49 protein-coding genes (1 of these 49 running past the window's edge) are annotated in these 57,671 nt (G+C 62.8%); 17 read left to right on the forward strand and 32 right to left on the reverse strand.

Annotated features, from left to right (window positions below; all coding sequences use genetic code 11):
* From A3AC_RS0120850 to A3AC_RS0120880, 7 genes are all read left to right on the forward strand, one after another.
* On the forward strand, positions 1–450 hold the 3' portion of the coding sequence (locus tag A3AC_RS0120850; protein WP_025601162.1) for a polysaccharide deacetylase. Its footprint begins 1,152 nt before the window's first position; the window shows 450 of its 1,602 coding nt (coding positions 1,153–1,602); the start codon falls outside the window, past its left edge; it ends in the stop codon at positions 448–450.
* A complete protein-coding gene (wecB, locus tag A3AC_RS0120855; protein WP_025601163.1) occupies positions 447–1,568 on the forward strand; it encodes a non-hydrolyzing UDP-N-acetylglucosamine 2-epimerase in 1,122 nt (373 codons plus the stop codon). The genes A3AC_RS0120850 and wecB overlap by 4 nt, the downstream gene beginning before the upstream one ends.
* 13 nt (positions 1,569–1,581) lie before the next feature.
* Complete coding sequence (locus tag A3AC_RS0120860) at positions 1,582–2,808, forward strand: glycosyltransferase (protein WP_442856517.1); 1,227 nt, start codon at positions 1,582–1,584, stop codon at positions 2,806–2,808.
* Between the two features lie 11 nt (positions 2,809–2,819).
* Positions 2,820–3,947 (forward strand): glycosyltransferase, encoded by a 1,128-nt coding sequence (locus A3AC_RS0120865; protein WP_025601165.1) that lies wholly within the window; start codon positions 2,820–2,822, stop codon positions 3,945–3,947.
* A 363-nt stretch (positions 3,948–4,310) separates the two neighbouring features.
* Entirely contained in the window at positions 4,311–5,354 is a 1,044-nt protein-coding gene (locus A3AC_RS0120870) for a glycosyltransferase family 2 protein (RefSeq protein WP_025601166.1), read from the forward strand.
* A gap of 77 nt (positions 5,355–5,431) precedes the next feature.
* On the forward strand, positions 5,432–5,782 hold the full coding sequence (locus A3AC_RS0120875; protein ID WP_025601167.1) for a hypothetical protein: 351 nt from the start codon (positions 5,432–5,434) through the stop codon (positions 5,780–5,782).
* A 52-nt stretch (positions 5,783–5,834) separates the two neighbouring features.
* The gene (locus A3AC_RS0120880) at positions 5,835–8,324 is read left to right on the forward strand and encodes a DUF7657 domain-containing protein (RefSeq protein ID WP_025601168.1); all 2,490 of its coding nucleotides are present in this window, start codon (positions 5,835–5,837) and stop codon (positions 8,322–8,324) included.
* Between the two features lie 94 nt (positions 8,325–8,418).
* On the opposite strand, the gene A3AC_RS0120885 is transcribed toward A3AC_RS0120880, so the two are convergent.
* From A3AC_RS0120885 to A3AC_RS0120930, 10 genes are all read right to left on the reverse strand, one after another.
* Positions 8,419–9,576 carry a class I SAM-dependent methyltransferase gene (locus A3AC_RS0120885; protein WP_025601169.1) on the reverse strand — a complete coding sequence of 386 codons (1,158 nt, stop codon included), beginning with the start codon at positions 9,574–9,576 and terminating at the stop codon, positions 8,419–8,421.
* Between the two features lie 301 nt (positions 9,577–9,877).
* A complete protein-coding gene (locus tag A3AC_RS0120890) occupies positions 9,878–10,609 on the reverse strand; it encodes a class I SAM-dependent methyltransferase (RefSeq protein WP_025601170.1) in 732 nt (243 codons plus the stop codon).
* A gap of 92 nt (positions 10,610–10,701) precedes the next feature.
* Positions 10,702–11,580, reverse strand: a complete 879-nt coding sequence (locus A3AC_RS0120895) for a hypothetical protein (protein WP_025601171.1) — start codon at positions 11,578–11,580, stop codon at positions 10,702–10,704.
* The gene (locus A3AC_RS0120900; RefSeq protein WP_025601172.1) at positions 11,577–12,170 is read right to left on the reverse strand and encodes a histidine phosphatase family protein; all 594 of its coding nucleotides are present in this window, start codon (positions 12,168–12,170) and stop codon (positions 11,577–11,579) included. The genes A3AC_RS0120895 and A3AC_RS0120900 overlap by 4 nt, the downstream gene beginning before the upstream one ends.
* A 14-nt stretch (positions 12,171–12,184) precedes the next feature.
* Positions 12,185–13,240: a glycosyltransferase family 1 protein gene (locus tag A3AC_RS0120905; protein ID WP_025601173.1), complete on the reverse strand. Its 1,056-nt coding sequence runs from the start codon at positions 13,238–13,240 to the stop codon at positions 12,185–12,187.
* 1 nt (position 13,241) lies between these two features.
* Positions 13,242–14,225 carry a glycosyltransferase gene (locus A3AC_RS0120910; protein WP_025601174.1) on the reverse strand — a complete coding sequence of 328 codons (984 nt, stop codon included), beginning with the start codon at positions 14,223–14,225 and terminating at the stop codon, positions 13,242–13,244.
* Positions 14,222–15,289, reverse strand: a complete 1,068-nt coding sequence (locus tag A3AC_RS0120915) for a glycosyltransferase (RefSeq protein ID WP_025601175.1) — start codon at positions 15,287–15,289, stop codon at positions 14,222–14,224. Before A3AC_RS0120915 ends, A3AC_RS0120910 begins: the two co-directional genes overlap by 4 nt.
* Positions 15,286–18,054: a glycosyltransferase family 4 protein gene (locus A3AC_RS0120920; RefSeq protein ID WP_025601176.1), complete on the reverse strand. Its 2,769-nt coding sequence runs from the start codon at positions 18,052–18,054 to the stop codon at positions 15,286–15,288. The genes A3AC_RS0120915 and A3AC_RS0120920 overlap by 4 nt, the downstream gene beginning before the upstream one ends.
* On the reverse strand, positions 18,047–20,218 hold the full coding sequence (locus A3AC_RS0120925; protein ID WP_025601177.1) for a glycosyltransferase family 2 protein: 2,172 nt from the start codon (positions 20,216–20,218) through the stop codon (positions 18,047–18,049). Before A3AC_RS0120925 ends, A3AC_RS0120920 begins: the two co-directional genes overlap by 8 nt.
* The gene (locus A3AC_RS0120930) at positions 20,215–21,195 is read right to left on the reverse strand and encodes a glycosyltransferase (protein WP_025601178.1); all 981 of its coding nucleotides are present in this window, start codon (positions 21,193–21,195) and stop codon (positions 20,215–20,217) included. Before A3AC_RS0120930 ends, A3AC_RS0120925 begins: the two co-directional genes overlap by 4 nt.
* A gap of 568 nt (positions 21,196–21,763) precedes the next feature.
* On the opposite strand from A3AC_RS0120930, the gene A3AC_RS0120935 reads away from it, so the two are divergent.
* The 3 genes from A3AC_RS0120935 to A3AC_RS0120945 are packed head-to-tail and all read left to right on the forward strand — an operon-like array spanning position 21,764 to position 25,652.
* A complete protein-coding gene (locus tag A3AC_RS0120935) occupies positions 21,764–22,723 on the forward strand; it encodes a UDP-glucose 4-epimerase family protein (protein WP_025601179.1) in 960 nt (319 codons plus the stop codon).
* Between the two features lie 11 nt (positions 22,724–22,734).
* Complete coding sequence (locus A3AC_RS0120940; protein WP_025601180.1) at positions 22,735–23,757, forward strand: MraY family glycosyltransferase; 1,023 nt, start codon at positions 22,735–22,737, stop codon at positions 23,755–23,757.
* A gap of 11 nt (positions 23,758–23,768) precedes the next feature.
* Entirely contained in the window at positions 23,769–25,652 is a 1,884-nt protein-coding gene (locus tag A3AC_RS0120945; RefSeq protein ID WP_025601181.1) for a polysaccharide biosynthesis protein, read from the forward strand.
* A gap of 119 nt (positions 25,653–25,771) precedes the next feature.
* On the opposite strand, the gene A3AC_RS0120950 is transcribed toward A3AC_RS0120945, so the two are convergent.
* On the reverse strand, positions 25,772–26,872 hold the full coding sequence (locus A3AC_RS0120950) for an MraY family glycosyltransferase (protein ID WP_025601182.1): 1,101 nt from the start codon (positions 26,870–26,872) through the stop codon (positions 25,772–25,774).
* Positions 26,873–27,123: 251 nt separating this feature from the next.
* On the opposite strand from A3AC_RS0120950, the gene A3AC_RS0120955 reads away from it, so the two are divergent.
* On the forward strand, positions 27,124–28,752 hold the full coding sequence (locus tag A3AC_RS0120955) for a methyl-accepting chemotaxis protein (RefSeq protein WP_025601183.1): 1,629 nt from the start codon (positions 27,124–27,126) through the stop codon (positions 28,750–28,752).
* A 94-nt stretch (positions 28,753–28,846) separates the two neighbouring features.
* Here the strand turns inward: A3AC_RS0120955 and galE are convergent, their stop codons facing one another.
* The 4 genes from galE to A3AC_RS0120975 are packed head-to-tail and all read right to left on the reverse strand — an operon-like array spanning position 28,847 to position 33,180.
* Positions 28,847–29,872, reverse strand: coding sequence for a UDP-glucose 4-epimerase GalE (gene galE, locus A3AC_RS0120960; RefSeq protein WP_025601184.1), 1,026 nt, complete (start codon positions 29,870–29,872; stop codon positions 28,847–28,849).
* A gap of 12 nt (positions 29,873–29,884) precedes the next feature.
* Positions 29,885–31,033: a glycosyltransferase family 4 protein gene (locus A3AC_RS0120965; RefSeq protein ID WP_025601185.1), complete on the reverse strand. Its 1,149-nt coding sequence runs from the start codon at positions 31,031–31,033 to the stop codon at positions 29,885–29,887.
* 54 nt (positions 31,034–31,087) lie between these two features.
* Positions 31,088–31,921, reverse strand: a complete 834-nt coding sequence (locus A3AC_RS0120970; protein WP_025601186.1) for a glycosyltransferase — start codon at positions 31,919–31,921, stop codon at positions 31,088–31,090.
* Positions 31,918–33,180: an oligosaccharide flippase family protein gene (locus tag A3AC_RS0120975; protein WP_025601187.1), complete on the reverse strand. Its 1,263-nt coding sequence runs from the start codon at positions 33,178–33,180 to the stop codon at positions 31,918–31,920. The genes A3AC_RS0120970 and A3AC_RS0120975 overlap by 4 nt, the downstream gene beginning before the upstream one ends.
* A 259-nt stretch (positions 33,181–33,439) precedes the next feature.
* On the opposite strand from A3AC_RS0120975, the gene A3AC_RS0120980 reads away from it, so the two are divergent.
* The 5 genes from A3AC_RS0120980 to A3AC_RS0121000 all read left to right on the forward strand — a co-directional run bounded on the left by A3AC_RS0120980 (position 33,440) and on the right by A3AC_RS0121000 (position 39,332).
* Positions 33,440–34,834, forward strand: coding sequence for a phosphomannomutase/phosphoglucomutase (locus A3AC_RS0120980; protein ID WP_025601188.1), 1,395 nt, complete (start codon positions 33,440–33,442; stop codon positions 34,832–34,834).
* 313 nt (positions 34,835–35,147) lie between these two features.
* Positions 35,148–36,149: a lipopolysaccharide heptosyltransferase I gene (waaC, locus tag A3AC_RS0120985; RefSeq protein WP_025601189.1), complete on the forward strand. Its 1,002-nt coding sequence runs from the start codon at positions 35,148–35,150 to the stop codon at positions 36,147–36,149.
* 49 nt (positions 36,150–36,198) lie between these two features.
* Positions 36,199–37,083: a Kdo hydroxylase family protein gene (locus A3AC_RS0120990; RefSeq protein WP_025601190.1), complete on the forward strand. Its 885-nt coding sequence runs from the start codon at positions 36,199–36,201 to the stop codon at positions 37,081–37,083.
* Between the two features lie 70 nt (positions 37,084–37,153).
* Positions 37,154–38,467: a lipid IV(A) 3-deoxy-D-manno-octulosonic acid transferase gene (waaA, locus tag A3AC_RS0120995; protein WP_025601191.1), complete on the forward strand. Its 1,314-nt coding sequence runs from the start codon at positions 37,154–37,156 to the stop codon at positions 38,465–38,467.
* Positions 38,468–38,582: 115 nt separating this feature from the next.
* Entirely contained in the window at positions 38,583–39,332 is a 750-nt protein-coding gene (locus tag A3AC_RS0121000; protein WP_025601192.1) for a Fic family protein, read from the forward strand.
* Between the two features lie 32 nt (positions 39,333–39,364).
* On the opposite strand, the gene ureG is transcribed toward A3AC_RS0121000, so the two are convergent.
* The 17 genes from ureG to A3AC_RS0121095 form a co-directional block, all read right to left on the reverse strand.
* Entirely contained in the window at positions 39,365–40,018 is a 654-nt protein-coding gene (gene ureG / locus A3AC_RS0121005) for an urease accessory protein UreG (protein ID WP_025601193.1), read from the reverse strand.
* 11 nt (positions 40,019–40,029) lie between these two features.
* Positions 40,030–40,710 carry an urease accessory protein UreF gene (locus A3AC_RS0121010; RefSeq protein ID WP_025601194.1) on the reverse strand — a complete coding sequence of 227 codons (681 nt, stop codon included), beginning with the start codon at positions 40,708–40,710 and terminating at the stop codon, positions 40,030–40,032.
* Positions 40,697–41,389 (reverse strand): urease accessory protein UreE, encoded by a 693-nt coding sequence (gene ureE / locus A3AC_RS0121015; RefSeq protein ID WP_025601195.1) that lies wholly within the window; start codon positions 41,387–41,389, stop codon positions 40,697–40,699. Before ureE ends, A3AC_RS0121010 begins: the two co-directional genes overlap by 14 nt.
* Positions 41,390–41,391: 2 nt before the next feature.
* The gene (ureC, locus tag A3AC_RS0121020; protein WP_025601196.1) at positions 41,392–43,098 is read right to left on the reverse strand and encodes an urease subunit alpha; all 1,707 of its coding nucleotides are present in this window, start codon (positions 43,096–43,098) and stop codon (positions 41,392–41,394) included.
* 55 nt (positions 43,099–43,153) lie between these two features.
* The gene (locus A3AC_RS0121025) at positions 43,154–43,459 is read right to left on the reverse strand and encodes an urease subunit beta (RefSeq protein WP_025601197.1); all 306 of its coding nucleotides are present in this window, start codon (positions 43,457–43,459) and stop codon (positions 43,154–43,156) included.
* A 42-nt stretch (positions 43,460–43,501) separates the two neighbouring features.
* Complete coding sequence (gene ureA / locus A3AC_RS0121030; protein WP_006048588.1) at positions 43,502–43,804, reverse strand: urease subunit gamma; 303 nt, start codon at positions 43,802–43,804, stop codon at positions 43,502–43,504.
* A gap of 132 nt (positions 43,805–43,936) precedes the next feature.
* Positions 43,937–44,740 carry a transporter substrate-binding domain-containing protein gene (locus A3AC_RS0121035; RefSeq protein WP_025601198.1) on the reverse strand — a complete coding sequence of 268 codons (804 nt, stop codon included), beginning with the start codon at positions 44,738–44,740 and terminating at the stop codon, positions 43,937–43,939.
* Between the two features lie 198 nt (positions 44,741–44,938).
* Entirely contained in the window at positions 44,939–45,820 is an 882-nt protein-coding gene (locus tag A3AC_RS0121040; protein ID WP_025601199.1) for an urease accessory protein UreD, read from the reverse strand.
* A 132-nt stretch (positions 45,821–45,952) separates the two neighbouring features.
* Complete coding sequence (urtE, locus tag A3AC_RS0121045; protein WP_025601200.1) at positions 45,953–46,645, reverse strand: urea ABC transporter ATP-binding subunit UrtE; 693 nt, start codon at positions 46,643–46,645, stop codon at positions 45,953–45,955.
* Positions 46,646–46,684: 39 nt separating this feature from the next.
* Positions 46,685–47,548, reverse strand: coding sequence for an urea ABC transporter ATP-binding protein UrtD (urtD, locus tag A3AC_RS0121050; RefSeq protein ID WP_025601201.1), 864 nt, complete (start codon positions 47,546–47,548; stop codon positions 46,685–46,687).
* Positions 47,545–48,738, reverse strand: a complete 1,194-nt coding sequence (gene urtC / locus A3AC_RS0121055) for an urea ABC transporter permease subunit UrtC (protein ID WP_025601202.1) — start codon at positions 48,736–48,738, stop codon at positions 47,545–47,547. Before urtC ends, urtD begins: the two co-directional genes overlap by 4 nt.
* Position 48,739: 1 nt before the next feature.
* Positions 48,740–50,386, reverse strand: a complete 1,647-nt coding sequence (urtB, locus tag A3AC_RS0121060) for an urea ABC transporter permease subunit UrtB (protein WP_025601203.1) — start codon at positions 50,384–50,386, stop codon at positions 48,740–48,742.
* A 225-nt stretch (positions 50,387–50,611) separates the two neighbouring features.
* The gene (gene urtA, locus A3AC_RS0121065; protein WP_025601204.1) at positions 50,612–51,916 is read right to left on the reverse strand and encodes an urea ABC transporter substrate-binding protein; all 1,305 of its coding nucleotides are present in this window, start codon (positions 51,914–51,916) and stop codon (positions 50,612–50,614) included.
* 547 nt (positions 51,917–52,463) lie between these two features.
* Complete coding sequence (locus A3AC_RS30160; protein ID WP_084515535.1) at positions 52,464–54,011, reverse strand: DUF3443 family protein; 1,548 nt, start codon at positions 54,009–54,011, stop codon at positions 52,464–52,466.
* Between the two features lie 30 nt (positions 54,012–54,041).
* Positions 54,042–54,494: a DUF2844 domain-containing protein gene (locus tag A3AC_RS0121085; RefSeq protein ID WP_025601207.1), complete on the reverse strand. Its 453-nt coding sequence runs from the start codon at positions 54,492–54,494 to the stop codon at positions 54,042–54,044.
* Positions 54,495–54,633: 139 nt separating this feature from the next.
* On the reverse strand, positions 54,634–55,935 hold the full coding sequence (locus A3AC_RS0121090; protein ID WP_025601208.1) for a DUF3443 domain-containing protein: 1,302 nt from the start codon (positions 55,933–55,935) through the stop codon (positions 54,634–54,636).
* A gap of 28 nt (positions 55,936–55,963) precedes the next feature.
* A complete protein-coding gene (locus A3AC_RS0121095) occupies positions 55,964–56,461 on the reverse strand; it encodes a DUF2844 domain-containing protein (RefSeq protein ID WP_025601209.1) in 498 nt (165 codons plus the stop codon).
* 325 nt (positions 56,462–56,786) lie between these two features.
* Between A3AC_RS0121095 and A3AC_RS0121100 the strand changes: the two genes are divergently transcribed.
* Positions 56,787–57,623, forward strand: a complete 837-nt coding sequence (locus A3AC_RS0121100; RefSeq protein ID WP_025601210.1) for an alpha/beta fold hydrolase — start codon at positions 56,787–56,789, stop codon at positions 57,621–57,623.
* Positions 57,624–57,671 lie beyond the last annotated feature (48 nt).

The raw sequence follows: 57,671 nt of genomic DNA on the forward strand, positions 1-57,671 counted from the left end.
GGCATGCCCGCGGGCTTCGTCGCGCACAGCCAGCAGTGCATGCTGCACGGCGATTGCATGTTGAAGGACGGCGACCCGCTCGCGATCTTCAAACAGGCTTTCGACTACGCGTACGCAACGAATACGCTGTTCGGCTATCTCGACCATCCGTTCTCCGAACGTTATACGTATGGCTGGACGGACGAAGCGCAGCGTGTCGACGCTCACGAGAAGTTTATTGCCTACATCAGAAGCAAGGCGCAAAAGCCGCTTTTTCTGCACGAAGAAGCAGCGCTCGATTTTCTCAAGTTCAGATCGCTTGCGCAGGTTGTCGGAGACGCCGACGATTATCGCGTCATGACGCCAGGCAATCTGGAAGCAGCGTCGGCAAGAGCCGCCACACCCTTGACGCTCGGCGTCGAATATCGCGGCGCGCACGTGCGGGTTCAAGCGGGGAAACCACTGCAATGAAAGTCATGGTGGTGATGGGCACGCGGCCCGAGGTCATCAAGCTCGCGCCAGTGGTGCGCGCGTTGCGCGAGCAGGTCGACACGGTGGTCTGCGCGAGCGGCCAGCACAAGGACATGGCCGCGCAAGCGCTCGCGTTCTTTGGTATCGAACCCGACCTCACGCTCGACACGATGAGCGCGGGACAATCGCTCAACGCGCTGTCGTCGCGCCTTCTCGCGGCGCTCGACCGCGCGTTCGAAGAAGTGCGTCCCGACTGGGTGATCGTGCAGGGCGACACCACGACGGCGTTTTGCGCGAGCCTCGCTGCGTTCCATCGCGGGATTGCGGTCGGTCACGTCGAAGCGGGCCTGCGCACCGGCGACCTGACGAGCCCGTTTCCCGAGGAAGCGAACCGCAGTCTGATCGGCCGCATCGCGACGCGGCATTTCGCGCCCACTGAGCTGGCGCGCCAGCATCTGCTCGCCGAAGGCATCGCCGCAGAAAAGATCATTGTGACCGGCAACACGGTTGTCGACGCGATTGCCGAGGTCAGGCAAAGCTGGAGCACGACGCCGCCACAAAGTCCGCTGCCCGAATGGCATGGCGCCGAAGACCAGCATGTTCTCGTCACCTGCCATCGGCGGGAAAATTTCGGCGATGTGTTGCAAGACATTTGCCGTGTGCTGCGCGATCTGTGCCAGCGCTACAGCGCTTATCGCTGGGTGTTTCCGGTGCATTTGAATCCTGCCGTGCGCGGCCCGGTGCATCGCGAACTGGACGGCATTGCGAACCTCGCGCTGATCGAACCCGTCGACTATCCGACGAGCCTCTATCTGATCAGCCGCAGCGCGGTGGTGGTCAGCGATTCGGGCGGCATCCAGGAAGAAGCGCCGACTTTTGGCGTGCCGGTCGTCGTGATGCGCAATCACACGGAACGCCGGGAAGGCGTCGACGCCGGCTTTGCGACGCTGGCGGGTCAGGCGCCGCAGAACATAGAAAGCGCGGTGGCGGGTTGGCTCGACGACCCGGCGCGCCGCAAGGCGCTGCGCAACCGCGCAAACCCTTATGGCGACGGGCTGGCGTCGCGCCGCATCGTCGAAAGCCTGTTGGGCCGGCCGGTCGAGGTGTTCATTGGTTGACGGCAAGGATGTGATGTCAGCCGCGCATGACTGCGTGCTGTTTTCGACCGCCGACTGGGACGAACCGTATTGGACCAACAAGCAGCACACGGCGAGCATTCTGGCCGCGCGCGGCTGGCGGGTTCTGTATGTGGAGAGCGTCGGCTTCCGTTCGCCGAAGGTCGGCAGCGGCCGCGACTGGGCGCGTCTGTGGCGGCGCTTGTGGCGCGGCGTGCAGTCGCTCGTGCTCGGCCCGCCGCGGCGCGCGGCAAACATCTGGGTGCTCTCGCCGCTGATGGTGCCGGCCGGGCATCATCTGCCTTTTGTGCGCTCGCTCAATCAGGCGCTGCTGCGCTTTTCGGTGGCGCGCTTTGCCAAAGGGCATCGCTACAAAGATCCGGTCGTGTGGACGTATCACCCGTACATGCTCGACTCGATCTCGACCTTGCCGCGCGGACCGCTCGTCTATCACTGCGTCGACGACATCGCGACGATCCCCGGTGTCGACGTCGACGCTTTCCGCAGCGCGCAACAGGCGCTGCTCGGTCAATGCGAGGCGGTGTTCACGACGGCGATGTCGTTAAAGGAAGTGTGCCTGCCGTTCAACCGAAACACGCACTTCTTCGGCAACGTGGTCGACGACGTGCATTTCGGCGAGGCCCGCGCGGATGGTCCGATACCTGCGGAACTGGCTGCGATTCCCGAACCGCGGCTCGTTTATCACGGCGTGCTGTCCGACTTCAAGGTCGACTTTCCGCTCCTGATGCAGACCGCGCAGGCGCGTCCGCAATGGCAGTGGGTGATTATCGGCGAGGAGCGGGAAGGGCAGCGCAGCGAACTGCTCGCGCAGCTCGCACGCTTGCCGAACGTGCACCTGCTCGGCTATCGCAGCTATCAGTCGCTGCCGCGGTATTTGCGCGGCATGCGCGTCGGCGTGCTGCCGACCTTGCTCAACGAGTACACCCGCTCGATGTTCCCGATGAAGTTCTACGAATACCTTGCCGCCGGCCTGCCCGTGGTGTCGACGCCGCTTGACTTCGCGAAGGAGCCGCGGGCCGGTCTCGAAGTGGGCGGCGATGCAAAAGCCTTCATCACCGCGATCGAAAAACAGTTGGCACGCGGCAAGCTCTCCGCCGATGAGGCCGTCGCGGCGGTTGGCGAGAACACGTGGGAGCGCAGGCTCGACAAGATGCTCGCGATCACGTTCGCAGGTCATGCGCCGGGCGACGGCCGGTCCGCGTCGCTGGACGCCGTCGCGTGAGTGATAGCCGCATGAAAGTCCTGCATATCTACCGCACGTATTTTCCCGACCCCCCCGGCGGTCTTCAGGAAGCGATCCGTCAGATCAGCCTGTCCACGCGCGCATGCGGCGTGGATCCGCGCATCTTCACGCTGTCGCCGAATCCGGTGCCGCGCGAGGTGCGGTTTCCCGAGGGCATCGTGACGCGTTCGCGCTCGTGGGCCGCGCCAGCTTCGTGCGATCTCGGCGGGTTGGAGTCGCTGCGGCAATACCGCACACAGGCCGAATCCGCCGATATTCTGCATTTTCACTTCCCATGGCCGTTTGCCGACGTGCTGCATCTGTTGGGCCGAGTGAAAAAGCCCGCGGTAATGACGTATCACTCGGACGTGGTCCGGCAGCGCGCCCTAGGTTACGTGTACGGACCTTTGATGCGCTCCACATTGCGCTCAATGTCGGCGGTGGTGGCCACCTCGGCCGTCTATGCGCGAAGCAGCCCGATTCTGACGAGCGTCGTGGATGAGCGGCGCCTGAAGGCTATCCCGCTTGGCATCATCGATTACCGCGATGACCCTGTGCTCGGCCGTTTCTCGCCTCGCTGTCTGGACCGGCTGCAACTCGGCGACGAGCCGTATGTGCTGGCGCTCGGGGTCCTGCGGTATTACAAGGGACTGCATACGTTGATCGAGGCCGCGCCGTCGATCGCGTCGAAAATCGTCATTGCCGGGTCGGGACCGGAAATGGAGCGGCTAACCGCGCTTGCACGCGAAGTCGGCGCAGACAACGTGGTGTTCGCCGGGCAGGTGTCGCATGAAGAGAAAGTCGCGTTGCTGAACGGCTGCCGCGCGTTGGTGATGCCGTCGCACCTGCGCTCGGAGGCATTCGGAATGGTGCTGGTCGAAGCGGAAATGTTCGGTAAGCCGATGGTCTGCTGCGAGGTGGGCTCGGGCACTTCCTATGTGAACGAGCACGGCGTGACGGGCTTTGTAGTGCCGCCCGAGGCGCCGGTTCGGTTCGCGGCGGCGGTCAATGAGTTGGTGCTTGACGAGGCGCTTGCGCGAAAGATGGGCGCGGCGGCGCGTGAGCGGTACGAGAGGCTGTTCTCGGGCCCGGCGTTGGGTAATGCCTATCGCGGGCTTTATGAAGAGGTGCTGGGCTGAAACGCCGTTCCTTTCCCGGCTTGGAACGCTATCTTGCAGATGAAACAACTTGCCAGAAATAACATGTAACGGCATAGTTGGCGCATTTTCCGTGACCTGGCAGGGTTTCAGAAGCGGGCTGCCGAACCTGTGCGCACTTTACGTTGCGCCACGCGCATCGCAAGACGACGTAAGGTTGTGGCTAATCCGACGGTTCAGGGCGCAACTATGGTGATGCGTCAGCCGGCTACGAGTGCGGCGACCCGGCGAGCGGTATCGATAGGGGCCGGGCGATCGTGTTCGAATCTTGCCATGCAGGTATCTCTGCGTATAAGCGCTTCAAATGCAGAACGCCGAAAGAGCGGCGCGACAGGCAAACGACACATGAACTCAAGCATTCCGAACAAGGCTCCATCTATTGCGGTTGTTATACCTAGCTACAAAGTCCGCGCGCATATCCTCGGTGTGATCGCGAAGATCGGGCCGGAAGTCGATCGGATTTTTGTTGTTGATGACTGCTGCCCGGACAAGAGCGGCGATTTTGTCGAGAGTCATTGCAAGGACGAGCGCGTACGCGTCGTCCGGCATGCCGTAAATAAGGGAGTCGGCGGGGCCGTGATGACGGGCTACGTAGAAGCGATCGCCGAAGGTGCGGACGTGATCGTCAAGATTGACGGTGACGGCCAGATGGATCCAGGCCTTTTGCCCAAATTCGTATCTCCTATCGTTGAAGGGTGGGCGGACTACACGAAGGGCAATCGCTTTTACGATCTGACGCACATCAGCCGCATGCCCGCTATGCGGCTGATCGGCAACGCCGGCCTTTCGATCATGACAAAGATTTCCACTGGCTACTGGACGATCTTTGACCCGACGAACGGCTACACGGCGATCAACGCGCGCGCCGCTGCGCACTTGCCGTTTGACCGCATCAGTCAGCGCTACTTCTTCGAAACAGACATGCTGTTTCGGCTTAATACGCTGCGCGCCGTAGTTGTCGATATTCCAATGGACGCAGTGTACGGAGACGAGGAATCGAACCTCAAGATCACAAAGGTTCTTTTCGAGTTCACGGGCAAACATGCAAAGAACTTCATGAAGCGGATCTTTTACAACTATTTCTTACGCGACATGACGGCGGCCACCTTCGAGTTGATCGCCGGCCTGATCCTGTTCGTGTTCGGAACCTGCTTTGGTGTCGTGCATTGGATTAACGCACTCGCAACGGCCACGCCCACTCCGCTTGGCACGATCATGCTTTCCGCGTTGCCAGTGTTGATCGGCCTGCAATTGCTGCTGGGCTTCCTCAACTTCGATGTCGCTAACGTACCGTCGCGGCCAATCAGCAAATTCCTGCCGTTTCAGCCATTGCGGGCGCATGCGCCGTTGACGACTGGTGACGTAAGGCCGCTCGATCCAATCGAATGAATCCACTTGGCGGCTCAGCGACGTTCTTGCAAACGTCGCGAGCGCCGCTCGCAACCATTTACTTATCGTACTGAAGCATGACGCCTCTTCAAACTATCTGGGCAATCTCGTGTGCCTTCATCATTGCGGTCGGGCAGATCGCATTCAAGAAGGCCGGCATGGAAGTGCAAAGCGCAGGCACGTGGTTCTCGCCACGCGCCTTGGTGACGATCTTCTTTGCGCTTGCAATCTACGCGATCGCGACGCTGCTCTGGATCAACCTGTTGAGATTCGTGAACCTCAATAGGGCGTATTCGTTTATGGCGCTGTGCTTCATCATCGTGCCGATCGCGAGTCACTTTATATTCAAGGAGGCCATCACGACCGGATATGTGATTGGTACGGGGCTGGTAATTGTCGGACTGGTTGTTGCCACGCGCTTTGGATAAGACGAATTCGCCGGCGGGCACTAGCGACGGGTGATTCTCAAGAAGACGAAAAATGCGCAAACTCCTCACAAAAATCTGCACTATTCTCGCCTGCCTGCATTTGACCGCGGCATTAGCCGCTGGTGCTGAGCCGCAAGCAGTTCCTCGTGCGTTCGTTGACCAGGTTGTCGTTGATTCTGCCGCGCGTACTATGCAACTGGCAGGCTGGGCAGTGTCCTCGCAAGGGAAGGCCGGCATTCCGACGCTTCAGGTTCTGGCTGGCGATGAGGAGATCTATCGCGGCCATGCCGCACGGGAGCCGCGGCCCGATGTTGCGAAAGCAACTACACATAGCGATTGGATCGACTCAGGTTGGCGACTGACCGTGCGACTACCGGATACCGTCCATTCAGGTACGCAGCGTCTCCTCGTCAAAGTGCAATTCGACAGTGAGGCGCCCATTGATAGTGTCCCGTCAACCCCTGAAAACGCTTTTATCCATATCTCTCAGGCTGGTTGGCCTTGTCCGGGCACTTGGGTTGGTCTCCTTGTTGGCGCTTCTTTCCTGCTCATCAGCTATTTCTTCGCAACGCCTGTGAGCCGGCTCCTGTCTCGCTGGACGCGTTTTCGGGTCCCACCGCCGGCCTCACCAGCGATCGGCATCGTTGCCTTCTTTGCGATTCTTGTGGCACTCGGTGTGTCGGGGTCCTCAGTGGGGCAAGCGCAAGACGGAGGCATCCCTATTCAAGGAATCAGGTTCGCGCTGCTCGCGAATACGCCGAAACCAATTCGCAGCGACGAATGGCTGGTCCTGTCACCAATGGCAATCGCCCAGGTTCGCCATCATCCTGCGTTTCCCGTGGTCAACAAAAATGTCGGGCCAGACGGTCAGAACATGCTTGTTGTCGGGATGACTTCCGTTCCAGTTCTCGGCCTGTCTGCCTTGGGGCGCCCCGCCACCTGGGGATACTTTTTCTTGCCCCTGCCCCAAGCGATGGCCTGGCACTGGTGGTTCCCTGCATTTGCCTGCGTTCTCGGACTCTGGGGATGTTTTTCGGTGCTTTTTCGCGGCCAGTGGCGAATGGGCTTATTGCTCTCGCTCTGTTTCGTCATGTCGCCCTATGTTATCGCATGGTCATATTGGCCTGCGTACGTGACCATGTTCGCAGCGACGGCGTTTGCATCGGTTGTTGCGTTGTTGACGGGAACTCGACGGTGGGGCAATCCATTGCTCGCGGTGTTGATCGGCGTAAGCGTTTCCGGTTTTGTACTGACACTGTATCCGGCTTGGCAAGTTCCTATTGCGTATCTGTTTGCGCTTCTTCTTTTCGCGGTCGCTATCCGGGACTGGAAGTCCCTCCGCTTTTCAGCCGCTAACATGAGTTGGCTCATGCTGGGCCTGGTACTGGCAGGTGCAATCGTCGGTTCGTGGTGGCATGACGCGCGTGACGCGGTCGCTGCGATGGTTGCAACCATCTACCCCGGGCAACGTACCGCTGTCCCCGGCGGCGGCATTGATCCATGGTATCTGTCCCGAGGGTTCACCAATTTCAGAACTATCTATGGGGACCTTAAGGGCGTTTCAAATCAAAGTGAAGTCTCGTCGTTTGTCTACTTCTTCTTGCCTGCTCTGATTGGCGCCTTCTTCAACGGCGCTTATAAGGGGAAAAACAAACCGATCTTCTTTGCCATCCTCGCGTTCCTGGCTTTGGCGTTCTGGTATCAGTACTTCGGGTTTCCCGTGCAGTTGGCCAAACTGAGTCAGTGGGGGCGGACATTTCCTACCCGAGTCGATATTGCCGTAGGTGTAGCCTCGATCGCGCTCCTTGGGACCGCGCTCGCAACGAATACTGATTCAGCCGACCGTGTGCAAAAGACTAGAAGCCAGCATGTTGGCGCAATAATAGTCGCCGCGCTCTGGACTGCCGCCATCTGGTGGAGCCTGCGACATGCGCCTGAGCCTGTCACTGGCCTGATGGGCCGCCCGCGGACGGTGTTTTTGCTGCTATTTGTTGGCTGGTGTTCTTATGCGCTTGCGTCAAGGTGGTCGAAGGCGTTTCTTGTTTCGCTGCTTGGTTTCCTGACGTTCACCACTGCTGCGTTCAATCCTTGGACAGTGATCGCAAATTCCAGTGCGTCTGAAAGCGTGGGGGGCAAATGCTCGATAGGGGACGGTCGCACGCTGGTAATCGGATCGCATCTACCTGCAATGACCTTGATGGCGTCGGGGTGCCCAGTGCTGAACGGTGTCTCCTATTATCCGCAGATGTCGTTGTGGCGCGTCCTCGATCCTGCGGGAAAACAAGCTGATATCTACAATCGCTACCAGCACATATTCGTCGAACTTTCGGATCTGAAGGGTTCGCCCATACCCGTTCTGATAAGTCCGCAGAGTGATATGGTCCGATTGACGGTCGACCCGCGAGCCTTTAATTTCGCCCGTCTTCCAATATCGTACGTGCTTGTCCGCTCGGACGCGGCGATGGACCTCTCGTCAAATCCCGCGTTACAGAAAATGCCGCCGCCAGCGTCTGGTTGGACACGCTTCAAGGTTGTTCCGTAGCGTCTGGTAGCATAAAAAAATGCGTACTGCGACTGCGTAGCAATCCGGCGATACGCACTCTGATGCCTCGCGCGACGCCACACCGGCAATGCAGTCAGCTTGCTCCGGCGGTGATTCGATGAGCTTCACTTGTAGCCGTCGCCAATGGCCCAACCCGCCGCCCCTCGCGCCACCCGAAATGCCGATAGTGAGTCACTGCGTCCGCGCCCGCGTCGCGTACATCGGGGTTCGCGGCGAGATAATCGGCAGCACTGAACCCCGGCGGAAACACGAGCGGTTCGATCGGGTCGAGTTCGCTGCGCTGTCCGCATACGCGCGAGGTGGCTCGCGCGTTGTCCCGGCCGGGACGTAACTGTTCCCATATGCGTCGCGTTCGCCACCACGCAGTACCGGGCGCGGCGGCTATGGCCGCGCGTGCCATGCGTCGCCAGCTTTTAGCGATGTATTCCCGGTCACACGAACGCCGCAGCACGACGGAGAATTCGGCGCCGTTGCGCGCCGTGTCGGCGAAGTCTTCGCATGCAAAGTCGAGCAGGTTCATTTCGCATAGATCGGCGATGAGCTTCGCGAACGATCGTGGCGTGAAAACCCAGCAATGAACGTCGTGATATGTGCCGTTTTCGAAGGCGTCGCGCGCGAGTTGCATCGCGCCTTGCCACGTGTGATGCCGTTTCGCGGAGGCCCGCTCGATACGCCCGCGCCATGCCTGTGCGGTGCTGATGTCGGCGGCGTTCAGGCAGTGATCGAGCAGACAGAATGGATGAGGGACGCGCGCGCGTTCCACATAGCTTGTCAGCACCTCGGGCAGACCGCTTTCACGCCGGAAGTAATCGAACGTGAAGCGCCTGTCGGGCACCGCGAGACGCACCTCGCCGGTCGGCTTGAGCACCGCCCCCAGTTCGCGCAGCCACGTGACGAGATCGGGCACATGCTCGACCACGTGCGATGCCACCACATAGTCCACATACTGCCCGCCGATGGCTTCATGCAGCGTGTTCTCGCCCCACACTGCATCCACATTGACGATCTCGCCGGGATCGACATGCGGATCGTCGCGATACTTCTGACGCAGGTGCGGCGTGTCGGTGTGATCGACATAGATGATCTTCGCGGCGTCTATCTGACGAACGAGCGGCCAGCACAGCGGGCCAATCTCTACGCCCACGCTCTCCTTCAGGTTGAGTCCGCGAAGAAGACGGGTTCGACGCTTCTCTCGTGCAAGCTTGTCGCGGTCATTGCTTTCCTTCGTCATGTCGTCTCCTCACTCAACTGCATCCTGGGTCGCGCGAGATATGCGTCGCGGGTAGCGACGCATAGCGCGAAAAGATGGGTCAGCGTGCATGCGTCAGGAGGGCTGGCGGCGGCCAATGCCCCTGTCGCAAGTGTCAAACGATGAAGGGCAGCGCGTGCATCGCGCACGTGCTGCATGAAGCAAGTTTTTCCGGCTGATTGAGCGGTCGGCCACGGTGTCGGTAGCTTTGAGCCCGCGAACAAATGCCGGCTCAATACGACGACGAGGCCTCTCCGAAATTGCTAAGCGATCAAAGAATAGCTTAGTTGCGGGCGATAAAGAAAACGTCCTGGTGATTGTCCCATCCACCACGACGATACTCGAGTATCTCGACGCCGTTTTCGCGGCAGACGTCGGTCATCCATTGATGTGGGATCAGCGCGATGCCATAGCTGTCTCCAATGTAATCGACAGTCTTGGCCTCGAGAGAGTGGTCGGGCATGTAGTTGACGAAGCCGTACTGACCGGCGTCGTAGCTTGCGAGCAAATGCGCGCGCGCGGCGTCGCCGACCTGGTAGCAGTCCACGCTTGCGAGGATTTCACGTGAACGCTCGCCATGCGTGGTGACGACCGCAACGCCGCCACGCGCGAGCTTCTGCAAGAAGTGTTTCATCACCGTGCGAGCATTGCGGCCGGACAGGTGCGTGATCAACGAGCCGAGTGCGGCGACGTCGAAGAACTCGTCCGGCACGTTTTTGAACTCGTACACAGGGTCCGTAATGGAATAGGCATTGACGCCGAACTGCTCGGCGCAGAATTCAACGGCCGGGACCATGATGTCGGCCGCATGTATCTGCTGCGGATCGAAGCGGGATGCCAGGTGGCGAGTCGCGCGGCCATAACCGCAGGGCAATTCAAGGCAGGTCGGCGACTGCGCGCCGGCCAGACCGGCCGCATGGGAGACAAAGTCGGCCATCTGCGTGCCGACCGATTCGTAATGCTCGGTCGAGCCATGAAACATGTCGTCGTTCGGGTGAATTCGTGCTGAATGCATAAGTTTCTTTCTTGAGCAAAGTCACTGACCGCTTGAGGCGGGTCCTGGTGCTGCAATGAAAACTTGTTGCACTACAACTGAGCGGGCGTTCACTAACCGATCCTGACTGGCTGCCCCGTATGTGGATGTGGCCGTGTCGCGTAGAAATCGAAGAAATGTTTTTGCCACAACGCGCAGACAGTGTCCATCTGCTCGATCAGCGCCGCTTCGAATGTGCCGGACGCATCGGCTTGGTCGATCTTCGTCCGCATGCGATCGAACAGCAATTTTTCGAAGTCGTTGATGCAGTACTCGCGCACGGCGTTAGCATCGAACGTATAAGCCGCGCGCGGCAACTCGGGATGCAATGAAATGTAGGTGCTGAAGAGGCGCTCGACAATGAACGGCAAGAACGGCGCCGGGTCGGTGTGCATGGTGTCCGTCATCACACCTACGGCCGCTTCGTGCGACGGATTGGCTTCGAGAAAATCGGCAATCGGCAACAGCGTCTTGCCGATGTACTCGTCCCAGAAGCGGCGCGAGCCGACCCAGAAGTTGCAGTAAGCGAGCGTTGCCGGCCCATGCCGCGGCGTGTCGGCAATCGATATGTCGACACCGCTCGCATCCAGAAGCGCCTGAGCCGCGCGGGCGAGGCCGGGATGCGCGTGCTCTCCTTGCATCCACACATTGAAGGACCAATAGGCGAGTTGCGGAAACGGATTGATGAAAGAGACATCCGCGCCGTCATGTCGCTGGACGAAATCGAGAAACGCGCGGCCTGCGATCTTCGACTTCAGCGAGAACTTGGGCGAAAAAAGGCCCGTATGGTCGTGCTGCAGATGCTCGCCGTTGCGATACATGTCGGTCAGGATCTTGAACTCGCGCCACTCAGGACGCGCATTGTCGGCGCGCACCAACGGCAGGAAGTCCGCGCAGGTCAGCGTTTGATCCTGCGAGTAGATCGGCTCGAATATCGCAACGGTCTTGCTCATATGTGACCCGCGCGTTCCAGGCAGTAGCGGTTCAGATCCGCGCGCCATTTCAGATATGTGAAGGAGGCGTTCGGCACCGTGAAGCTCGGATAGTGCGTCTCGATAGGCACGCCGAGCAGATGCTGCAATACGACGCTGATCGGCCCGCCGTGCGCGACCGCCGCCGTCAAACCGCTTTCGTTCACGTGCGGGCGCACTTCCGATTCGACCCACGCTTGCACGCGTTCGGCCATCTCGAGATGCGATTCGCCGTCTTCGTAGCGGTTCCTGATATTTCCGTTGAAGTCGGGAAAGGCGCGATTGAACTCAAGTTCGAGCCAGGACGCATATTTGCCCGGATGAGTCTCCGCCAGCCGTGCGTCGTAGATGATCGGCGTGGCCGCGTCGAACAGCAATTCCGCGGTCTGCCGGGCACGCGCCCACGGACTGCAATAAAAGCGCGACGGCTTGAAGCCAAAGCGATCGAGTGTCGCCGCGAGGTTGATCGACTGGGTTTTGCCGAGCTCGGTGAGCCCGTCCTTGTCGGTCGAGATCAGCAGTCCCTTTTCATTCGCGACCGACTGGCCGTGTCTGATCAATAGAAGGTCCATAGTGTCGTGTCCGTTCAGACCGGGTTTTCGCCGGTAACGAGTTCAAGAAAAGTCTTCGCCGGACCGGCGAGGCCGAATCGCTCGTGAGTGTCGGTGTGCGCGTTGACTCGCAAGAAGTCGCGCAATGTCTTGTCCTGGTAGAGCTTTTCCATCGCCGCCGCCCACTCGTCGGGGGTATTGTTCACGAGCAGTCCGGTTTTTCCGTCCGACACGGCTTCCTCATACACTGGCGAACGCGAGTAGATGCCCGGAATGCCGAGACTGCCGTAGTCGATGTACTTGATGCACGACTTGCAACTGTTGAAGAAGAGAGCGTCCGGATCTTCGCGGCCGCCGAGCGGCACGATCGAGAATATATAGCCCGCGTCGCGAATCGCTGCCTTATAGGCGTGATTCTCGAGAAACCCTTTCGAAACGAGCCGCGGAATGCGCGACATTTCAGGAAAGCCGTCGCCCCAGAATTCGAGCACGACCTCGGGGTGCCGTTGCAGAAAGTCGACGACGACCCTGAAGAACTCCTTCCTGAACTGAACGAGCTTGATGCCGTCCGTATTCGAGAACAGGATTTTGGGCGGCGTGGATTCCTGCCAGTTCGACGGACCTGAAGGCAGCGAGTCATGATCGAAGCCATTCGGAATCACCACGACCGAAGGCCGCAGGCGGCGCAGCTTGTTGCGCAGTGTTTCGTTCGAGACCGTCGCAATGGATGCCTGACGGATCAGCCAGGTGATGTTCGCGAGCAGGTCGTCGTTCAGGTCGGTGACGCTGTACATCGGCAAGTCGATGATCCAGTCGTCCATGTCGTAGATCGTGCGAAGGCCCAGGTCGTTGGCCATGCGCATCACGTCCGTCGCGCGGTTGGAGCTGTGCTTGTTGAACAGCACCGCATCGAAACGCCGCAATTGCCCGACGGTCACGTCGCTTTCTACTATCTCTTCCCATTCGAGCATCCGGTTGTTCGCCATGTAGCCGAGCAAAGGGCCGAACCGGGCCGCAATCGAGCGCGACATCAGCCTGTCGTGCGACAGCGAGATTCGCTGAACAACCAGTAGGCGAGGAATCTTCGGCATGTCAGATACTTTCCCGTGCGAGCAGCGCCGCGATTTGCGGACCGATGGTCGACGCCGAATGACGCGCCATGACGCGCTCATAGGTGGCTGCGATCCGGGCCTCACGGTCGGCGTCGTTGATCGCACCGGCGATCGCGGAGGCAATCGCGCTCACCGAATCGGTGGCGGTGTACCAGACGCCGTCTTCGAAATGCTCACGCTGCCATGGCCCGTCGGACATGACCAGCGGCTTTTGCATGATCGCGCCTTCGAGGCTTGAGCGGCCAGGCGGATCGATGCTTGGTTCCACCATCACACTGCAGTTCGCGATGATCGAACGAAGCATCGCGCTGCAAGGCTGGATGAACGGCAGGAAAGTGATACCCGGGTGCGCCTCGGCAACGCACTGGCGGTAGTACTCGTCATCGCGCGCACCGCCGACGAACAGGCCGTCGAGCTTCAGTTCGTTCAGCGCGCGGATGGTCTGCAACTGGTTCTTGATCGGCTCGATGAGGCCAAGGCACAGTGCGAAGTCCGTGCTGTTCGACACCGTGGACATCAGATCCTTGTCGGGCGGCGCGAGAAAGCGGTTGGACACGCAAGTGGGCAGCACTTCGATCTTCTCGGCCGGCACCTGAATGTACTGCGTGAAATTGTCGAGTTCCGCCCGCGACTTGAACAGAAGCTTGTGCGCGAGTCCGATGATCTGTTCGATGCGCTGCACTTCGCCTGGCGCAACAGGGCCTAGCCACCAGACGTTCGGCCACAGGAAGATGCGCTTGTTGCGGCTCGCGGCCTCGCGCAGGATTGCGTGGCCGTCCGCATGCACGGAGAAGTGGATCACGCCGTCGTAGAAGCTGAGCGGACGGCTGCCGATACCGTAGATGTCCGTATGCACGCCCGATCCCTTCAGGATCTCCGCGACCTGCACGAGCTCGGATTCCCCACCGCCGCTAACCGTGAACGCGGTGCTATACGTGGTCAGAATGAATTTAAGCCCCGTCATACGCCTTTCCCCTGAACGCTCCGCCCAATCAGTACATCGCGCCATACCGTATCGCTCGCGCGCTCGAGCACACTGTCCGCATGGGCGACATATGCGTCGTCAATCGGCTTGGCGCCGGCCGATGTGCCGAGACGCTCCGCGATAGCAGCCGCCCACGCGGACAAGCCGGCGTTCGCGTCAAATACGCAGTCCGCCGGGCAGATCTCCTGCGCGGCCGTGCCGCCGCGCACGAATACCGGCTTGCCGACATGCATCGCCTCGAGGACCGGCACGCAAAACCCTTCGTGCCGGCTCATCGCCAGCAACGCGCTGGCGATGTCGTAGCACTCGAAGAGGTCGGCGTCGTCGAGCATGCCTTTGAAATCGACGCGCTCCAGAACGCCGAGCTGGCGCGCGCGGTTGATCAGCAGCTTCAGATAATCGTAGTTCGGCGCATTGCCGACAATAGTCAAACTCGCCTCAAATTCACGCTGTTGCAGGAGCGCGAGTATCTCGACGGCGTCCTCGACACGCTTATGCGGTACCACCCGACCCACCATCAGCAGATTCGGTTCGCGCAACGTGCGCGTGGACGACGCGGGCTCGCGCCGGAATGCGGGCATATCGGCGAACACGGGCGGAATGACTCTGACTGCCGTCGCTTCGAGCACACCAGCAAGGCTTTGCGCCGTATTTTGCGAGTTTGCGATCACAAGTTCGAACCCGCTCAGCAGCGGTAGTTGCGAGAGTGCGTTCTCACACAACTGCGCGGTGCGTGGTTCGAGTTCGCGCAGCAGTTGCGGATCGGTCACGCCGTGGAAATAGCACAGCTTGCGGCACGGCAACGCGAGCAGTTGCTCCAGATATGGATCGAAGATCGAATAGCTGAGCAGGACGATGTCGTCGGTTGCCACGCTCGCGAACAGTTCTTCGAACGGACGCACTTGCATCGTGCCGACGTCGTAGCGCTGCGCGTACAGAGCGGCGTGGAGGCCGAGCCGCCGCGCTGCGCGGGCGAGGCCGAGGCAGTGGTTGCCGACTGCATCGCCGGCAAAAATGTCAGGGGCGCACACGTGCAGCTTCATTTGGCCTGTGCTCCCGCAATGTCGGCAAGACGCCGCGCGTAAGCGCGCGCGACCGCTTCAACCGAGTAGTCGCGCTCGATGCGCGCCTTGCCGGCTCGCGCGATGCGCTCGCGCAACGGCACGTCTTCGATCATGCGCTTCAATTGTTCAGCGGCGACGGACACGTCCGGATCGCACCAGTACTGGCCTTCGGAGAAAAGATAGTCGCCCGGGCGCAGCGGCACCAGTTCGCCGTCGACAAGAAATGCCGTATCCGGCTCACAGAAATCGACGTTGCCGGAGAAGTTGGTTGCCACGACAGGTTGGCCCAACGCCATTGCTTCTGCGATCACGCGGCCGAAACCCTCGCTACGGTGCAGCGAAATATATGCGTCGCAGCACGCCATGAAATCGGTCGAATCCTGGCGGCTCAAACGTTCCGAGACAATGTGAATGCGGCTGTCGCCGGCCGTGAGTTCGCGCACCGCGCGCCACACCGGATCGTCGTCGCGCACGTTCATTGCCTTGATGACGAGTCCGACGCCGCGAGAGCTTTCGCCGAAAGCCTGGCGGAACGCTTGTACACCCGCAAGCGGATTCTTGCGGCTCAGCCACGAATTGCCGTCGAACATCAGGTAGAACAAAAATTCGTTCGACGGCAGGCCGAAGCGTTCGCGGCGCGCATCGACGGGCAGCGGCACTTCGACCGCCATCGGCATGTGATACACCGGCGTGTCGCCGAGCCTGCTGTACACGCTTTGAACGAACCTGCTCTGCGCCCAGATTTCATCCACCATCTGATGCACCTTGCCGAACGCGCTCGGCCAGTGAGGCAACTCCCAGGGCCACGCGCCAATCTTGTGGGTGCGCGCCTCGATCAGCTTGCGGCCGCCTTCCAGCGCGAGGCGCACCATTTCCGGCGCAGGCAGGCAAATGAGGCTGATGCCGTACTTCAGCTCGTCGCTCAGCAGGTGATCTACCGAGTGGTCGAGTTTCGCCGGGCCGGACATTGGCGCATTGACGAGCGCGACCGGCGTGTCGTTCATCTGGAACACGCGCGCGGCCATGCGCGCGTCTTCACCGAGACCGAGCACGCCTTGCGGAAAACCGATCACGTTCACGCCGAAGCCGTATTTGCTTTCGACGTGTGCATGGTAGCGCGGCGGCTCTTGTGAATCATGCGCGGCACTGCCTTGCGTCCACTGCACCTTGAGACAGTCCAGCAGCGGGTATTCCCGGCCGCCGAACGTGTTCCACCACTGCACGAGCTGAGCGCGGCCGGCTTCTGTCGTGACGTCGAACGAGGCCTGCAGATCGGGGCGCTCGTTTGCGATCAGTTCGAGAAAGCGCGGCAGTTTCGACGTGCCGGGCGCGTCTTCGTCGTCCATGCGGGCGAGCGCCTGCGCGAGCCCGGTTGCCGACCATTTGATCGCCGGGTATTCGTTCTGGCCGTGCTCGTTCCACCACGACTCATAGCTCAGACGCGCGCCGAAGTTGTCGAGATTGAATGCCGTTTGCAGGTCCGCGCGCTCTTTCCAGATGAGATTCAAAAAGCGCGGCAGGAACGGCAGCGTGCAACGCTCGCCGGCTTGCATCTCGAAGAGTTCGGCGGGCACCGGCGGCGCGACCCAGCGAATCGCCGGATACTCGAATTGCCCGTGTTCGAGCCACCACGAACGCGCCTTGAGACGGCCGATGAACGTGTCTTGCGGGCACTGAGCCTGAAGGTCCGGCCGCTCGCTGAGAATCAGCCGCAAAAAGAGCGGCAAGGGCAAGCCATGCCGGACTTCGCCCGCTTCCATCTCGGTCAGCGTGCGGGGAGCCGTAGGCGGCACCCACTTGATCGCACGGTATTGAAGCTGCCCGTGTTCGAGCCACCATGACAGGCAACTGAGCCGGCCGGTAAAGCTGCGCAGATTAAACGAGCTTTGCAGGTCGGGCCGTTCATTGATGATGAGCGAAATGAAGCGCGGCACGTGCAACCCGTCTTCGCTCACTGGTTCCGCAGGCTCGAGCATGGCCCCGCCGACCGGCGCGGGCGACCACTTGATGCGCGCATATTCGCGATGGCCGTGCTCTTCCCACCAACTGAGGCAAGCCAGTTGACCGATGAAGGTAGTCAGGTCGAATGCGCTCTTCAGATCGGGCCGCTCCGCGGCGATGAGCGCGAGAAAACGCGGGAAGGGCAGCGCGCCGGCCTGGGTGTCGCCGGTCGGCTCCGTGAGCTTCGGCCACGCGACGGGCGCTCTCCACGTGACGCGCGGACACGCGTCCTGCCCATGTGCTTCCCACCAGTTCAGGCAGTTCAGATAGCCGCTCAACGTGCCGAGATCGAAAGCCTGCGAAAGGTCGCCGCGGCTCCCAACTATCATCGTGATGAGCCTCGGCAATTGCAGTCCCGCCTGCTCGAGGACGGTTTGCGGCTCCAGCAGCGTTTCAGACAGATGCTTGGTGTCGAGCACGCTCGGCGCGACCGATCCGAGCCAGTACGTCACGGCCTCGGGATGCCGAGCGATCAGTGTTTCGTTGTCGAGTTGCCGCAGATATTCAATGTCTTCGCGACGCAGCACCCATTCGAAGTCCGGATAGGTGTCGCGCGCCGTCATTTCCCACCAGAAGTACAACGTCACGCGGTCGTTCAGCGACTTCGAGTTGTAGCGCGCAAGGTCGGCCCTGAACTTCATCAGGAAGTAGATCGCGCTTGGCAGGCAAAATAACTCGCCTGGCGACGGATGGCGATACTCGGCCAGCCAGGCGGTGTTGTTCTTCTTTCCCAGATTAGACAAGGTCAGCAATCCTCGAAGGCCAGGCGAACGAAAAGTCGTCGGCCGTCAGCGTCAGGTTCGGCGAATAGTACGGGTCGTTCATCAGCAGATCGCCCCAGCGTTGCCGGACCAGTTCCGACTCCTGATTGAAGCGACTGATCTTTTCGGGCGTGTCTTCAGCCCCGCGCGTGGCCGACTCGTGGTGATAGAGCTCCGCGTAGGGCGTCCAGACGTTGCGATAACCCGCTTTACGCACGCGCAGGCAGAAGTCGATGTCGTTGTACGCGACGTGCAAGTCTTCATCGAGCCCGCCGACTTCCTTGTAGATCGACTGGCGGATCAACAGGCATGCCGCGGTGACGGCACTCATCGCATTGCGCAGCCGCGCGCGTGCGAAGTAGCCAGCCATCGTGTTCGGGAAATGCTTGTGCGCGTGGCTCGCGATGCCGCCAACACCCAACACGACGCCGCCGTGCTGAATGGTGTCGTCCGGGTACAGCAGCTTGGCGCCTACCGCGCCCACGTTCTTCTGAATGGCGACCGAAACCATTTCCTCGAGCCAGTCCGCATTGATGACTTCTATGTCGTTGTTCATCAGACACACGAAGTCGGCGGTGCTTGCAAGCGCGACGCGGTTGTTCAGCGCGGAGTAGTTGAACGGCGAGTCGTCGCGCACCACCTTGACGCGCTCGTCCGTTTGCAGGCGTGCGAACAGGTCGTGCGTTTCCTGCTTGACCGAGCCGTTGTCGATGATCGTGATGCGGTAATTCGGATACGTCGACTTCTGACGCACCGACTCCACGCATTGCTCGACGAGATCCGCGGAATCGCGCGTCGGAATGATGATTTCGACGGAAGGCAGCACGTCCGGCAATTCGTAGACGACCTTGTTGAACGCATGCGTGCCCGGCGCGTGAATGGTGTGCGCCTTAATGTTGTTGCGCTTGAGATGGTCGTCGATTGCGCGCATTGCGGCGATATGCGCGTAGGGCTTCGCTTCATGGCCGCTTGCGGTGCTCTCGGGAATGATGCGCCAGTGATAGAGCGCGCGCGGCACGTGATACACCACGTCGTGTCCGACCCGATCGATCACGCGCAGCGCCAGGTCGTAATCCTGCGAGCCTTCCAGGCCGGTACGGAAGCCGCCGATGTCGCGCAGCACCGACGTCTTGTACACGCCGAAGTGCGAAATCATGTTCTGGCTAAGGAACAGATCGTAGTTGAAGTCGCACTTGAAGTACGGGTCCGAGCGCTCGCCTTCTTCGGAGATCTTGTCTTCGTCGCTATAGATGAGCGCCGCGTCCGGATGCGCGTTCAGCATCTCGACCACGCAATAGAGCGCGAGCGGATGCAGTTCGTCGTCGTGGTCGAGCAGACCGACGAATTCGCCCGTCGCAAGTTCGAGCGCCGTGTTGCTCGACGCGCTGATATGACCATTTGTCGTGCGATATGCGACCTTCACCTGGTCCGGGTACTTTTCGACGTAGCTGTCGAGCACCGCCTTGACTTCGGGCTTGGTCGAGCAGTCGTCGGCCACGCAGATTTCCCAGTTCCCGTACACCTGGTCGATCACCGAATCCAGCGCTTTGCGCAGCCACTTTTCCGGCGTGTTGTAGGTCGGCATGACGATGCTGACCTTCGGCTGCAAGGCGAACGTTTTCGAACGTTCGCGCAGTTGCGGATAAATGGACCTGGGCGGTTCGTTGGCATCGAGCCATTCCTGATACGACTCGCCGACGATAGGCGCGGTGGCCGGCAACGGTCCGCCGCGCCATGCGGCCATGCGGCGTGCGCGCGCGAGCAGCTCGGGCGAGCATTCGGTTTCGTCGAGCACGGTGATGGTCAGGCCCGTCACCGAAAAGAGCGCCGGCAGCGCGATCGGATCGAAGCGGATCGGGCCGGCCAGCTTTGGGAACGCAACGTCCTGCTGCACCTTGCCGTTGCCGTCGACGTGCAGACCGATCGCGGTATGTTCCGACATGCCCGAGCCCGCGTCGATATACAGCATGCAGGGCGAAGCCGCCGTCGCGCTAGTCTTGAGCTCGAACGAAATGCGCGCGGCTCGCTGTGACAGAGCCTCCCAGCCCACCAGTTCGAACTGCGGGTCGTTGTTGGTCGCCTGCCAGGAAAAGTCAGGATTCGAGGATTTCTCGACGTTGTTCAGAGGACGGAGATCGAAGTTCATTTTCTTAGCAGGGAATCGTAAAGGTCTTTCAGAGGTGACAGGACGGCTTGCCAGGTCAGGTCGCGCGCCGTGCCCAACGCATTCGAGCTGCGGGTGCGCTCATGGGCGAGGGCGTCGCGAATGGACTGCGCAATGCTGTCGACGTCCGCTGGATCAAGGTAGGCGACATGCTCCGCGAAGTATTCTTCGGTAGAGCCAACCTTCGTAACCGCGATGCGCGCGCCGGCTGCGTGCGCTTCGAGCGCGGCGAGCCCCGGCGTTTCGAGCGTGCTCGGCAGCACGAACGCTTCGCATGCCGCGTACGCCGAGCGCAACACTGGGGAATCGTGCGCGAGCGTGCCCGCATAGACGACCTGGTCGCCGCCTTCCGCGAAGCAGCTTTTCGCATACTCCGGATCGCGTTGATGGCCGATCAGCACCAGTTTCAGTTCGGGGAACGACTTCATCGCCCGGATCAGCGCCAACTGGTTCTTGCGTGGTTCGATGTTGCCGACGTTCAGAATGAAGCGGCCATGAATTGCGAATTCGCCGCGAAAGAGTTCGGGGGCAACCGGCTCATAAAAAGTTTGCTCAACGCCGTTGAGCACGCTCGCAAATTTTTCGCGCGGCAGATTGAAGATGCGCGCGAGCGTGTCGCATTCGATCTCCGAATTGGCCACCACCCGGTCCGCGAGCGAAAACTGATGATGAATCTCGCCGATAGGATAGAGATGCTTTGTCTCCTCGGTCACCCAAAGACTGGAGGAAACCACGAGCGGCAAGCCCAACTGTTTAACAAAGTTACAGAAGTGGACCGAGCCGCCGACACACGAGAAGAAATGAACCACGTCGTGTTCGAGAAACCGGGGGTTCCACGGATCGAACAGCGTGACGTCCACGCCATGCGCGGGCAGGTGCTTGCGATACGCAAGCAACTGGATTTCTCCGCCTCCGGGGGTGTGGAATGCCATCGGGTAGGTGGCGAACAGCACTTTCATAGATGGGCTCTTTTAGCTCAAACGTTTTCTTCAGACCGGCTCGTGCGTGGCGCGACCCTCGCCCGAGGCGCCCGTCGGCTCGCCGGCGCCCGGGGGAGGGGGCCGCTGCATGGCCGCGCCCTGAACGGGGCGGTCCTGGAGGTGCTGTTGTCGAGCACGTCGGATCGAAACCACGAATTCCACATGCGCGAATAGGTTTGAGATGTTACTAAGTGTTCCGACGGCTCTTGCTGCGCGGCCGCCCGTTTATTATCCCGGCCCGGGGCCGCCGCACTGCTGACGGCTCCGGCCAGCCGCATTCGGCCTTGTTGAGCCTCGTTCAATCTTGTGCGGCCTCGCTCCAGCCAGTGCGATGCGGGCACATTTTAGCGCCTGAGGAACCGCGCGAGAGGGCCGAAGTAGAAGCTGCCCGCATACAATACGTTCCCAGTCAGACTCCCTCACCACCGCCGCCGATGCCAGATTGTATCGTGTCTCATCCCCCTTTCCCGACGTGTCGGGGTGGGGCGGGCCTCGCCCGAACGCGCTTGCGAATGCGGCCGCTGCCGCCCGCACCGGAGGCGCGCCCATGACCCAGCGAGTGCTTGTGACGGGCGCGAATGGCTTCGTCGGTAAAGCGGTTTCGCGAGCCCTGCTGCAGCGCGGCGATACGGTGGCGGCTCTGGTGCGCCGCCCGCAGACCGCGGAGCAAGGCGTGCGCGAATGGCTTTTCGACGCGGCGGACTTTCAGGGCATCGAAGAACATTGGCCCGCGGATATGCAATGCGATGCGGTTATCCATCTCGCGGCGCGCGTGCACATGATGCACGACGTCACGGCCGATCCGCTCGCGGCCTATCGCGCCACCAATGTCACGGGCGCAGTGCGGGTCGCGCAGGCGGCGCGGCATGCCGGCGCGCGGCGTTTCGTGTTCGTGAGCAGCATCAAGGCGGTGGCCGAAAGCAGTGCCGGCCGGCCCATCGCGGAGACCGACGAACCGGCTCCCACAGACCCCTACGGCATCTCCAAGCTCGAGGCCGAGCGGGCGCTTCGCGAGTACGGCCGCGAGTCGGGCATGGAAATCGTGATCACGCGGCCGCCGCTGGTGTACGGCCCAGGCGTGCGCGCGAATTTTCTGCAACTGATGAGTGCGATTGCCCGAGGCATTCCGTTGCCGCTCGGCGCGATAGATGCGCGCCGCAGCCTGGTATTCGTCGACAACCTCGCGGACGCGCTGGTCCACTGCGCCACCGATCCGCGCGCTGCCGGCCAGACTTTCAACGTGACAGACTGCCGCGACCTGAGTGTCTCCGAGCTCGCGCATGCGCTCGCCACGCAACTGCATGCGCCCGCGCGCCTCGTGCCGGTGCCCGTCGCGCTGTTGCGCCTCGCCGGCCGGCTGACTGGGCGCTCCGCGCGCGTCGACCGTCTGATCGGCGAGTTGCGCCTCGACAGTTCGCATATTTGCGAATGCCTCGGCTGGTACCCGCCGCACACAGTCGAACATGGCCTGCTCGAAACCGCGGCCTGGTATCGCGCCACGCACTGAACGTATTTTCGATGCCATTTGCTTCGCTTTCCGCTCATCCCGTGCTCCTGCTGCTCTTTTGGGGCGCCCTCGCGTTCTGCGCCTGCGCGGCGATCCTGTGGGCGCTGCTCAGAACCGGCCTCGCGTGGCGTCTTGCCACCGACATCCCCAACGACCGTTCACTGCACACGCGCCCCACGCCGCGCGTCGGCGGCTGGGGCATCGTGCCGGTCGCCGTCGTGCTGATCTCGCTTGCCTCGCCGGCTCTCTGGCTGCCCGCTCTGGCGGCGGCGCTCCTCGCCGCGCTGTCGCAGATCGACGACCGCCGCGGCCTGCCGGCGCGTGTGCGCTTCGGCGGACACGCGGCGGCGGTCGCGGCGCTCGTCGCCGTCTATCCCGCCGATGTGCCGTGGTGGGCGCTCGCCGCCATGGCGGTCCTACTTGTGTGGCTGGTCAATTTGTACAATTTCATGGACGGCTCGGACGGCCTTGCGGGCGGAATGGCGGTATTCGGCTTCGGCGGCTACGCCATCGCTGCGTCGATTTCAGGCCATCCGGACGCGACGCTCGCGGTCGCATCCATGGTCGTCGCGGGCGCGGCTGGCGGCTTTCTGCTTTTCAACTTCCACCCGGCGCGCATCTTTCTCGGCGACGCCGGCTCGATTCCGCTCGGCTTTCTTGCGGGCGCGCTCGGTTACTGGGGCTGGCGCGAGGGCGTCTGGCCGGTGTGGTTCCCGGCGGTGAGCTTTGCGCCGTTCATCGGCGATGCGTCGGTCACGCTCGCGAAACGCCTGCTGCGCGGCGAAAAATTTTGGCAAGCGCACCGCGAACACTACTATCAGAGACTGGTGCAGTCGGGCTTCGGGCATGCATCGACCGCGCGCATTTGGTATTTGTTCATGGGCACAGGCATAATGCTTGCTTTACGGGCACTGGATCTTCCCGTGCCATATCAGTGGCTGGTGGTGGTCGCATGGGCCGTCGTGCTGGTGGTCGCCGGGCTTTTTATTGATCGGCGCTGGCGACGCCATCTATCCCGCTCCGGGCAATCCTGAGGTTCTGCGCAATGAAGAGATTCAAAGCCCGATGGCTTTCGTTCAGTGCATTTGCGTTCGACCTGTGCGCGGTGGCTCTCGCCTGGATGCTGGCCTACGTGATCCGCTTCAACGGCCCGGTGCCGGGCCCGTTCTGGTCGAGCGGCCTGCATGCCCTGATCTGGGTGCTGCTCATCTACGCCGTCATGTTCCGCAGCTACGGGCTGTATCGGGGCATGTGGGTTTTCGCGAGCTTGCCCGACCTCGTGCGAATTGCAAAAGCAATTGGCGTGGGCGCGCTCGTCGTCATGATCGCTTCAGCGCTCCTGCAGCCGGCGCCCATCGTGCCGCGCTCCGTGCTGATCGTTTCGCCGATGCTGCTGTTTCTCGCTATGGGCGGTTCGCGCGCCCTCTATCGGGCGGCCAAGGAGTTCTATCGCTACGGCGGGCTCGTCGGGCAAGGTAAGCCCGTGCTCGTGCTGGGCGCGGGCAATGCGGGCGCGAATCTCGTGCGCGAACTGAAGCGCTCCGGCGAATGGCGTCTGGCGGGCCTGCTGGACGACGATCCGGTCAAACAGGGCCGCGAAATCTACGGCTACCGGGTGCTCGGCGCGATCAGCGATCTGCAGAAAATCAGCGCCGACCTGAAAGTGGAGCACGTGATCATCGCCGTGCCGTCGGCTTCCGTCGAGGCGCACCGGCGCATCGCCACGCTGTGCGTGCGCGCGGGAGTTCGCGCGATGACACTGCCGGCGCTTACACCGCTCACCCAGGGCCAGGCCTTCCTCTCCCGCGTCCGCCAGATCGATCTCGAAGACCTGTTGGGCCGCGATCCGGTCATGATCGACACCGACCACGTCGAAGCGCTGCTCAAGAACCGCGTCGTCATGGTCACAGGTGCGGGCGGTTCGATCGGCTCCGAATTGTGCCGGCAGATCCTGCGCTTCGGCCCGGTTCAACTGGTGGCGTTCGACATCTCCGAGTTTTCCATCTACCGGCTCAACGAAGAACTCTGCGACAGATATCCGGAAGTGTCGGTGGTGCCGATCATCGGCGACGTGAAGGACTCGCTGCTGCTCGACCAGGTGATGGCGCGCTACAGCCCGCATATCGTCTTCCACGCCGCGGCCTACAAGCACGTGCCGCTCATGGAAGAGGTGAACGCCTGGCAGGCCGTGCGCAACAACGTGCTCGGCACCTATCGCATGGCGCGCGCGGCGATCCGTCACGACGTCGCCCACTTCGTGCTGATTTCCACCGACAAGGCCGTCAACCCGACCAACGTGATGGGCGCGAGCAAGCGTCTCGCGGAAATGGTGTGCTCGTCGCTGCAACAGCAGGGCCCGCGGCGCACGCAGTTCGAGACGGTGCGCTTTGGCAACGTGCTCGGCAGCGCGGGCAGCGTGATCCCGAAGTTCCAGGAGCAGATCGCGCGCGGCGGTCCGGTCACGGTCACGCATCCGGAAATCACGCGTTTCTTCATGACGATTCCCGAAGCGTCGCAACTCGTGCTGCAAGCGTCGAGCATGGGGCGCGGCGGCGAGATTTTCATCCTCGACATGGGCAAGCCGGTGCGCATCGCCGATCTTGCGCACGATCTGATCCGCCTGTACGGCTTCACCGAAGAGCAGATTCGCGTCGTGTTCACGGGCCTGCGCCCGGGCGAAAAGCTCTACGAAGAACTGCTCGCCGACGACGAAACCACCACGCGCACGCCGCACCCGAAGCTGCGTATCGCGAAAGCGCGCGAAGTGCCGGATAGCCTGATCGACAACCTGCTGCCGTGGCTGATGCAACACCGCATCCCCACAGACGACGAAGTGCGCCGCGATCTGCGCCGCTGGGTCTCGGAATATCAGCCGGCCACGTCGACGGCTTTGCGCAGCGTGCCGCCGCCCGTTACGCGGGTTTCATGAGCGCGGGCTTCGCGCCGCGCGTGATAAGACTGGCTTAACGAGCGTTCCTCGCCGCAATCCCGGCGAGCTCCGGCGAAGCAGCGAACAAAAAACAAAAGGCGCCTCGGCGCCTTTTGTTTTTACCGCTTCGCCTTCCTCACCACCATCCACCGCGGCGACTTGAATCGCACAATGCTCACATAGAGCCACACATAAGTCGCCGCGAACACCACGACAAAGCAGAACAGATGCAGCGTATGCCGCCAGAACAACGTAGCCGGCACGACTGCGATCAGGCACAGCAGCCACAGATAAGGCGACGTCAGCGAATTGCGCCGCGTGAGCTCGCGCGCGGTGCGTGTGCCCACCGCCCAGCGCATCAGCCGCTTATAGACCAGCATGTGCAGATGCACGCCATCCGGAATGCCAGGCGACATGCCGCGAATGAACTTCTTCCGGTAAATCGAAAAGCATGTCTCGAAGATCGGGTACATGAAGAGCAGAACCGGATACCACGCGGACACGTCGCGATTGCGCATGACCAGCATGATCGACAGTTCCGCGAGCATGAAGCCGATGAAATAGGCGCCGCCGTCGCCGAGAAAAATCAGCCCCGCCGGAAAGTTCCAGATGAAGAAGCCGAGCACCGCGCCCATCATCATGAACGACGCGGACAGCACCACCGGGTCGTGCACCTGGAAGGCCACGTAAGCGAGCGACGCGAACATCATGAACGCGACCATCGACGCGAGGCCGTTGAAGCCGTCGATGATGTTGATCGCGTTCGCGAGCGCCGCCACCGCGAGCACCGTGACCGCGCACGAGATCACCGCATAAGAGAGCAGGAAGTCGAGCGGCGGCACGCTGATGCGCGTGACCGCGATATGCAGCAGGAAGTAGGCGAGCGCCGCCGCCGCCATCGTGCAGACGAGGCGCGCGAGCGGCGACACGCGCTTCGTCAGGTCTTCGACGAGACCGGAGCCGAAGGCCGGCATGCCGCACGCAATCAGCGCGAGAATGCCGCCTGAGACGGCAGGATACGAGTGATGCAACTGCGCGGCGGAGGCGACCAGCCCGAGCAGAATGCCGGTGCCGCCGATGCGCGGCACCGGACGCACGTGGAATTTCTGCACGCCGGCAAGATCGGTGTCGGTCGAAAACCTTTCATGCAGATGCGCATAGCGCACGATCAACAGCGTGATCAGCAGTGAAACCAGAAAGCCGAGCGCAAAACTAAGCATGAAAGTGGGCCTGAGCAAAGACGCCGAATTATACAAACGAAACGTGGCGCGCCCGGAAAAGCGCCGGGCTCGAACATGCCGCCAGATATCCCAGATAGTGAGGTGAAAATTGCCCGCAAAGCCGCGCCGGTCATGGATTTCACCTATTTAGCGAGACGTGCCGAAAGCCGTTAAAGCTGGATGCGGCGAAGTGAGACAACGCGGGTGAATCGACACTCGCCGCGGATCGACAAGACCGTTCCGGAGACTCAATGCTAAACAACATCACAATTCGTGGCGGCCTGACGCTCGTGATCAGCGTATTCGTTGCCTTTCTGCTGACCGTGATCGGTGTCGGCTACGGGGCGCTCAAGCTGGCCAACAGCAGCCTGGACGACACGCAGCGCAGCGCGGCGGCGCTCTCGCATCTGAAGGCGAGCTCGGAGAAGCTGCTGCAGGTGCAACTGGCGCTGGGTTCGTATCAAACGCTTTTCAGCGTCGGCAAGCAGACCGACGACCTGCTGCCGGCTGCGCACAAGGTGCTGGTCGAGTCGAACAAGGACTTCCGCAATTACATGGCAGGCCCGTTTTCGAGCGATGCCGAGCAGAAGCTCGCGCAAAACGTCGAGCAGGCGCGCAGCGCGCTCGTCGATAAGGCCATCGAGCCGGAGTTCAAGGCGCTCATCGACTTCGACTTCAACACGTTCCGCAATATTCAGGGGGAGACGGCGAACGCGTTTTACACCACGTATTCGAAGGCCATCGACGCGCTCGAACGCGCGCAGACCGAAAACCAGCACCACCAGGCCGAGACTGCCGCGCAGCGCTTCCAGATTGCGACGCTGCTGTTCGCCGCGATCGGCGCTCTCGCCATCGCGATTGGCGTCGGGGCGCGGATGGCGCTGTCGGCGGCACTGATCAAGCCGGTCAACGCGACCGTCAAGCATTTCGAGCGCATGGCCGCGGGCGACTTGACGGTGGCGATCAAGAGCCAGTCGCGCAATGAAATGGGCCAGTTGCTGAGCGCGTTGACGAAGATGCGCGACGGGCTCGTCGAAACTGTGTCCCAAGTACGCGGCAGCACTACCGCCATCACTCAGGGCGCGAACGAAATTGCCTCGGGCAATGCAGATCTGTCGGCGCGCACGGAACAGCAGGCCGCGGCGCTTCAACAGACGGCGGCAAGCATGGAGCAGCTCTCGGCGACCGTGAAGCAGAACGCGGACAACGCGAAGCAGGCCAACCGGCTTGCGCAAGGCGCGCTCGATACGGTCACGCGCGGCGGCAACGTGGTTTCGCGCGTCACGGAGACGATGGACGGCATCACGGAATCCTCGCGCAAGGTGACGGAGATCATCGGCATGATCGAGGGCATTGCGTTTCAGACCAACATTCTCGCGCTGAACGCAGCCGTGGAAGCGGCGCGTGCCGGCGAGCAGGGGCGCGGCTTCGCGGTGGTGGCCTCGGAAGTGCGCAGCCTCGCGCAGCGCTCGGGCGCGGCGGCCAAGGAGATCAAGGAGCTGATCGGCGATTCGGCGGCTCAGGTCGAGCAGGGCGCCTCGCTCGTGGCCGAGGCGAGCCGCACGATGCATGAGGCGATGCAGTCGGTCGAGCGCGTGACCGGCATCATGGGGGAGATCGAGGCTGCGGCACTCGAGCAGAGCGACGGCATAGAGCAGGTCAACAAGGCGGTCGCGCAGATCGACGAGGTCACGCAGCACAACGCGGCGCTCGTCGAGGAAGCGGCCGCGGCGGCGAAGTCGCTGGAAGAACAGGCGGCGGTGTTGCGTGAAGCGGTGGCGGTGTTTCGCGTGAGCGAAGGCACGACGAGACACGCGAGCTATGTGGCGACGCCCGCCGGCGGTATCGCCAGTGGGCATGCGGCGCTTGCCGTGTCCTGATGCAGCGCGGTGATGTAGTGCGGTGACAGCGGGCGCTGACGGGCTCTGCTAACCCGTAAGCGCCTCGCTTTGCCGCACGACCTTTGTTTGCGCGTCAGCCTGCGAATCCGCGCGGATTCGCCGACTGCCACCGCCAATGATCCGCACACATTCTTTCTATGCCGAACTCCGCGCGCCAGCCGAGCACTTCGCGCGCCGCGCTGGGATCGGCAAAGCACGACGCGACATCGCCCGGACGGCGCGCCACGATTTCATACGGCACTGGGCGTCCCGAGGCCTTCTCGAACGCCTTCACCACGTCGATCACGCTATAACCCTGGCCGGTCCCGAGATTGACGACGAAGCTCGCGTCGCGCTTGACGAGCGCATCGAGCGCGGCCAGATGCCCGCGCGCCAGATCGACCACGTGGATGTAATCCCGCACGCCGGTGCCGTCCGGCGTTTCATAATCGCCGCCGAACACGCGCAGCTTTTCCAGCTTGCCGACCGCGACCTGCGCGACGTACGGCATCAGGTTATTCGGAATGCCCGCCGGATCTTCGCCGATCAGACCGCTCTCGTGCGCGCCGACCGGATTGAAATAGCGCAGCGTGGCGATGCGCCATGACGGATCGGCCACTTCCAGATCGCGCAGCACCTGCTCTGCGATCAGCTTCGACTGGCCATACGGGTTGGTTGCCGACAGCGGAAACGATTCGTCGATGGGCGAGCTTTTCGGCACGCCATACACCGTGGCCGACGAACTGAACACGAACTGCTTCACGTTGCGATCGCGCATCACGCCGAGCAGCGCGAGCAGGCTGCCCACGTTGTTGCTGTAGTACTCAATGGGTTTCGCGACCGATTCGCCCACCGCCTTCAACGCGGCAAAGTGGATCGCGCCGGTGATCGGGTGCGCGTCGAAAATACGGTTGAGCGCCGCTTCGTCGCGCGCGTCGGCTTCATAAAATGCGACCGCGCGGCCGGTGATCTGCTCGACGCGCCGCAGCGATTCGCGGTTGCTGTTCACCAGATTGTCGATTACCACGACGTCGTAGCCACCGTTCAGCAGTTCGACGCAGGTATGCGAGCCGATAAAGCCCGCGCCGCCCGTTACCAGAATCGTGCCCTTCGTGGTCATGCTGTTGCTCCGTTAAAGTAAAACGCCCGTCATTTTTTGCACCAGGTCTTTATACGTTTCGACGACGACGCGTTCGTCGAACTCCTGCGCGACTTTCTGCCGGCCGCGTTCTGCCATCGCGCGGCGCTCGGCGCCGCTCATGTCGAGCATGTGCGCGAGCGCGTTCGCAAGGCTTTCCGCGTTGCGCGCTTCGCAAAGCAATCCATTGACGCCGTGTGCCACCACTTCGCGGCAGCCCGGCACGTCGGTCGCCACGATCGGCCGGCCCATTGCCGACGCTTCCATCAGCGTGCGCGGCACGCCTTCGCGATACGACGGCAAGACGACGCAATCCGCATCGGCGATAAAGGGCCGCACGTCATGGGCTTCGCCGGGATAGTCGATGATGCCTTCCCGTTCCCACGCCGCCACTTCGTCGCGCGTGATCGCACTCGGGTTGTCCACGCCGACCGGGCCTAACAACTGAAAGCGCGCATGCGGATAACGCTCACGCAAACGCCGCGCCGCTTCGACATATTCGCCGACGCCTTTGTCCCACAGCAAACGGCCGATCAGCACGAACCGGAATTCCGCGCGCTCGGGCAAGGCCGTGAACGCAAACTGTTCGAGGTCGACTCCCTCGCCGTGCAGGAGCCGCGCCCGCTCAGGATGCACCAACAAATTCTGTTCGACAAACGCTGCCTGGTCGTCGCGATTCAGAAACCACACTTCGCGCGGGAAACGGAACGCAAAACGATACAGTTTTTTCGCGACCTGCGCGGCGCGGCTCTGCTGGATGAACACATAGCCGAGCCCCGTGGTCACCGCGACCGATTGCACGCCGGCCAGCTTCGCGGCGATCGAGCCGTAGATGTTCGGCTTGATCGTGTAATGAAACACGACATGCGGGCGGATCGCGCGGTAATGACGATACAGCGAATACAGCGTGCGCAGATCGTCGCGCGGATTGGTGCCTTTCGATGCGACGGGTAACTCGATGCAGCGGCAGCCCATCGCGCGCAGCAGCTCGAACGTGCGATCGTGCGGCGCGAGCACCGTCACGTCGACGCCGCGCGCGACCAGCATGCGGATCAGCCCTTGCCGATACGTATAGATTGCCCAGGCGGTGTTACACACGAGTGTAATGCGCAACGCGGGCGTCGACTTGAAAGCTGGCTTCATGCGGTAACGAACTCGGCGGTGAGTGAAAGGGCGTGCGGACGGCGGCGTTGCGGATCAATGACTCGCACGCGGCGCGAGCAGGCTGCGTTTGACCCGCTGCAGCGCGCGGTAAGGCGTGACGAGGTGCAGCAGATTTTTCGCGAGGCCGAACCAGTCGTACGGATTCGCGACGTTGAAGTAGCGCAGCTGCAGCCTCAGCGTCGAGAGCACCTGGCGGCGCCGCTTGGTCGCGCTGATGCCGCCTTCGTTCAGCTCGTAATAGAGGCCCAGCTCGGGCAGATTTGCGCATTCGTAGCGCTCCATCAGGCGTACGAACAGATCGAGGTCTTCGGCCGAGCGATATTTCGCGCGATAGTTGCCGACGGCGCGCACCGCGTCGATACGGAGCATCATCGAAGGATGCGCAAGGCATGAGCGGAAGAAGCGCAGGCGGCGGATCTGCGCCGGTTCGGCGGGCGGCGTCAGCATGAAAAGCGGCTCGCCCGCGCGCGTGACGACTTGCGTCCACATACCGAGCCCGGCCACTTGCGGATGCGCCTCCATATACGCGCGCTGCTTCGCGAGCCGTTGCGGCACGCTGCGATCGCCCGCGTCGATGCGCGCCGCGTAGCGAAAGCCGCGCTGCGCGAGCGCCTCGATGCCTGCTTCGAGCGCGCGCTCGATGCCGCCGTTCACCGGCATGCGCAACACTTCGATCTGCATGTTGGCCAACGCCGGCGCGACGATGGGCGGCGTGCTGCCGTCATCGACGATCAGAACGTGCACCAGCGCACGTTCATTGAAAGACGCGAGTGTGAGATCGACCTCGGCCTGGCCGTTGTAAGCGGGCATGAGCACCGCCACGTCGTCGAGGCAGTGCGGCGGCGCGTCGGCGAAAGGAAGCGTCATGGGCGCAATTTGAAACGAATGTAATAAAGATTAACTGCCGCTGCCGCCAGATACCCGCCCGCGAGTCCGACCAGCGCGCCATAAGCGCCGAGCCGCGGAATCGCCAGCAGATTGACGACGAACGCAACGGCGAGCGCCAGCAGCCATTTAAACAGCAACACGAACTTCGCCTGATATTTCAGTACGACGAGATTGCCGATGGCCTCGACGCCTGCAGGCACGGAAAGCCAGACGGCCCAGCGGAAAATCTCGATTGCGCCTTCAAAGCCCGGCCCGAACACGCGGCGGATGATGAACCCCGCGAGCAGGTCGAGCACCAGCGCGCCGGAGATCATCAAGGCGGCGGTCATCGCCGTGAGGCGCCACACGTTGCGGCGCAACTGCGCCGACTGCTGCACGCGGTAGACAAACGCGGGCGCGATGGTTTGCGCGAGCATCAGCGCGAGCGTGATCCAGTTTTCGTTCAGCTGTTGCGCAGCGGAATAGCGCCCGAGATCGGCGAATGAAATGGCGCGCTCCAGCATGAGCCGGTCGAGTTTCAGGAAGAGGTACATACAGATCAGGCCGAGCCAGAACACCGTGCCCGCACTCGCGAAGTGCGTGAAGAGCGAGCGGTCAAAATGCCAGCCGAGTTTGCCGCCATGCCGACGAATGTAATAGACGAGCAATACACTGCCGATAGCCGCCGACTCCAGCGCCCACAGCCAGCCAAAGCGCGAGGGTTCGGCGGCCGCGCGCACGAGCAGATAGACGAGGCCGGCCTTGAGCACCGCGGTGCTCATGCTCGTGAGCAACTGCGGCTTGCTGTAGGTCATGCTTTGCAGCCATGCATTGATCACGCCGACGAACGGCTCGCGAAACAGCATGGTGACCGCGAGCCCCGCGAGCATCGCGCCCACGAGTGGATCGAGGAAATGCAGCGCAATGCCGAGCCACGTGAGCAGCAAGGCCGCGACCGACACGGAAAAGCGCAGCGCAAATGCGCTGCCGAGCACCGTGCCGAGTTGCGCGGGCGGCCTGGCAACGATGGTAGGCACGAGAATCTCCGCGCCGCATACCCAGGTAATGGGTGAGAGCACGAGCAGCAGCGTATTGGCGTATTGCCATTTGCCGAACGTGTCGGGTCCGAAGTAACGCGCGAGCACGCCGCTGATCACAATGGCCACGCCGATTTGCGTGAGCCGTTCGAGGCCGAGCCAGACAATATTGGTGAACGCGCGCGTGACGTCCGGATTGGCAAAGCGTTTGAGCGTCAGCATCCGGCAAGCGCTCGCCAATGCACATTGCGCGAGTGCTTACGCCTGGTTGCCCTTGGCGGCATGGGCCGCCCCGGCAACTTTACAAATGGAGGGCGTCTAAGCATTAGAATGGCGTTACAGGCTGGTCCGAAAAGCGCAATTATAAGTTGGAACCGGATCGCTTCCGGCAAGGGTGCAGCATCATGTCCGATCGCTATGATTTACCGATCCAGCATGACTGCGCCGGTCAAAATTTTCCATTGCACGCAAGTGAGCCAACATGATCTCCAAATCCATTTTCAAGGCGTATGACATTCGCGGTGTGATCGGCAAGACGCTCGACGCCGACGCGGCGCGTTCGATCGGCCGCGCGTTCGGCAGCGAAGTGCGGGCGCAAGGCGGCGACGCCGTGGTGGTCGCGCGCGACGGTCGCCTGTCGGGTCCGGAATTGATCCAGGCATTGTCGGACGGCCTGCGTGCGGCCGGCGTCGACGTGGTCAATGTCGGCATGGTGCCCACGCCGGTCGGTTACTTCGCGGCGAGCGTGCCGCTGCAGCTGGAAGGCGGCGAACGGCGCGTCGATTCGTGCATCGTCGTGACCGGTAGTCATAATCCGCCGGATTACAACGGCTTCAAGATGGTGCTGCGCGGCTCGGCCATTTATGGCGAGCAGATTCTCGCGCTGCATCAGCGCATCGTCGACGAAAACTTCTCTGAGGGCAGCGGTACTTACGTCGAGTACGACATTGCAGATACGTACCTCGACCGCATTGCAAGCGACGTCAAGCTTGCGCGTCCCATCAAGATCGTAGTGGACACGGGCAACGGCGTCGCGGGCGGCTTGGCGCCCAGGCTCTTCAAGAAGCTCGGCTGCGAACTCGTCGAGCTGTTCACGGAGATTGACGGCAACTTCCCGAACCATCACCCGGACCCGGCTCATCCGGAAAACCTTCAGGACGTGATTCGCGCGCTGAAGGAAACGGATGCGGAAATCGGCTTCGCATTCGACGGCGACGGCGATCGCCTCGGCGTCGTCACGAAAGACGGCCAGATCATCTATCCGGACCGCCAACTGATGCTGTTCGCCGAAGAAGTCCTGTCGCGCAACAAGGGCGCGCAGATCATTTACGACGTGAAGTGCACGCGCAATCTCGCGAAGTGGGTGAAGGACAAGGGCGGCGAGCCGCTCATGTGGAAGACCGGGCACTCGCTCGTCAAGGCGAAGCTGCGCGAAACCGGCGCGCCGCTCGCGGGCGAAATGAGCGGCCACGTATTCTTCAAGGACCGCTGGTACGGTTTCGACGACGGCCTGTACACCGGCGCACGTCTGCTTGAAATTCTCACGCGGGTGCAGGACCCGAGCAGGCTGCTGAATTCGCTGCCCAACTCGAACTCCACGCCCGAGCTGCAACTGAAGCTCGAAGAAGGCGAGAACTTCGAACTGATTGCGCGCCTGCAGAAGAACGCGCAATTCACCGGCGCGGACGACGTGGTGACGATCGACGGCTTGCGCGTCGAGTATCCGGACGGCTTCGGCCTTGCGCGTTCGTCGAACACCACGCCGGTCGTGGTCATGCGTTTCGAAGCCGATAACGACGCGGCGCTCAAGCGCATCCAGGAAGACTTCCGCCGCGTGATTCTCGCGGAGAAGGCAGACGCGAAGCTGCCGTTCTGACAACTTTGGCGAAGCCAGCGGCGGCGCTGCGGTTGCGGATAGACCGCAGCAGGCCGCCGCGAGCCGCAGCCATCGTCCATAACGTCCATAACGTCCATAACGTCCCCTAACGCGGCGCGGGTTTCACTTACCGCGCCGCGTTTTTTCATGCCGATCAGCTATGTCGCGCTAGAATTGCCGTCCTGGCGACATGACGTGCACACGGCGTGCAGGTCGTGCCGCCTCTCGCTGGAGGTCTTGCGCGAAGCAAAGCGGCAGGTTTCGCGGCACCTCTTTCAATGCATCTTCGGACGGTATAGCCGGTTTCCCTCTCTTGAGCGTGCAAAAAATATTGATCGTGAGGGTGTCGTCACTAGGCGACGTCGTTCACAACATGCCGGTGATCGCCGACATCCGGCGCCGGCATCCCGAGGCGCAGATCGACTGGCTCGTCGAGGAAAGCTTCGTTGGGCTCGTCGAACTTGTCAGCGGCGTGCGACGCGCGATTCCGGTGTCGCTGCGGCGCTGGCGCAAGCGCATCTTATCGGTCGACAACTGGCGCGAGATCGGTGCGTTCCGCCGTGCGCTCGCCGCCGAGCACTACGATCTCGTGATCGACTGCCAGGGGCTCATCAAGACCGCGTGGGTCGCGAAGATGGCACGCGGGCCGCTGGTCGGCCTCGCGAATCGCACGGATGGCGCGGGCTTCGAATGGCCGGTGCGTTTCTTTTACGACAGGCGCGTGCCGATCGAGCCGCGCACGCATGTGGTCGAGCGCACGCGGCAACTGGTGGCCGCGGCGCTGAACGATCCGCAGCCGCAGCCCACCGACGAAATCGACTTCGGCATCGACACGACGCGCGCCGCGCTGGCGTTGTCGGCGGCCAATCTGAATCTGCCGGTGCCTTACGTGGTGTTCGTGCACGCGACCTCGCGCGCCGACAAGCAGTGGCCCGATGCCGCGTGGATCGAATTGGGGCAGTCGCTCGTGCGGCGCGGCGCGTCGATCGTGCTGCCATGGGGCAGCGAGTCCGAACGCGCGACGAGCGAGCGTCTCGCGAAGGAGTTCGGCGCCGCGGCCATCGTGCCGCCTAAATTGTCGTTGCCCGCGGTGGTCGGTCTGATCGAAGGCGCGGCCGCGACGGTCGGCGTTGACACAGGTCTAGTCCACATCGCGGCGGCGCTGAAGCGGCCAACGGTCGAGTTGTACAATTTCGCCACCGCGTGGCGTACCGGCGGTTACTGGTCGCCGAACGTCGTCAATCTCGGCACCGCCGGGCAAGCGCCCACGCTGCAACAAGTGAAATCCGCGCTTGCCGGCTTCGGCCTGCTGTAATTCGTCCGGCGCGCTTCGCCTTACGCATCATCCGTTTTCAAGGGCGATCATGAACGAAACCCAGATTATCGAAGTCGCGAACGCCGACTGGCACGGGCGCAATCTGTCCGTGCCGCGCGAAACGCTGCTCGCCGGCGTCGAACGCGGCAAGGTGCTGTATTTTCCGAACCTGCGCTTTGCTGTTGAAGGCGGCGAGCAGGCGCTGCTCGATCCCGCGCTCGCCGATCCGAATCGAAAGAACATCAGCCTCGAACCGAACGGCGGCGCGCTGCATGGCGTAGCCGGCGACGCCGTCACGCAGTCCGCGGTGCGCGCGTTGATCGCGCGTTATCAGGCGAACGCGCGCACGTTGGTCGACGGGCTCTTTCCCGAATACAACGGCAAGTTGCGCGTCGCGCCTACGAGCCTGCGGCTGCATCAGGTGGAAACGCGCCAGACGTCCTGGCGCAAGGACGATAGCCGCCTGCACGTCGACGCCTTCCCCTCGCGGCCGAATTATGGCGAGCGCATTCTGCGCGTGTTCACCAACATCAATCCGCATGGCGTGCCGCGCGTGTGGCGCGTCGGCGAACCGTTCGAGGACATGGCTAAACGCTTCCTGCCGCATATCAAGCCGCAAATGCCGGGCTCCGCGTGGCTTTTGAATCTGCTGCATGTCACGAAGTCGCCGCGCAGCGAATACGACCATCTGATGCTCAATCTGCACGACGGCATGAAGGCGGACCTCGAGTATCAGAAGACGAGCCCGCAGGAGACCATGCCGTTTCCGCCGGGCAGTGTCTGGGTGTGTTTCTCGGACCAGACTTCGCATGCGGTGATGTCCGGCCAGTTCATGCTCGAACAGACCTTCTTCCTGCCGGTCAAGGCGATGGCGCAGCCCGAATGCGCGCCGCTCGGCATACTCGAACGTCTCAAGGGCAGGGCGCTGGTTTGAGCGCCGCGGCTTATCTGAGTCCGCAGGCTCTGTTGCCCGCCCGTCGCGCGCTCGATGCAGCGGAGCGCCGATGCTAAGGGCGATCTATAACGCGTTGTGGTGGCTCATCGCGCCCGCCGCTGTGCTGCGTTTGCTGATCCGCTCGCGCAAGGAGCGCGGTTATCGTCAGCATATCGGCGAGCGCTTTGGCTATGCGCGCGGACGCCTGCCCGAGGACAACGCGCCTTTGATCTGGGTGCATGCGGTGTCAGTCGGCGAGACGCGCGCCGCGCAGCCGCTGATCGAGGCGCTCATCAAGGCGCGTCCCGACGCGCGCATCCTGTTGACTCATATGACGCCGAGCGGCCGCGCGACCGGCGAGCAGATTTTCGGTGACCGCGTGTTGCGAAGCTATCTGCCGTACGACATGCCGCGCGCGGTGCGGCGCTTCTTGCGCGCATGGCGGCCGTCGCTCGGTCTCGTAATGGAAACCGAAGTGTGGCCCACGCTGATCGACGAATGCCGTCGCGCAGACGTGCAGCTCGTGCTGACCAATGCGCGGATGTCGGCGCGCTCCTATAAGCGCGCGGCGAAGTTCGGCGGCGCGACCAAGGACGTGTTCGGCGGCTTTGCGCGCGTGCTGGCTCAGAGTCCTTCCGACGCCGAGCGGCTGACGGCGCTCGGTGCGCGCAACGTCGCGGTGCTCGGCAATCTCAAGTTCGACATGAGCACGCCGCCGGAACTGGCGGCGCGCGGACATGCGTGGCGCGCGGCCATCGGCACGCGGCCCGTGTGGGTCGCCGCGAGCACGCGCGAAGGCGAAGAGGAACTCGTGCTGCAGGCGTTCTCCGAGCTTGGCGTCGAGGGCGCGCTGCTGATTCTCGTGCCCCGCCATCCGCAGCGCTTTAACGAAGTAGCGGGGCTCGTCGAGAAAGCGGGCTTGCGGCTCGCGCGGCGTTCCGCGTGGGCGCCGGACGCGAAGGTGGCGTCGGCGGCCGCGGCTGCGAGCGGCGGCGTGCCTGCGTTGCCGGCGGCCGTGAATGTACTGCTCGGCGATTCAATGGGAGAACTCGGCGCTTACTACGCTGCTTCGGATCTCGCGTTCATAGGCGGCAGTCTGTTGCCGCTCGGCGGGCAAAACCTGATCGAGGCGTGCGCGGTCGGCGTGCCGGTGCTGATCGGGCCGCACGTGTTCAACTTCACGCAGGCCACGGCCGATGCCGTCGCTGCCGGCGCGGCGGTGCAGGTGCAGGCCCCGGCCGATCTTGCCCGCGCGCTGCGCGAGCTTTTCAACGACAAGGCGCGGCGCCTCGCCATGGGCGGCGCGGCGTCGGCCTTTGCCGCGCGTCATCGTGGAGCAACCGCGCGCACGGTGGATGTGCTGATGGCATTGTTGCCGGAGTGAGGGGGCGCCTGCCGCGGCGTGCTCCGCGAATAAATCATATATCCTTCAGAGAACTACTGGCGTATGTCCTTCCAGGGCAGGCGTGTCACGAAACTGCTTTTCGCATTGATCACCCATGACACTTCTCACCGACCTCGGGTTCCAATGGGACCGCAGTGCTGTCCCGCAAGACGTGGCAACGCATTCCATTAAACGCGTGACGTTCCGTTTTCATCGAATGCTGCCCGAATTCGTTTGGGATGCGAGCGTACTCGAAGGGAATCCGTTTACGTTTCCCGAGGTGAAGACGCTTCTCGATGGCGTGACAGTCGGCGGTCGCAAAATTTCCGATCAGGAGCAAGTGCTGAATCTAGCGGAAAGCTCAAAGTACTTGCTGGCGCTCGTGCGTGATCAGCGTTTCTCACTCGACAAAACTACGTTCTGCGATCTGCATCGCATCGTGGCGCGCAATGAGGCGCTCGAATGGGGCATGTTTCGTGGCGAAGGCGAGGAAACGCGCTATACGCCAGATATCGGCCTTGGCGAATTTGGACGCCATACGCCGTTGCCGACGTTACCCGGCGCGCCCGAACTGAACAGGGTGTTTGCCGTCGGCACGCGTGCGTTGAACGAGCAGATTTCGAATCCATTTGAGCGAGGCTGCGCGTTCTTTCTGTTTGGAGCGCTGCAACAGTTTTTCTTCGACGGCAATAAGCGCACTTCACGATTCATGATGAACGGCGTGCTAATGTCGAACGGCATCGACGCCATCAGTGTTCCCGCGCAACGCGCAGCGGAGTTCAACGAGAAGATGGTGCGGTTCTATCTATCGAAGGACGCGACGGAAATGATGGCGTTTCTTGTCGAGTGTCATCCTGGGGAATGAGGGGCAAGTGCGCCTGCCGCGCCCCTTGGCTATCAAACCTTCAACAGCCCCTTTCGCTCGATAAACCGTACCACCTCGTCCAGCCCGTCGAGCGCCTTCAGATTGCACATCACAAAAGGCCGCTCGCCGCGCATCTTCTTCGCATCCGAGGCCATCACGTCGAGATTCGCGCCCACGAGCGGCGCGAGGTCCGTTTTGTTGATCACGAGCAGGTCCGACTTCGTAATGCCAGGCCCGCCCTTGCGCGGAATCTTCTCGCCGCCCGCCACGTCGATCACGTAAATAGTCAGGTCCGACAGTTCCGGACTGAAGGTGGCCGCGAGATTGTCGCCGCCCGATTCGATGAAAACGATGTCCGCGTCCGGAAAGCGCGTGAGCATGCGGTCCACGGCTTCGAGGTTGATCGACGCATCTTCGCGAATCGCCGTGTGCGGGCAGCCGCCCGTCTCGACGCCCATGATCCGCTCGGCGGGCAATGCGCCCGCGACCGTCAGCAGGCGCTGGTCTTCTTTCGTGTAGATGTCGTTGGTGATCGCGACGAGATCGTACTGTTCGCGCATCGCCTTGCAGAGCATTTCGAGCAGCGTTGTCTTGCCCGAGCCCACCGGGCCGCCGACGCCCACGCGCAGCGGCGGCAGCTTCTTCGTGCGCGAAGACGAGTGAGCGGTATGTTGAGGTGCGTTCATGATGGATCGTTTTATGAGCGAAATAGCCGCGAATACTGCGACTCGTGACGCGCCGACAGAATGCCGAGCTGCGGCGCGAAGGTGTTGATGTTTTCCGGCGACGTCGCGAGCGCGCGCGTTACCGCCGCATCAATCGGCCCGCGCAATGCGACGATGATGCGTTGCCCCGCGAGTTGCCCCAGTGGCACGGCCTTCAATGCGGCGGCGGCCTGGTTTTCCACCCAGCTGAATGCATAGGCGGCAAGCGCGGCGTCGACGGCGGCGTCATGCGCATAGGCTGCGAATGCGAACGCCGTGGGTTGCGCGAGCGGCGAGATCGAGGCGAGCGTCGCGCGCCTCGCTGCATCGCCCCATTCCAGCGATACGCACAACTGCCGCAACGACCAGCCCATCTGCTCGGTTTCGCGGCGCAACTCGGCAGACTCGCGGCTCGCGAGAAATTCGCTGTTGGCTTTCGTGAGACCGGCTGCGTCGTGAGTGCGCCAGCGTTCTATCTGATGCGCGAGCAACGGCAGTTCGCCATGCGCGAGCACGTCGGTGAGTCCGCTTGCGATCCAGTCGCGCGCGGAATCGGCGTCGGTGACCAGTTGCGCTTCGATCGCCGCTTCCAGTCCCTGCGAATAACTGAACGCGCCGATCGGCAGTGCCGGCGACGCGAGATGCAACAGCGCCGTGAGTTCAGCGATGCGCATGGTGATGGTGGTGCGCGTGGCCGCAGTTTTCGTCGTGCACGTGGTCTTCGTGATCGTGATCGTGCGCATGGCCGTGATCGTGATCGTGATCGTGAGCGTGATTGTGTTCGTGGCCGTGGACATGCCCGTGCGCATGACCATGCGAAGGGTCATGCGAATGCCCATGATGCTCGTCGAACACCTGCTGCGCCAGCGCATAGTCTTCGGCGAAGCTCTCGTCGTGCCCGTGCTTGTGCCCGCCGCCATACGCGCCGGATTCGGGCTGAAACGGCATGGATACCTGATCCACCGTCGCGCCGATGCGCTTGACCATATCGGCCAGCACCGGGTCGTATTCGAGCTTCAGATAGTCCGCGCCAATTTCCACCGGCGTATGACGATTGCCGAGGTGATATGCCGCGCGCGTCAGCGTTAGCGCGTCTTTCGCGCGGACCACGAGCACCGTTTCGGGCGCCGCCACCACGCGCACGAGGCCGCCGTCGTCCGCGATCAGCACATCGCCGTCGCGCAGCACGGTGCCGCGCGGCAGCAGCACAGCGACTTCCTCGCCGTTATCGAGTGTGGCCGCGAGGCGGCTCCTGCGACGCTCGTCGAAAGCAAGAGTCAATGTGGGCGCGCGCTTCACGAGCACCGGCGCGAGCTTCAAATGAGGTGCAATCAGCTTGTCGAGTGTGCGCATGATCAGAAGAGGAAGTAGCGTTGCGCCATCGGCAAGACAGTGGCCGGTTCGCAGGTCAGCAATTGACCGTCGGCGATCACTTCATAAGTTTCCGGATCGACGCTGATCGACGGGCGCCACGCGTTGTGAATCATGTCCGCCTTTGTGATGTTGCGGCAGTTCTTCACGGCAACGATACGCTTGTTCAGACCATAGCGCTCGGCCACACCTGCATCGGCGGCTAGTTGCGAAACGAAAGTCAGCGACGTGCGCCCCAAGGCACCGCCGCGCGTCGCGAACATCTCGCGATAATGCACCGGCTGCGGCGTCGGAATCGACGCGTTCGGGTCGCCCATCTGCGCCATCGCGATCATGCCGCCCTTCAGAATCAGCGACGGCTTGATGCCGAAGAACGCTGGCTCCCAGAACACGAGATCCGCCCATTTGCCCCGCTCGATGGAACCCACTTCATGCGCGATGCCGTGCGTAATGGCCGGGTTGATCGTGTACTTCGCGACATAGCGCTTCGCGCGAAAGTTGTCGTGCCGAGCGTTGTCCTCGGGCAGCGCACCGCGCTGCACTTTCATCTTGTGCGCGGTCTGCCATGTGCGGATGATCACTTCGCCCACGCGCCCCATTGCCTGCGAATCGGACGACAGCATGGAGAGCGCGCCGAGATCGTGCAGGATGTCTTCGGCCGCGATGGTCTCGCGGCGAATGCGCGATTCGGCAAACGCAATGTCTTCCGCAATCGACGGGTCCAGGTGATGACACACCATCAGCATGTCGAGATGCTCATCTAGCGTGTTGACGGTGTAAGGCCGCGTCGGATTGGTCGACGAAGGCAGCACATTCGCTTCGCCGCAGACCTTGATGATGTCCGGTGCGTGGCCGCCGCCCGCGCCTTCGGTGTGATACGTGTGGATCGTGCGGCCCTTGAACGCGGCCACGGTCGCTTCCACGAAGCCGGCTTCGTTCAGCGTGTCGGTGTGAATCGCGACTTGCGTGTCAGTGTCGTCCGCAACCGAGAGGCAATTATCGATCGCGGCCGGCGTCGTGCCCCAGTCCTCGTGCAGCTTCAGGCCGATCGCGCCCGCGGCAATCTGCTCGAGCGCCGGCTGCGGCTGGCTCACGTTGCCCTTGCCGAGAAAGCCGAGGTTCATCGGGTAGCCGTCCGCGGCTTGCAGCATGCGCTCAAGGTGCCACGGACCCGGCGTGCAGGTGGTCGCATTAGTGCCCGTCGCCGGGCCGGTGCCGCCGCCGAGCATCGTCGTCACGCCGCTCGCGAGCGCTTCCTCGATCTGCTGCGGGCTGATGAAATGAATGTGCGTGTCGATGCCGCCCGCCGTCACGATCAGCCCTTCGCCGGCGATCACCTCGGTGGACGCGCCAATCGCAATCGTCACGTCCGGCTGGATGTCGGGATTGCCCGACTTGCCGATGGCCGCGATGCGGCCGTCCTTGATGCCGATGTCGGCCTTCACGATGCCCCAATGATCCAGAATCACCGCATTCGTCACGACGGTATCGACAACCTCGGCATGCACGCGCTGCGACTGGCCCATGCCGTCGCGAATCACTTTGCCGCCGCCGAATTTCACTTCTTCGCCGTAGGTCGTGAAGTCGCGTTCGACTTCGATCAGCAACTCGGTGTCGGCAAGACGCACGCGGTCGCCGGTGGTGGGGCCGAACATTTCCGCGTATGCGCGGCGGCCAATGCGTAAGGTCATGGTGTGGGTCCGGAATTGAGCAGGGCGGGTCGGGCAGCGAAGCGCGCGCGGCGCTTCACAGCTTGCCCATCACCTTGCCGTTGAAGCCGTAGACGATGCGCTCGCCCGCCAGTTCGACGAGCTCGACGGTGCGCTCCTGGCCGGGCTCGAAGCGCACGGCCGTGCCCGCCGCGATGTTCAGGCGAAAGCCGCGCGCCGCTTCACGATCGAACGAAAGCGCGTCGTTCACTTCGTAGAAGTGGTAGTGCGAGCCGATCTGCACCGGCCGGTCGCCGGTATTCGACACGACGACCGTAACGGTGGCGCGGCCCGCGTTGAGTTCGTGCTCGCCGTCGTCGATGAGGAGTTCGCCGGGAATCATGCGCGTGCCTTTCGTATCTTGAGGGATTCAGAGTTCAACGGATCACGGGATCGGATGATGCACGGTGACGAGCTTCGTGCCGTCGGGAAAGGTGGCTTCGACCTGGATGTCGGGAATCATCTCGGGCACGCCTTCCATGACGTCGTCGCGCGTGAGGAGCGTGGTGCCGTAGTGCATGACCTCGGCGACGGTCTTGCCGTCGCGCGCCGCTTCCATCAGCGCCGCCGTGATAAAGGCGACCGCTTCCGGATAGTTGAGTTTGAGGCCGCGCGCGCGGCGCCGTTCGGCAAGCAGCGCGGCGGTGAAGATCAGCAGCTTGTCCTTCTCGCGAGGTGTCAGCTTCATCGAATGAGTGTGGTGGGTGGCACCCGGTTAAGGCGAATCGGGTCGCGACAATGATAGGCATTGCGGATCGCGGACGCGACCCGCGCAATGGCGGACAAACAGCGACGCTATCAAGTCCGGCTAACGGTGCGCTTACAGATCCGCAGGCAGCGCCGCGCCGAACCACTTCTTCGACATCGTGTTGAGGGTGCCGTCCTGCTTCGCCTGCGCGATTGCCGTGTTGACCTTCTGCTGCAGGCGCGGTTCGTTCTTGTTCATCCCGACGAAACACGGTGAATTCTTGATGACGAACTTCGGCTCTGGCCGGCGCGGCGGATTTTTCGCGAGAATCGCAGCCGCGACGATGTTGCCCGCGGCGATCAGTTGAACCTGGCCCGAGAGAAACGCGGCGATGGTCGCGTTGTTGTCTTCGAAGCGCTTGATCGTGGCGTTGGGCGCCATTTGCGTGAGGCCGAGTTCCTCGAGCGCGCCGCGCGTCGCGCCGACTGTCTTGCCGGTGAGATCGGCGGGGCCGCTGACCTTGACGTCGGCGGGACCGAACACGCCCTGGTAGTACGGCGCGTAGGCGGTCGAGAAGTCGATCACCTTCTCGCGATCCGGCGTCTTGCCGAGCGACGAGATCACGAGGTCGACCTTGTTGGTTTGCAGATACGGGATGCGGTTCGCGCTGTTGACGGGCACCAGTTCGAGCTTCACGTTCATCGACTTCGCGAGCAGCGCGGCCGTGTCGATGTCGTAGCCTTGGGGCTTCATGTCGGGGCCGACCGAGCCGAACGGCGGATAGTCTTCCGGCACCGCGACCTTCAGCACGCCTGCTTTGGCGATGTTATCGAGCGTGTCGGCGTGGGCTGCGGAAGCGGTGATCGCGAGGATGGGCGAGACGAGCAGGGCGGCAAGCAGCGTGCGGCGCGTGAAACCAGGCGTGGGTCGGTTCATTTGTAATGGGCGTGGGTGGTGGCGGGTGGCTGCCCGGCTGTGCAAGGCAGCATCGCGGGTGAGGATGCAAGGTATGTGCCATCGTGGTGCGGCGGGAGCAGGCAAGGAGGTTTGCCTGTGTTTGCACCGCGAGTGGGCTCGGCTTCGCGCCGATTTGGTGCGTGCGCATCTTACGCGGTGAAAGCGGTGGCCGCGAACCTACGTCGTCCAGATTCTCAACGGCACGGCCTCGACCTGATGCACCACCGGCCGCAACTGCAACCAGCATTGCGTCAATGCGCGCTGCAAGGTCTCCATCGACCTCGACACGGCCCGCACGAGCAACACGCCACCGGTCACACATGAAGCCGCCGCACGCAAGGAGTCATCGAAGGGGAGCTGGGCGGTCAGCGCTTCTGCCAGCGCGTCGTCGCAAGCGGGGCCGACGGCCCACAGCGTCCCATACGCAGGAAAACCGCCGAGCCCTTGCGCGGCATCCCTCAGTGGATCATCCGCAGCAAGGTTCGCGCGTTCCAGCCACAGCAATTCGCCATTGGCCCGCGCGATACGCGACACGGCTCGCAGGCCGCCCGCCGACCAGCGCTCGCCGGCTGCCTGACGGCCAAGCTGCGTCGCGTCCCAGCCGATCGCGGTGGCGCCTTCCCTGAGCGTCAGCGAGAAATCCAGCGCCGCATTCGCATGATCGAACACGATGTTGTTCTGCGGCAGCCAGTCGAGCTTCGCATGCTCGCCGACACGCACGCAGATGTTCTGCCGCGCGTCGCGTCCATTGGACTTGTACCACTTGGTCGCGCCAGGCGTCGTGATGACCGCGTGCGCACCAGCGCCCACGTCGACGTCAATGGAAAGCACATCGCCGCCTGCAATCCCGCCCGGCGGATGCACGATCACCGCATGACAGATGGATTCGCCTTCGGGATAAAGCGGCCGCTGCACACGCAACGGCCCATCATGAAGCCGATGAGCGAGCGTGGTCCGCTCACCATGCCTGACAAAGCCGAGTTCGAGCCGCGCGCGCCATTGCGCATGCGCTTCCACTTGCGCATTAGCCAGCGTGACGTGATTTTCGTGAAGCGACATGCGAAGGAACGTGCGATCGACGTGTGAGTAGAGAGTGCAACCAGAGGCGCATGCAGGGCCAGACACCCGCCCCAACACCGGGACCCCAACACCGGACGCGCCGAGCATAGCACGCCCCTGAACGCGCCAGACTCACACCGCGATCAACGCGCGCACGCCATCGGCATCCATATTGGCGCCTTCCCCTCCCGCGACGATTTCGCCTCGGCTCATCACCCAATAGCGGTCGGCAATGTCCTTCGCGAAGTCGTAATACTGCTCGACGAGCAGCACCGTCATGCCCATTTCCTCGACGAGTTGGCGAAGCGTGCGGCCAATGTCCTGAATGATGGACGGCTGTATGCCTTCCGTGGGCTCGTCCAGAATCAGCAGTTGCGGATCGCTCATCAAGGCCCGCCCAATCGCGAGCTGCTGTTGCTGACCGCCCGACAGATCGCCGCCGCGGCGCCCGCGCATATCCTTCAGCACAGGAAACAACTCGTAGATGCGCTCGGGAATTTTCTTCGGCGCTTGCTTGCTGGCCGCGCCCACCAGCAGATTTTCTTCGACGGTGAGGCGTGGAAAAATATCGCGCCCCTGCGGCACATAGGCGAGTCCTTTCTCCACACGCGAATAGGTGGGCAGCTTGGTGATCGGTGCGCCGCGCCACGCGATGGAGCCGCTTTTCGTCTGTACGACGCCCATCAGGCAGCGCAGCAGCGTGGTCTTGCCGACGCCGTTGCGGCCGAGCAGCACGGTGAGCTTGCCCTCGGGCACCGTGAGCTTCACGTCGCGAAGAATGTGGCTGCCGCCGTAGTACTGGTTCAGGTTTTCTACTTCGAGCATGTTGTCTCGACCTCTCGACTCTCAGATTGGCCCGCCCGCTCAGCGGCCGAGATACGACTCGATCACCGTCTCGTCGCGTTTCACGTCGTCAAGCGTGCCCTGCGCGAGCACGCGTCCTTCGGCCATCACCGTGACCTTGCCGGTTGCGCCGGAGAGCGCCGCCACGAATTCCATGTCGTGCTCGACCACCATCATCGAGCAGGTGCCGCGCAGGTGATTGAGCAAGTCGGCCAGTTGCATCGTTTCGTCGTCGGTCATGCCCGCGGCGGGTTCGTCGAGCAGCAGCAGTGCGGGCTGCTGCATCAACAGCATGCCGATCTCGAGCCGCTGCTTCTGCCCATGCGAAAGCTCGCCCGCGAGGCGCCGGGCCTCGCTTTCGAGACCGATCAGCACGAGCGTCTCTTCGATGCGCGCTTGCGCCGTGCGGTCGAGCCGTGCGCGCAACGACGCGAGCCATCCCTTGTCGGTCTTCATCGCGAGTTCGAGGTTCTCCCACACGGGATGCTGCTCGAAAACCGTCGGCTTCTGGAATTTGCGTCCAATGCCGGCGCGCGCGATGGACGGCTCGTTCATTCGCGTCAGATCGATTGACTGGCCGAGAAACACCTTGCCGGAATCCGGCTCCGTCTTGCCGGTGATCACGTCCATCATCGTTGTCTTGCCCGCGCCGTTCGGGCCGATGATGCAACGCAATTCGCCCGTGTCGATAGAAAGCGTCAGCGCGTTCAACGCGCGAAAGCCGTCGAAGCTCACGGTCACGTCCTCTAGATAGAGGATCGTGCCGTGCGATACGTCGATCTCGCCCGGCACGACCGCGTGCCCCATGCTGGCGACGCCGCTAAGCGCGTGTTGCGAAGGTTGTTCGGGCAAGTCCAGATCGGGAACCATCGGGTTTTCGTTCATGTGCGGTTCCTCTTGCGCGTGGCGAGGTCCACGAGTCCCATGATGCCGTTCGGCAGGAAAAGCGGAACCAGCACGAAAATCAGGCCGAGGAAAAACAGCCAGTATTCAGGAAAGTTGGCGGTGAAAAAGCTCTTCGCGCCGTTCACGGCGAACGCGCCGACAATCGGCCCGATCAGCGTGCCGCGTCCGCCCACGGCCACCCAGATCGCCATTTCGATCGAATTGCCGGGCGACATCTCGCCCGGATTGATGATGCCGACCTGCGGCACATATAGTGCGCCGGCAATCCCGCACAGCACCGCGGACACGGTCCACACGAAAAGCTTGTACGCGAGCGGGCTGTAGCCGAGGAACATCAAACGGGTTTCGCCGTCGCGTACGGCCGTGACGACGCGGCCGAGCTTCGATGTGACGATTGCCCGTGCGCCGATGAAAGCCACGATCAGCACCGCGAACGTAATGAGCAGCAGCGCAGTGCGCGTGCCCGCATGCGTGATCGGAAAGCCGCCGATGCGCTTGAAGTCCGTGAAGCCGTTGTTCCCGCCGAAGCCAGTCTCGTTACGATAAAAGAGCAGCATGGCGGCGAACGTCATGGCCTGCGTGATGATCGACAGGTACACGCCTTTCACGCGCGAGCGGAACGTGAAAAAGCCGAATACCCATGCGACCACCGCCGGCACCAGTACCACGAGCAGCAGCGCATAGCCGAGATGTTGCGTGCCTTGCCAGTACCAGGGCAGTTGATGCCAGTCGAGGAACACCATGAAGTCAGGCAGATCGCTGCCGTACTTGCCGTCGCGACCGATGGCGCGCATCAGGTACATGCCGATCGCATAGCCGCCGAGCGCGAAGAACAGTGCATGGCCGAGGCTCAGAATGCCGCAGTAGCCCCACACCAGATCGAGCGCGAGCGCGGCAATTGCATAGCACATGAACTTGCCGGCGATCGTCGTCGCGTAAGCCGACAGATGCAAGGGACTCGCTTCCGGCACCACGAGCGTGGCAAACGGCACGCCAAGCCCGACCACGACGATCAATGCGATGAGCGCGAGCCACGCGCGCCGCGACAGGAGCGCGGGACGCGGCGGCAAGCCGAGTGCGAAACCGGACTGTGCGTCGCGGCCGCCAGCGTTGCCGGCGTGTGTGCCGAGGCGGGCCGGCGCGGCCGAAGAAGAAGTTGCAGACGTCATCTCATGCCTCCGCGCTACGGCCCTTGAGGGCGAACATGCCCTGCGGACGCTTCTGGATGAACAGCACGATCAGCACCAGCACCGCGATCTTCGCGAGCACCGCGCCCCAGAACGGTTCGATCGCCTTGCTGACGAGCCCGAGCCCGAAGCCGCCGATCACCGTGCCCGCCAGTTGACCGACGCCGCCCAGCACGACCGCCATGAACGAATCGATGATGTAGCTCTGCCCGAGGTCCGGGCCGACGTTGCCGATCTGCGAGAGCGCGCAGCCGCCCAGCCCCGCGATGCCCGCGCCGAAGGCGAACGCATACGAGTCGACCCGCGCGGTTTTAACGCCGACGCACGCGGCCATGCGCCGGTTCTGCGTGACGGCGCGCACGAAGAGACCAAGGCGCGTCCTGGTCAGCACGGCCCACGCAATGCCGACCACTATCAGCGCAAACGCCAGGATCGCAAGCCGGTTGTACGGCAGGATCAGGCCCGGCAGCATGGTCACGCCGCCGCTCATCCACGAAGGGTTGACGACCTGCACGTTCTGCGCGCCGAACAGCGTGCGCGTCGCCTGGATCAGGATCAGGCTGATGCCGAAGGTGGTCAGCAGCGTTTCTAGCGGGCGGCCATACAGATGCTTGAGCACGAGCCGCTCGATCACGATGCCCACGAGCGCGGCCGCCGCGAACGACGCGGGCACGGCGACGAGCGGGTACCAGTCCACTGCGCCCGGCGCGATGCGCTGAAAGAGGTTTTGCACGACATAGGTGGCGTACGCGCCGATCATCAGGAATTCGCCGTGCGCCATGTTGATGACGCCGATCAGGCCATATGTGATCGCAAGGCCGAGCGCGGCGAGCAGCAGAACACTGCCGAGCGACAGACCCGCGAACAGCGTGCCGGCGATTTCACTGCGGCGGCGGATCGCATCGAGTTCGTCGATGCCGTTTTGCGCCGCGGCTCGCACGCGCGCGTCGCTTTCTGCAAAGCTGCCGTCCGCTTTCTTCGCGACGAGCGGGCGCAGCAGTTCGTTCATGTCGAGGTCGTGCCGTGCGGCGACCAGTTGCACGGCTTCGAGTCGCTTAGCAGCGTCGGTGTCATGCAGCGCGGTCATGGCCCAGAGCGTGTCGAGGCGTTTTTTCAGCGTGGGGTCGGTTTCCTTCGAGCGGGCCGCGTCCACGAGCGGTTTGATGGACGGATCGGGGTTTTTCAGCAGCGCTTCGATGGCTTGTTCGCGCGTCGCCGTATCCGGCGAGTCGAGTTGCAGGCCCGAGAGCGCGCCTGCCACTTTGGCGCGCAGCAGATTGTTCAGTGTGACCGGCTGGGCGTCGCCGGCTTCGACTGTTTTGCCGGTGACCGCGTCGCGCGTGGTGTCGCCGTCCTGAAGGAGAACCGCGCCGGAGTCGGTGGCGAGCACGCCGTCTTCGGACAATGCCTTTAGCACCGTCAGCGATTCCTTGTCGTGATTGGCGATGAGTTTGTCGATGGCGGCGGACTTCGCGTCGAAGTCGTCGGCGGCGAGCGGCGCGACATCGGCCGCGTTCAATGCTAACGCGCTGTGCGGCGCGACTGCGCCGAACGCGAGCAGCGCAAGGGCGGCGCTGCCGACGCTACGTCGCGCAAACCGCCGTGCAGCAGTGAGAAATGAAAACGCCATGATGGCCTTTGAAGAATGACTGACGGCGCGCGGTGCAAGGGCCACTGTCCGCCGGCTGATTGCGTGCTGGCGCGCGCCGCGCTCAGCCGGTAGGTCGAACCGTTGGATCGCATCGCGGCAGCGCCTTTGAAGCGCTTCGAAGCGGCACGGTGGCCACGGCGGTCACTGAGCCGTCGCGGTCACCGTGCCACGTTGTCACGCAGTATCAGGCGATTTCACGCAATATCACGCGATGCGCGAGCGCGAGCGCTTGAGGAACGCCGGGATCGAACTCACGACGTCCGGCTTACCCGCATTGCCGGCAATGAACGGGCTCCACGGCTGCGCGCGAACGGCGGTTTTGGTGCGCCACACCACGTTGAACTGACCGTCCGCGCGAACTTCGCCGATCATCACCGGCTTGTGCAGATGGTGGTTGCCGTCCATCTCCAGCGTGAAGCCCGAGGGCGCCGCGAACTGCTGGCCGACCATTGCCACGCGAACCTTGTCGACGTCCGTGCTCTTCGCCTTCTCGACCGCCTGCTTCCACATGTGAATGCCGACGAAGGTCGCTTCCATCGGATCGTTGGTCACACGCTTCGCGCCGCCCGGCAGGTTGTTCTCCTTGACCCATGCGGCCCATTGCTTCTTGAACTTCTCGTTGGCCGGATTGCGCACCGACATGAAGTAGTTCCATGCCGCAAGGTTGCCGACGAGCGGCTTCGTGTCGATGCCGCGCAGTTCTTCCTCGCCGACCGAGAATGCGACCACCGGCACGTCCGACGCCTTCAGCCCCTGGTTGCCGAGTTCCTTGTAGAACGGCACGTTCGAGTCGCCGTTCACCGTCGAGATCACGGCCGTCTTGCCGCCCTGCGAGAACGTCTTGATATTCGCGACGATGGTCTGGTAGTCGCTGTGGCCGAACGGCGTATAGACCTCCTGAATGTCGGCTTCCTGCACGCCCTTCGACTTCAGGAAGGCGCGCAGGATCTTGTTGGTCGTGCGCGGGTACACATAGTCGGTGCCGAGCAGGAAAAAGCGCTTCGCGCCGCCGCCTTCGGCGCTCATCAGGTATTCGGTCGCGGGAATGGCTTGCTGATTCGGCGCGGCGCCGGTGTAGAACACGTTGCGCGACATCTCTTCGCCTTCATACTGCACCGGGTAAAACAGCAGGCCGTTCAGTTCCTCGAACACCGGCAGCACCGACTTGCGCGACACGGAGGTCCAGCAGCCGAACACCACTGCGCACTTCTCCTGCGTGATCAGCTGACGTGCTTTCTCGGCGAAGAGCGGCCAGTTCGACGCCGGGTCGACGACGACCGGCTGAAGCTGACGGCCCATTACGCCGCCGTTCTTGTTGATTTCCGCGATCGTCATGAGGGCGGTGTCTTTCAGCGATGTCTCGGAGATGGCCATCGTGCCCGACAGCGAATGCAGGATGCCGACCTTGATGGGGCCGCTCGCGGACTGCGCATGCGCGAACGGCGCGCGACCTGCAAGCGCGAGGGCGCCAGACATGGAGCCGAACTTCAACAGACTGCGACGTTTCATGTATATCCCCTTGCCATTGATGATGAATGTTTATGGGCGTCGATCTCAGCCACAGGGCTTGCCCTGCATGACTTGCCGCTCGTGTACTGCAAGGCATATGCCATGTTGTCGAGCTGTGCGCATTGCGCTTACTCGCGCGCTGCGGCGCGGCTGGGCTCGGACGGACTTATGCGCGATGGCGTACGAAGCTGGTGCACGGACGCGGGATGCGCCTCGTTCAGGTGCGCCGCGCGCCGCGAGGAGGCGTGAGAATCGGCAGGGGGCTTTGACGGTGCACATGCGCAGCAGGGTTGTGCATGGATGATGTTGCGCTGCTGGATTGCGCTCGAGTGTCGGCGCTCGTGTCTCAGTGCGCGCGTATGAGCGCGCGCGGCGAGGGATGGTGTATGGGTGCGGGACCGGCAGGCGATTTCGGGCACGCCGCTGTGTTCGGCACTGCCTTGACCGAGAGGTCGAACAACGCGGACTGAACGCGCGAACGACATAGCGTGAGGCCGGCGTCGCGCTACGCCGGCCTAGTGTTCAGCAAGCGTTTCTGTCGGCTGTCTCAGAACGCGACGAACGGCCCGCTTTGCGCCCCGGCTTGCGAGCCGCCAAGCGCGGTGTAGACACTACGGCCGAAGAAGAACGGCAAGCCCCAGATGAAATAGCCTGAGACCGACGTGTACGACGCGACGTTGTCGAACGCGGCATAGGTACCCGAGAGGAGGCTCGCGGTGTTGGCGACCTGGAAGGGGACGGTCGCCGGGTTGCCTGGGCCGCTCGTCGGCTTCAGGAGAGCGGAGAGGCTCAGCGTAGTCGCGGGTGTATAGCGGCCCCATGAATCGAACGGAATGGCTGTGTCGCGGAAGATGGTGATGTTGGAGCCGCTGTCGATGGCGCCGTTGCCGAACGTGCTTCCCTTGTACGTTGTCGTGAAAAAGCCGTTGCCGTCGAGCGGAATAATGTTGGCGCTCGAGGGCAGCGCGTTGTTCAGTTGCGTTCCAATGCCGAACACCAGCTCGCCGGCGGCGCTTGCCTGACCGCCCGGCTGCAGCGAAGGCAGACGAATGATGGTGCCGTTGTTGTCGGTCGTGAAGTCCGCCACCGGATTCATGATCTGCGTATCGAGCGGCACGCGCGTGTTCGCGCAAGGCCCCGTGGACGGGCAGTAGTAATACGTTGCCGGCAGCACGGACTGCGCCGCGAGCGGAAAGTCGCGGACCGCCGAGCCGATGCCGATCACGCCGTTCGCGCCGAGCTGCGTGACGTTCCCGATGTCCGTGATGCCGCGCGACGCGCAATCCGTTGGCGTGGGATTCGCACCGTCGCTGATAACCTGCACCGGCAAGTTGCCAGCCAGCTTCCCGCCGATGGTCACGTCCGCGCGCTTGACCGAACCCCAGGTGTAACCCGACGCGAAGATCGCACATTGGGAGATGGGCGCGTTGCGCGTGGGGTCGTCGGCGGCGCCTGTCTGCGCCGGCAGGCTGCCCGCCAGCGCGGAGCCGAGCGCAGCCGCCAGCACTCGCACGCCTGCCGAGCCGGTATCGAGCATCATGTGGTCGACGGTCGCGCATTGATTTGTGCCTTGCACGCCCGGAACGCAGATTTTGACGGTGACGTATGGCGTGTTGGCGTAGCCGCCTGTCCATCGTTCTATTGTGATGGGGGCTGTGTTTTGTGTGGGCGTGGGAGTGGGACTCGGAGTGGGTGCCGGAGTCGGAGCAGGTGCCGGAGACGGATAGGGAGTCGGCTTCGGAGCCGGAGCAGGAGCAGGAGTTGGCGCCGGGGTTGGAGTCGGAATCGGAGCGGGAGCTGGAGTCGGTGCCGGCGTGGGTGCAGGAGTCGGCTTTGGAGTCGGAGCTGGTGCAGGTGCCGGAGCGGGAGCGGCGGCAGGTGCCGGTGCCGGTGCCGGCGAAGAACCCGTACCCGAAGCAGGCACCGGACTCGAACTCGCCGCAGCCCCGGAAGCTGGAGCCAACGAATCCCTTTTACCGTTGTTCTGCGCCGCGGCGCTCGCGCCGCCCTCGTCGCCGCCGCCACCGCCGCAACCCGCGAGTCCAACGCTAGCCGTCAGTAAAGCGAAGCAAACTGTCTTGCTGAAAGTATTCATTTTTTCCTGTTCATGAATCGACGCGTGCCGTTACCGGATGTCTTCCGCACGGACATTCGCAGGCAGGAGCCGCGGCAGGATGGCTTTGCCGAAGAAGTGGCCCGGCCGGCCGACCGACTCGATCTGAAAGTCGTCGCTGCGGTCGATGAACGGACCTGTGCCGCGAGCCTTGCCCGCACCGGCCGACGCCGCGCGATGGAAATAGTTGCCTAGCAGCGCGTTCATATCGGGGCGCACCGGTCCCTGCCACGCGACGGCAAACACGACGTTGCTCGGGAGTGCGTATTCGCGGATCGTGACGCCGTCTGCATCGCGTGCTTCATGCACTCTGTAGGATGCCGAAGCGATGGGCGCGGCCACTGCCGCTGCCGAGCGCAGCCACGCTTGCGACGCCGCACCGGCGCTCGGCGCGCCGCCCAACGCCGCATGAGAAGCCAGCGGCAACATGAGCGCAACGGCGAGCGCGGCCTTCAGTAATTTCATTGGAATGCTCCAGCAAAGAGGTCGGAGCATGTTGCCAGCGCAGCCATACCGGAATATGCCGACAAGGCTGAATGTGTTGGCGGAAATGGCGCAAGGAGGCGCGGCGAAAAACCGGCGCCTCCAGTGCCGCGGCACATGGTTAGAACGCGACGAACGGCCCGCTTTGATTGCCGATCTTCACGTTGCCGATGGCCGTGTAGACGTCCCGTCCGTAGAAGAATGGCAGTCCCCACAGGAACATGCTGCTCCTGCGATTCGCGAAGTAGGAGCCGGCATTGCTCAGCGCGTAGTTACCCGCCTGGCGCAGGGCGAGGGCATTCGCGACTGTGAACGGCATATTGAACGGCTTGCCGGTGCCGTTGGTGGACTCCATGATTGCGCTCAGACTGAGCGGCGCGGTGGGCATGTACCAGTTGTCCGGCGTGGTGGGAATGGTGTCGTCCGCAAAGGCGTAAGCATTCGTGCCGCTGTCGATTGCGCTGTGGGTGAAGACCTGGCCTTTGTACTGCGTCGTGAAGTTGCCGTATTTGTCGACAGCAAGAACAGTGAGGTTCGACGGCATCACGTTGTTCTGCTGTGTGCCGATGCCGAACACCAGTTGCCCTGTCACGCCCGGCTGGCCGCCGGCCGGCACGGCGGGCAGGCGGATAATCGCGCCGTTGTTGTCCGCGGCGAATGCGACGACCGGGTTCTTGACCTCTTTGCTCGCCAGCATGCGCGTGCTGGTGCACGAATTCTGCGACGGGCAGTAGTAATAGTTGCCGGGGATTGCGGTGGTCACGGCGTCGGCGGAATCGGTTACGAAATTGTCGATGCCGAGAATGCCGTTGACGCCGGCATAGCCGCTGCCGCCCAGGTCGGCGCCGTAGTTCGAGCAGTCGTCCGGTGTCGGATAGGCGCCGTCCGAGTAGACCTGAATGGGAAGATTGCTCGCGGTCTTGTTGCCGATCGTGATGTTCGCGCGCTTGACCGAGCCCCATGTATAGCCCGCCGCAAACGGCATGCATTCGGCGATGGGCGCGGCGCCGCTCGTGTCGTCGACTGCGCCGACCTGCGTCAGCAGCAGCGGAGCCAGCGTGGGAATGGCGCGCGCCGCGATGCGCACGCCGGTGGAGCCGGTGTCGACCAGCATGTTGTTCACGGTCACGCATTGCGGCGCGGACTGCGTGCCCGGCACGCAGACCTTGATGGACGCCTTGAGCACGTTGACGGTGCCCGGCGAATTGTCGACGCGGACCTCTACCGTGTTGTCGCCTGTATTGGGCAGCGACGTATTCCCAGAAGTGCCGGAGCCGTGCGGCGTCCAGTCCGGCGTGGCGTTCCAGTTCGCCGAATTGCTGCCCTGATTGCCGTTTCCGCCGCCGCCTCCACCGCCGCACGCGCAGAGCGTGAAGACCACAACGGCGGCCATGAGCGAAAGCGTCTTCTTCAATGTGTTCATAGGTATTCTCTTCGCGCTGAGCGCCGGTTTATTCGAGGTCGCCGGGACGCACGCCCGCGGGCACGAGACGCGGCACCCAGGCCATGCCGAAGAAGCGCCCGAGGCGGCCCGCGGACTCGATGCGGAAATCGCCGTTACCTTCCACCAGCGGCCCGGAGCCGTGCACGCCGGATTCGCCTGCCGCAACGTAATTCGCGAAGTAGCTGCCGAGCAGCGCGCGCATGTTCGGGCGAACCGGCCCGGCCCACGCGACGGCGAACACGACGTTGGACGGCAGCACGTATTCGCGGATCGTGACGCCGTTTGCGTCGACGGATTCGCGTACCGAGTAGGGCGCAGTGCCGGCAGGCGCGCTGGCCGGCTGGCTGCCCGCGGTGCCGGATGCCGGAGCGGAGGCTGACTGCGGCGCGGCGGCTCGCAGCATGAGCGGCGCGGAAGCGGCCGCGGCCGGTGCGCCGCCGAGCGCCGCATAGGACGACAGCGGCAACAAGCTTGCGGCCAGCATCGCGATCTTCATTAGTCTCATCACACGGCTCCCAGAATGGACCGAGCATGGTGCCCGTGTGGTATTCGGGAAAGCCTGAGAAATTTCGCAATTGAAGGGGAGAGACGTCGCAATAAATTGCGACGCAAGAGTCAACGGCGGAAAGCGATTGATGGCAGGCGTGCAACGATGGTTCCCAAACGACGCTCTTCCATAACGCGGATCACCTCCGTATCCTCCATTGAGCGTGTTCGCAGTTGGTGTTGCAGTTTGCGGCCGCCGCGGTGGCTTTCGTAACACGGGCGCCGGATCATGTAGCCGGCTATGCCCGACAACCTATCGCCCAACCGAAACAGGAGAAACGACCATGCCGTATGTGACCACGAAGGACAATGTCGAGATTTTCTACAAGGACTGGGGCCCGAAGGACGCGCAGCCCATCGTCTTCCATCATGGCTGGCCGTTGTCTTCCGACGACTGGGACGCGCAGATGCTGTTCTTCGTACAGAACGGTTATCGCGTGATCGCGCATGACCGGCGCGGCCACGGCCGCTCGTCGCAGGTGTCGGACGGACACGACATGGACCACTACGCGGCGGACGCTTTTGCGGTTGCCGAAGCGCTCGATCTGCGCAACGCCGTGCATATCGGCCATTCGACGGGCGGCGGCGAGGTGGCGCGCTATGTGGCGAAGCACGGCGAACCTGCCGGCCGCGTCGCGAAGGCCGTGCTGGTGAGCGCCGTGCCGCCGCTGATGCTCAAGACCGAGGCGAATCCCGAAGGTCTGCCGCGCGAAGTTTTCGACGGCTTTCGCAAGGCGCTAGCCGACAATCGCGCGCAGTTTTTCGTCGACGTTCCGGCGGGCCCGTTCTACGGTTTCAACCGGACGGGCGCGACGGTCCATCAAGGGGTGATCCAGAACTGGTGGCGCCAGGGCATGATGGGTAGCGCGAAGGCGCACTATGAAGGCATCAAGGCCTTCTCGGAAACGGACCAGACCGAAGATCTTCGCGCGATCGGCGTGCCGACGCTGGTGCTGCACGGCGAAGACGATCAGATCGTGCCGATCGCCGACTCGGCGCTCAAGTCGATCAAACTGTTGAAGAATGGGACGTTGAAGACGTATCCGGGCTTCTCGCACGGCATGCTGACCGTCAATGCAGACGTGCTGAATGCTGATCTGCTGGCGTTTGTGCGCGGCTAGCAGTCCGGACGAGCCCGCGTCGCGCGGGCTCTCAATATTCGCGGGCGA

The sequence above is a fragment of the Burkholderia sp. WSM2230 genome (assembly GCF_000472445.1).
Taxonomy (GTDB): domain Bacteria; phylum Pseudomonadota; class Gammaproteobacteria; order Burkholderiales; family Burkholderiaceae; genus Paraburkholderia.

Excerpts from the sequence above, each read along its gene's own strand:
- wecB (WP_025601163.1), top strand. The coding sequence starts at position 447 with ATGAAAGTCATGGTGGTGATGGGCACGCGGCCCGAGGTCATCAAGCTC.
- A3AC_RS0120860 (WP_442856517.1), top strand. The coding sequence starts at position 1,582 with ATGTCAGCCGCGCATGACTGCGTGCTGTTTTCGACCGCCGACTGGGAC.
- A3AC_RS0120865 (WP_025601165.1), top strand. The coding sequence starts at position 2,820 with ATGAAAGTCCTGCATATCTACCGCACGTATTTTCCCGACCCCCCCGGC.
- A3AC_RS0120870 (WP_025601166.1), top strand. The coding sequence starts at position 4,311 with ATGAACTCAAGCATTCCGAACAAGGCTCCATCTATTGCGGTTGTTATA.
- A3AC_RS0120875 (WP_025601167.1), top strand. The coding sequence starts at position 5,432 with ATGACGCCTCTTCAAACTATCTGGGCAATCTCGTGTGCCTTCATCATT.
- A3AC_RS0120880 (WP_025601168.1), top strand. The coding sequence starts at position 5,835 with ATGCGCAAACTCCTCACAAAAATCTGCACTATTCTCGCCTGCCTGCAT.
- A3AC_RS0120885 (WP_025601169.1), bottom strand. The coding sequence starts at position 9,576 with ATGACGAAGGAAAGCAATGACCGCGACAAGCTTGCACGAGAGAAGCGT.
- A3AC_RS0120890 (WP_025601170.1), bottom strand. The coding sequence starts at position 10,609 with ATGCATTCAGCACGAATTCACCCGAACGACGACATGTTTCATGGCTCG.
- A3AC_RS0120895 (WP_025601171.1), bottom strand. The coding sequence starts at position 11,580 with ATGAGCAAGACCGTTGCGATATTCGAGCCGATCTACTCGCAGGATCAA.
- A3AC_RS0120900 (WP_025601172.1), bottom strand. The coding sequence starts at position 12,170 with ATGGACCTTCTATTGATCAGACACGGCCAGTCGGTCGCGAATGAAAAG.
- A3AC_RS0120905 (WP_025601173.1), bottom strand. The coding sequence starts at position 13,240 with ATGCCGAAGATTCCTCGCCTACTGGTTGTTCAGCGAATCTCGCTGTCG.
- A3AC_RS0120910 (WP_025601174.1), bottom strand. The coding sequence starts at position 14,225 with ATGACGGGGCTTAAATTCATTCTGACCACGTATAGCACCGCGTTCACG.
- A3AC_RS0120915 (WP_025601175.1), bottom strand. The coding sequence starts at position 15,289 with ATGAAGCTGCACGTGTGCGCCCCTGACATTTTTGCCGGCGATGCAGTC.
- A3AC_RS0120925 (WP_025601177.1), bottom strand. The coding sequence starts at position 20,218 with ATGAACTTCGATCTCCGTCCTCTGAACAACGTCGAGAAATCCTCGAAT.
- A3AC_RS0120930 (WP_025601178.1), bottom strand. The coding sequence starts at position 21,195 with ATGAAAGTGCTGTTCGCCACCTACCCGATGGCATTCCACACCCCCGGA.
- A3AC_RS0120935 (WP_025601179.1), top strand. The coding sequence starts at position 21,764 with ATGACCCAGCGAGTGCTTGTGACGGGCGCGAATGGCTTCGTCGGTAAA.
- A3AC_RS0120940 (WP_025601180.1), top strand. The coding sequence starts at position 22,735 with ATGCCATTTGCTTCGCTTTCCGCTCATCCCGTGCTCCTGCTGCTCTTT.
- A3AC_RS0120945 (WP_025601181.1), top strand. The coding sequence starts at position 23,769 with ATGAAGAGATTCAAAGCCCGATGGCTTTCGTTCAGTGCATTTGCGTTC.
- A3AC_RS0120950 (WP_025601182.1), bottom strand. The coding sequence starts at position 26,872 with ATGCTTAGTTTTGCGCTCGGCTTTCTGGTTTCACTGCTGATCACGCTG.
- A3AC_RS0120955 (WP_025601183.1), top strand. The coding sequence starts at position 27,124 with ATGCTAAACAACATCACAATTCGTGGCGGCCTGACGCTCGTGATCAGC.
- galE (WP_025601184.1), bottom strand. The coding sequence starts at position 29,872 with ATGACCACGAAGGGCACGATTCTGGTAACGGGCGGCGCGGGCTTTATC.
- A3AC_RS0120965 (WP_025601185.1), bottom strand. The coding sequence starts at position 31,033 with ATGAAGCCAGCTTTCAAGTCGACGCCCGCGTTGCGCATTACACTCGTG.
- A3AC_RS0120970 (WP_025601186.1), bottom strand. The coding sequence starts at position 31,921 with ATGACGCTTCCTTTCGCCGACGCGCCGCCGCACTGCCTCGACGACGTG.
- A3AC_RS0120975 (WP_025601187.1), bottom strand. The coding sequence starts at position 33,180 with ATGCTGACGCTCAAACGCTTTGCCAATCCGGACGTCACGCGCGCGTTC.
- A3AC_RS0120980 (WP_025601188.1), top strand. The coding sequence starts at position 33,440 with ATGATCTCCAAATCCATTTTCAAGGCGTATGACATTCGCGGTGTGATC.
- A3AC_RS0120990 (WP_025601190.1), top strand. The coding sequence starts at position 36,199 with ATGAACGAAACCCAGATTATCGAAGTCGCGAACGCCGACTGGCACGGG.
- waaA (WP_025601191.1), top strand. The coding sequence starts at position 37,154 with ATGCTAAGGGCGATCTATAACGCGTTGTGGTGGCTCATCGCGCCCGCC.
- A3AC_RS0121000 (WP_025601192.1), top strand. The coding sequence starts at position 38,583 with ATGACACTTCTCACCGACCTCGGGTTCCAATGGGACCGCAGTGCTGTC.
- ureG (WP_025601193.1), bottom strand. The coding sequence starts at position 40,018 with ATGAACGCACCTCAACATACCGCTCACTCGTCTTCGCGCACGAAGAAG.
- A3AC_RS0121010 (WP_025601194.1), bottom strand. The coding sequence starts at position 40,710 with ATGCGCATCGCTGAACTCACGGCGCTGTTGCATCTCGCGTCGCCGGCA.
- ureE (WP_025601195.1), bottom strand. The coding sequence starts at position 41,389 with ATGCGCACACTCGACAAGCTGATTGCACCTCATTTGAAGCTCGCGCCG.
- ureC (WP_025601196.1), bottom strand. The coding sequence starts at position 43,098 with ATGACCTTACGCATTGGCCGCCGCGCATACGCGGAAATGTTCGGCCCC.
- A3AC_RS0121025 (WP_025601197.1), bottom strand. The coding sequence starts at position 43,459 with ATGATTCCCGGCGAACTCCTCATCGACGACGGCGAGCACGAACTCAAC.
- ureA (WP_006048588.1), bottom strand. The coding sequence starts at position 43,804 with ATGAAGCTGACACCTCGCGAGAAGGACAAGCTGCTGATCTTCACCGCC.
- A3AC_RS0121035 (WP_025601198.1), bottom strand. The coding sequence starts at position 44,740 with ATGAACCGACCCACGCCTGGTTTCACGCGCCGCACGCTGCTTGCCGCC.
- A3AC_RS0121040 (WP_025601199.1), bottom strand. The coding sequence starts at position 45,820 with ATGTCGCTTCACGAAAATCACGTCACGCTGGCTAATGCGCAAGTGGAA.
- urtE (WP_025601200.1), bottom strand. The coding sequence starts at position 46,645 with ATGCTCGAAGTAGAAAACCTGAACCAGTACTACGGCGGCAGCCACATT.
- urtD (WP_025601201.1), bottom strand. The coding sequence starts at position 47,548 with ATGAACGAAAACCCGATGGTTCCCGATCTGGACTTGCCCGAACAACCT.
- urtC (WP_025601202.1), bottom strand. The coding sequence starts at position 48,738 with ATGACGTCTGCAACTTCTTCTTCGGCCGCGCCGGCCCGCCTCGGCACA.
- urtB (WP_025601203.1), bottom strand. The coding sequence starts at position 50,386 with ATGGCGTTTTCATTTCTCACTGCTGCACGGCGGTTTGCGCGACGTAGC.
- urtA (WP_025601204.1), bottom strand. The coding sequence starts at position 51,916 with ATGAAACGTCGCAGTCTGTTGAAGTTCGGCTCCATGTCTGGCGCCCTC.
- A3AC_RS30160 (WP_084515535.1), bottom strand. The coding sequence starts at position 54,011 with ATGAATACTTTCAGCAAGACAGTTTGCTTCGCTTTACTGACGGCTAGC.
- A3AC_RS0121085 (WP_025601207.1), bottom strand. The coding sequence starts at position 54,494 with ATGAAATTACTGAAGGCCGCGCTCGCCGTTGCGCTCATGTTGCCGCTG.
- A3AC_RS0121090 (WP_025601208.1), bottom strand. The coding sequence starts at position 55,935 with ATGAACACATTGAAGAAGACGCTTTCGCTCATGGCCGCCGTTGTGGTC.
- A3AC_RS0121095 (WP_025601209.1), bottom strand. The coding sequence starts at position 56,461 with ATGAGACTAATGAAGATCGCGATGCTGGCCGCAAGCTTGTTGCCGCTG.
- A3AC_RS0121100 (WP_025601210.1), top strand. The coding sequence starts at position 56,787 with ATGCCGTATGTGACCACGAAGGACAATGTCGAGATTTTCTACAAGGAC.